The following is a 54,382-nucleotide window of genomic DNA, read 5'->3' as shown; positions in this document are numbered from 1 at the left end:
GAACCTCCGGGGAGCCCGTCAGGACATGGTCAGGACCGGCTTGACGACCCGCCCGTCATGGGCCGCCGCGGCGGCCTCCTCGATCGCCGCGAAGGGAAAGGTCTCCACGATCGCGTCCACCGGAAGCCGCCCCGCGCGGTGCAGGTCGATCAGCGCGGGGATGAAGACGCGCGGCACGACACCCCCCTGGTTCACGCCGACGATCCGCGGCCCCCGGTCGAGCAGCCGCGGTACGTCGAGTCGGACCTCCGTCCCGGCGGGTGGCGCGCCGACCACGCCGCACACGCCGCCGACCGCAAGACCGTCCACGGCCTGCCGCAGGACGTGCGGACGGCCGCTGGTCTCCAGCGCGCGGTCCGCGCCACGGCCGCCGGTCAGGTCCTGGAGTGCGGCTACGGGGTCGGCGTCGCGGGGATCGACCGTGTCGGTGGCCCCGAGCCGCCGGGCCAGGGCGCGGCGCTGGGGCGCCGGGTCCACGGCGATGACGCGGGTGGCGGCCGTGAGGCGGGCGACCATGACGGCGGCCAGCCCCACGGAGCCGGTGCCGAAGACGGCGAGGGTGTCACCCGCTTCGGGGCGCAGCACGTTGAGCACGGCGCCCGCCCCGGTCTGTACGCCGCAGCCCAGCGGAGCCAGCACATGGGGCGGCAGGTCGGCGGGGACGGGCACCACGTCGCGTGCGCGGGCCAGGGCGAGCGTCGCGAACGAGGACTGGCCGAAGAAGTGCCCGTGCAGCGTGTCGCCGGCATGCCGGCCGGTGCCGTGGAGGGTGGGGCTGCCGTCGAGGCGGCTGCCGCCGAAGAGGTTCAGCGCGGGCCAGTGGGCACAGCGCACGGGGTGGCCGGTGTGGCAGGCCGGGCACACGCCGCAGGAGGCGAAGCTCATGACGACGGTGTCCCCGGGCGCGACGGAAGTGACGGCGGCGCCGACGGCCTCGACCTCGCCGGTCCCCTCGTGCCCGAGGACGGCGGGCACCGGGAAGGGGGTGTGACCGGCGCGGACGCTGAGGTCGGTATGGCAGATGCCGGCGGCGCGGACCCGCACGAGGACCTCGTCCGGGCGCGGTGGTCCCACGCGTACCTCTTCGAGGGCGAAATCGCCCCCGCGGTCGCGGACCACGGCGGCGGTGGCCATGGCGGTGGCGGTCGTGTCGGGCATGGTCGTCTCCTCTCGGGATGTGGCTGGGGCGGTGTCACTCACGGCAGGACGCCGCCTTCGCGTGCCGTACGCAGTGCCTGCGCGGCGATGGTCAGGGTCGGGTTGGACGCGGCCGATGACGGGAAGAAGCCGCCGTCGACGACGAACAGGTTGCGCACCTGGTGGCTGCGGCAGTACTGGTCGAGGACCGAGCGCGCCTCGTCATGCCCGGCGACGGTCGTGCCGCACTGATGGCCGGTGGCCTCCACGCCCATCCGCTGCGTGAGGACCAGCGGGTATCCGGCGCGGCGCATCATGCGGGCCGCGCCGCGCACCAGGTCGCGGTGGGCCCGGGTGTTGGTGGGACGTACGCACAGGGTGATGCCGCCGTCCGGGGCGGGCAGTACCCGGTTGCCCGGGTCGGGCAGATCCTCCGACATCACCCACCAGTCGACACTGCGTGCCGCCAGGGCGCCGAGCAGCCGGCGGGGCAGCCGCGGGTGGGCGGCGGTCAGGGCGGCGGTGCGCACCTTGCCCATGAGCTGGAGGTTGCCCAGCGGGTGCGGGGTGTGCTCCCCGGGCAGGTAGAAGTCGTTGACGGCCAGCGTCTTCTGGAAGGTCACCGGGTTGCGGCGGCGCGGGTCGACGGCCGCGAGGACGCTGTTGTTGTGCGTCATCAGGTTGCGGCCGACCAGCCCGCTGCCGTTGGCCAGGCCGCGCGGGTGGGCGGCGCCGCCCGAGCGGAGCAGCAGCGCGGCGGAGTTGATGGCACCGCAGGAGACCACGACCGTGCCGGCCCGGACGCGGACCGTGCGCCCGCCGCGTTCCGCGTCCACCATGGTGACCGTCCGCCCGGTCACATCGGTGTGCAGCCGCACCACGCGGGTGTGGGTGAGCAGCCGCACCGTCGGGGAGCGCAGCGCGGGGCGCAGGGCGCGGGTCTCCGCGTCGCTCTTGGCGCCCACCCGGCACGGGAAGGCGTCGCAGGTTCCGCAGCGCAGGCAGGCACCGCCCGGGCGCAAATCGACGCCGAGCTCGATGGGGTAGGGGTGGAGTCCCTGGTCCTGGAGTCTGCGCGCCAGTTCACTGATGACGGGTTCGTGGTCGACGGGCGGATACGGGTAGGGCGCGGAGCGCGGTGGGGCGGTGGGGTCGGCGCCGTCCTGCCCGTGCACCCGGTACAGCCTTTCGGCCTGGGCGTAGTACGGCTCCAGGTCGTCGTAGCCGAACGGCCAGGCGGGCGAGTTGCCCTCCACCTGTTCGGTGGCCGTGAAGTCGCTCTCCCGCAGCCGGGGCAGGGCGGCGCCGTAGACCTTGGTGGTGCCGCCCACGTAGTAGTGCGCGGCGGGGGTAAAGGACCGGCCCTCGCCGGTTCGCCACGTACCGGCGTTGTGATAGCGGGCTTCGCCGAAGACGGCTTCGGGCGACCAGTTGGCGTCCTCGCGCGGCAGGAAGCCGCCGCGTTCGACGACCAGGACGCGGGCGCCCGTGGCGGCCAGGGCCCAGGCGAGGGTGGCGCCCCCCGCCCCGGACCCGATGATCGCCACATCGGCGTCGTAGTAGTCCAGGTCCTGGCATACGACGGGCGGGGTGCCAGGCCCCCAGATGCCGGTCATGACGCGCCTCCTTCTGGCTGGAACAGGCGGACGGGGGTGGTGTCGTGGAACGGCACGTGAGCGGGCGCCTGGACGAGTTCGATATGCAGGCCGGGCGGTGTCCGCAGGTAGATGAAGCGGGCGCCGGCGATCGGGCCCGCGCTGACGGTCTGCGGCTCACCGAGCGGGTGGACACCGGGCTGCGCGGCGAGATGGCGCAGCGAGGCGTCGAAGTCGTCGGTCCACAGGGCGAGATGGTGGCCGCCCCAGTCGCTGTTGCGCGGGTACACGCGGCGCTGCCCGGGTGCGGAGTACGCGAACAGCTCGACGTTGGTGACCGGGCCGAGGCGCAGCATGGCGATGTGCGCGACGGCCTTGGGGTGGACGCCCAGCTGGCGGGACATCCACGGGCCGTCCGGGTCGTCCACCGGACCGGTCCGGTAGGCGAGTTCGGCGCCGAGTACGTCGGTGAAGAAGGCGACGGCCTCGTCGAGGTCGGGCACGGTGTAGGCGACGTGGTGGACGGCGGTGACGCCGGGAACCAGCGGCTGGTACGGGGTGCGTGAGGTCATGACGGGCTCTCCTTCGTGGGGGTGCGGGCGGTGCTGGGGCTGCGGGGAGGCAGCGCGCGGGTGACCGCGAGAGGGGTGAGGGTGAGGCACAGCAGCTCGGCGCCGCGCGGTCCCGCGGTCAGCCGCAGGTGCTCGCCGTCGGGGGCCAGGACGAGGCCGCGCCCGCTCACCGGGGAGTGGCCATCGGCGGTGACCGATCCGGCCACGACGTACCAGGCGGCTTCTGTGCCGTCCCGGCCGGTGGGCGGCAGGCGGGTGCCCGGGCCGAGGCGTACGTGGTCGAACGCCTCGCACTCGCTGTGCAGCATGCCGCGGCGGGCAAGGCAGCGGATGCTCGTGCGTTCGGCGCCGGGACCGAGGCGGACGGACGGACGGTCGCCGGAGTGGACGATCATTGGTGGTCTCCATCCGGTACGGCCAGGACGGCGTGGAAGTACTCAAGACCGTGCGGCCCGGCGCTCAGCTCCGCCGACGTGCCCAGGGGCAGGGTCAGCGCCGTGTCGGGGGCCAGCGCCACCTCGCAGCCGGTGGTGCGCGCGGTGCCGGTGCCGCCGGTGACGAACACGGTGTGCTCCTCGCCGTCCGCGCGCAGGACGGCGCGGTCCGCGGGCGGCAGGTGGACGAGGCGGACCGTGCGCAGCGGGCCGGTCAGCACGGTGGAGGCGTCCACGGGTCCGGTGGTGCGCAGGTCGGGGATGACGGCGCTGCGGGCGGTGGCCATGGGGAACTCCTCGGAGGCGGTACGGGCGTTGGCGGTGGCCGTGGGGTGCGGGGCGTTCGTGGGGTGCGGGGCGGGAAGCTCGATGACGAACCAGGCGAGCGGCTCACGCCCGGTATTGCGCAGGGCGTGCCGGGTCCCGAGGCCCGTCAGGACGGTGTCGCCCGCCCGGACCGGGTGCGGCCGGCCGTCGAGGGAGATCTCGCCGCGCCCGGAGAGCAGGAAGTACAGCTCCTCGGTGCGGGAGTGCAGGTGCTCCCCGCTGACACCGCCGGGCGGCAGCCAGGCCCACTCGACGGCCTCCCAGCCGCCGTGCAGGCCCGTGCGGCGGGCGAGGCACATCCAGCGGGACAGCCCCGTGGAGGCGTGCACACCGTGGACGTCGGCGGGGGCGCGCACATCGGCGACGACGACTGCTTCACGCATGGGACGCCTCCCCCACGGACAGGTCGTGGGCGGCGCGGGCCAGTTCGCCGGTCGTCACGTCGTTGACGAACACGGCGTCCCCGATGCCCACGGGCAGGGGCAGCCGCTGCTTTCCGTCGCGGTGCCGGACGGTGTCGGCGAGGGCTTCGCTCAGCACACCTGGTTCGCACAGCGGATGCCGGACCGGCAGGGCCAGGGCGCGCATGACGTGCAGGACGCGGTCGCGCTGGGCGGTGGTCAGCAGCCCGCGCCGCCAGCCGATGACGGTGGTGAGTGCCATGTCGATGGCGACCGCCTCACCGTGCAGCAGCGACGGCAGGGCCCGCATCTCCAGCGTGGGGCTGAAGGAATGGCCGTAGTCGACCACACGTTCCAGCCGGTGCTCCCACAGGTTGTCGTGGAGCTCTTCGAGCATGCCCTGGACCGCCGCGCCCAGCACGTCCTGGGCGGTCTCCCGGAGCGCTCCCGTGCCCTGGAAGCGGTCGGCGACGAGGTGCGCGCCGTGCCGGGCGAGCAGATCGAACAGGGATGAGTCCTTGATCAGTGCGATCTTGAGGATCTCGGCCATGCCGTTGCTCAGATGGCGCGCGTCCAGGGTGGCGAGGAAGCCGGGGTCGAGCAGGGTCTCGGTGGCCGGGTGGTAGGTGCCGAGCCGGTTCTTGCCGCTGCCGAAGTTGACGCCGGTCTTGGCCCCGACACCGGCGTCCACCAGCCCGATCAGGGTGGTCGGCACGCGCACGTACGGGGTGCTGCGGCGGTACAGGCCGCAGGCCAGGCCGACGATGTCGAGCAGCACACCGCCGCCGATCGCGACGACCGGCTCACGGCGGCGGTCAAGACCGAACCGGTCCATGGCCTTCACCACGGAGAACACCGAGTCCATGGTCTTCAGCCGCTCATGGGCGGGCAGTACGTGGATCGCGTACTCGTGCGCGCGCCGGGCCTCGCAGTAGGCGCGTATCCGGTCGCCGTACAGCGCGTCGACGCGCTCCTCGACCACCAGCAGGGCCCGGGCCGGGCCCGGTTCCCCGGCGGTGGCTCCCGCGCTCGCGAGGGCGCCGTTGTCCGGGGCGAGCACATCCGGTGCGAATCTGACCTGGTAGCTGACGGGCTTGGCGGTGCTGACGGTCCAGCCGCGTGCCGGGGTTCCGTGGGTGAACAGCCCATGTGGGGCTGCGAGCTGGGTGGACATGGTTCTCCTCACAGGGACGGAAGGGATGGAAGGGTGGGAAACAGATCGGTCGTACGGGGGGCCGGGCGAGAGCCGGGGCGCGGTTCGGCGCGCGGTTCGGCGCGCGGGGTGATCACGTCGAGTGCCGCGGCCAGCACGTCGTCATCGACCTCGGTGAGCATGCGGCCGCGCACCATGTGGGGGTGGCCGAGTTCTTCGAGCATCACCATCCGGGTGGGACCGGAGTACGGGGCGGGCACCGGTCCCGGTGCGCGGCCGCGCCGGATCACGCTGACCACGTCGGCGGCGGCAGCCGGGGCGGGCAGCACCCGGGGCGCTCCCCAGCGGGCCATCAGCTCGTGGTGCGCCCGCTCGGCGGCCGGGTCCAGCAGGCCGAGGAGTACGGCGATCCGCGCGGCGACGAGCATCCCGAGCGCTGCCGCGTCCCCGCGGGTCAGCCCGGTGCCGAGCGCCAGCAGGGCGTCAGCGACGGTGCGCCCGTAGTGGAACGCCATGGCCGGGCCCTGCTCGCGCGGGTCGTAGTACATGAGCGTGGCCCGGATCTCGGCGCTCAGCGCGACAGCGCGTGCCATCAACTGCGGCTCGAAGCCGGTGGTGTCCGGTCGGAGCAAGCCGCCGACGACGTCGTAGAAGGCGGGGCTGACCGCCAGCACGTTCCTGACCAGCGCGGCCAGGCCCGAGCGAAGATCCTCCGGGGGCAGGGTGCGCAGCAGGTCCAGCTGAGCCCAGACGAGGGCGGGGGCCAGGCCGGGTGTAGCCGGGCGCTCCAGCGTCAGGGCGGAGTCGGTCATCGCCCGCACTGTCGTCGGCACGACGAGCATGCGGGGGCGGCCACCGGCGCGGGCGGCCAGCCGGGCGGCGGCGTCGATGACGCTGCTGCCGCCCAGGGCGACGACGACCGAACCCGGTGCGGGGGTGACGTCCCAGGCCGCGTCCGCGGTGGGCGCCTCCAGCTCCCGCACGGGAGCGACGACAGCCAGTCGGCGCAGTACCCGGGCACGGTGGTCCGCAGGCAGTCCCGACCGCCTGACCAGCAGAAAGACGTCCGGTGCCAGCCCGGCTGCGATCCGCGTCAGCTCCTCCCACGCCTCGTCCCCACCGCGTACGAGGACGGGGTAGTGGACGCTGCCGGAGAGGATGGCCCGGTCGATGGCGATCCGCGCGGTGGGAGCGACGGTACCGGTGCCAGGGGTGGCGGCGGGCGCGGTCGCGGTGGGCGCGTTCGCGGTGCGGGTGGTCGTGATGGCGGGACGGGTGGTCGTGATGGCGGTGGTGGTGGAGATGGCCATGAGATGGCTCGTTCCGTTGTGCTGTCGGAATCTGTCTCCACAAAGGTCGGCCGCCCGGTGTCCCAGGGGCATGAGGCGGTGGCCCTCTTACGAGCCCGGGCCGCGCCCCACCGGCCAGGTGGGGCAGCGGTCCCGCGGTCAGGTGCTCGTGGGGGCCGGGCCGGGACATCCGGGATGGCAAGTGGCGAGCCGCGTCACGCGGCGATGCGGCGCGGGAAGGTGCGCTGCGGGAAGGTACGGCAGCGGGCAGGCACGGCAGCGGTCATGCGGGGTCGCGGGCACGCCGCGCGCGTCGGTGAGTTGGCCTGGGGGACAGCGGGCTGGGCACGGGCCCGCGAGGTCCGGCCGTCCGTCGCCACGGCCGGGCCGGAGGGCCTCACGGCGCCGGACCGCGGCGGTGATCGGGGCGCTGTCCGGTGCCGCGAGGGGGGAAGCCAAGCTCAGTTGGCCTGGTCGGCCCAGCCTTCGGGCAGGTCGGACGGGGCGACGGAGATGACCTCTTCGTCGTCCTCACCGACGTACTCGAAGCGGGTGATCCTGGCGAACTCGGGGACCGTGAAGATCGGGTACGTCGGCCCCTTGTCGCGGTACGCGCGCATCTCGTCCAGATGGTCGTTCTGGAAGAGCACGGTGCGCTCGCCGTACTCCTGTATCCAGTGCGGGAAGAAGATCACGCCGTGCAGGACCCGCTCGGCGGGGACGACGTTGACGCTGACCGAGGTGCCGGTCGGCTCGTTCCAGGAGACCTTGTAGACACCCTGGGTCAGCATGACCAGATCGACCTCCTGGCCCTTGACCCACCGGCCGCCGACGTGCCCGGTGTGGATGCGGTAGTCGATGGTCGTCGCGTTCTTCACGTACATCTCGTACTGCCAGCCGTTGGCGTACGTGTAGATGAAGCGATGGCCGACGATGCCGGACAGATCCTGCTCCGGCACGGGGCGCTCGACGGTGGTGGGTGCTGCGGTCTTCGACATGGTGTGGCTCCTCGGACGTCAGCGGACAGGCCCCCCTCTCTTTATTTTGCATCAAAATAGTTTTGCTACAAAATCAATGCTGTCGGGCGTGCGGCAGACTGTCGCCATGGACACTGCCGCGGCCGAGCTGGCCAGACTCCTCGGGCCGCTGCGGCGCGCCATCCTGCGCGCGACCCGCAGCGCCGAGGACCTTCCCGATCTCCCCGAGGCGCAGATCGAGTTGCTCCGCGTGCTCGCCGACGCCGACCGGATCAGCCCCCGGGAAGCCGCCGCCCAGCTGAGGATCGCCCCTTCCACGGTGAGCAATCTCGTACGGGCGGCGACCGCGTCCGGACTCATCGAACGCACCGCCTCCCCGTCCGACCTGCGCACCGTGGAACTCCGGCCCACCCCGGCCGCGCTCGACCTGCTCGCCCGCTACGACCGGGCCAGCGCCGCGATCCTCGCCGAGGCCGTAGCCCGCCTCGGGAAGCCGGACGCCCAGACGATCAACCAGGCCCTGCCCGTCCTCGGGCGGCTCCTCGGCGAACTGGAGCACCGGGGCGGCGCCGGTTAGCGCGCACCCGGTGGATCATCGTGCGCCGCAGGGCGCCGGGGCCTGGTGTCGCGCGGGTTCAGGCCAGGACCGCCAGCAGTTGCCTGGCGAATTCCCTCGGGTGCTCGGTGCAGCCGACGTGCCCGCCGGGGAACTCCACGAGCTCGGCGCCGAGCAGCCGCGCCAGCCGCTCGGCCGGCCCGTAAAGCGGCAGCAGGTCACGCGAGTCCCGCCCGGCCGCCGGAACCAGCCGGTCCGCGACGCCCCGCAGCGCGGCGACGTCCGGGACAGTCGCCGTGAACGGGCACAGGACGTGCTCCAGGAAGACGGGGAGGTTGGCGTGCATCCGGGGGGCCATCTCCTGGATCTCGGGCGGCAGTTCGGTCGCCCTCTCCGCCGGGCGCTCCCCCAGCCCCTCGCTGAAGCGCGCCATCGCGGGACCGGCCCCCTCCTCGCGGAAGATCTCGCGCACCTCGGCGAAGAGCGCCCGGTGCGGCGCGGGGTCCTCCAGCATCTCCAGCAGTGGCGGTTCGTGCGCGACCACGCGGCGCAGCCGCTCCGGATGCCGGGCGAGCAGGTCGAGCGCGACGATGGCGCCCGAGCTGCTGCCGAGGACGCGCGCGGGCTCGGCGGGCGAGAGGAGCTGGAGCAGTCGGTGCGCGTCGTCGCTCCAGACATCCACGCGCTGGTCGGTGAGCGGACCGTCGAGGGGGCTGCGGGACAGGCCACGCGGGTCGTAGGAGACCACGGTGTACTGGGCGGCGAGTTCGGTGGCCATTCCCTCGTAGAGTCCGGCGTCGGCGGCGCCGCCAGGGATCAGCAGCAGGAGGGGTCCGCTGCCGCGCTGTTCGTAGTGGAGGGTGGCGCCGGGAACGGTGAGGGTCCCGGCCTCGGGCTTGTCCATCAGGGGCTTTCCTCGTCGTGTGGTGGCCAGCTCTCCAGGAGCACGTGGAGGGCGCCGAGTGAACGCGTCCAGGACTCCGCGACGTCGCGGGGATGTCCGAAGCCGCCGCCCAACTCCAGCTGGATGTAGCCGTGGAAGGTGCTGCGCAGCAGGCGGCCCGCGTCGGTCAGATCCGGTTCGGCGAGGCCGTAGGCGCGCAGCATGCCGTAGGTCAGCTCGACGCTGCGGCGGAAACCGGCGGAGTCGGCGACGTCCTCCGGGTCGAACCGCAGCTGGGTCGCCGCGTAACGGCCGGGATGCGCGAGGGCGTAGTCCCGGTAGGCGTTGGCGAACGCGACGAGCGCGTCCTTGCCCGCCCGGCCCGCCACGGCGTCCGCGATGCGGTCGGTCAGCTCCTCGCTGGCCAGCAGGGCGACCCGGACCCGCAGGTCCCGCAGGTTCTTCACATGCGAGTACAAGCTGGCGTCCTTGACGCCGAAGCGCCGCGCGAGCGCGGACAGCGTGAGCTTGTCGAGCCCCGCCTCATCCGCCATCTCGGCGGCCGCCTCCGTCAGTCGGGCAGCGGTCAGCCCTGCGCGCACCATGCGGCACCTCCTTGCGCTCCGGGAATCAAACAAGCCATAACCTAATAGCTCTAGGTTCTAACCTAGAGCAGCTAGGGCACTTCGTAAAGCCGCCACGCGACGCCACAGCGACCGGCTGTGGCCGCTGTCCAGCGGAGACCGCCGCGGAAGCGAACGAGGCAACGGCGCGGCCGTGGCGCGAACGAACGGTGCGGCGGGAGAAAGGAACCGCGCCGATTCGGCCAACCCGTGTTACACGCAGGTAACACGGGTGCGGCATCTTTATGGCCGCACAAGATCAAGAAGTTTGATCACGACCACAGGGGAACAACCATGAACATCTCTACGGGACGGGCTCTGGCCTCGATGGCCGCCGTCGGCCTGCTGGCCGCCGCCGCCCCCGCTCAGGCACAGGCGGCCGCTCCGGCGCCGAAGCCCGCGGCCGAGGCCGCCGCCGTGAACACGGTGGCGCCTCAGGGCGCCTCCGCCGCGGGTCTGCGCGAGCTGTACGACATGCGACTGACCGTCAAGCCCAGCAACGCGCACTACGGGGGGCTCAAGAGGAGTCCGGCTGCGGCGATAAAGGTCCTGAAGAACTGCTTCAACTGCACCTTCCCCGTCAAGGGAGCGCCGAAGAAGTTCCCCAAGGAGAACCAGCGCCTCAACCTGAAGGCCTGCGCGGTGTACCTCGTCTGCAAGGCCGCTCCGGTCCGCCACCACAACATCGCCAGCATGAAGAACGCCTGGTACTTCACCGCGGAGAGCGGGCACTTCGACGGCAAGGGTTCGAAGGTCTACTTCAACTTCTACACGGGCGACAAGGGCTACCTGAAGCTCCACGTCCAGGGCTTCGTCAAGAATCCGACCGTGCCCGACAACATCAACAAGCGGTTCGCCGGGGACATGTGGCGGGAGTTCGCCCACAAGATGGGCACCAAGCTCGACTGACACCTCATCGCTGAACCACTTTCGGCCACGGCCCCCTCGGAGGCGAGGACACCCCCGCCTCCGAGGGGGCCCCGCCGTGCGAGGCGACGACTCCTTGGACGGGCCGGGGGCCAGCCCCAGGCTGGTCCGCTTCCCGGCGCCGTCCCATCGGCCCTGACGCCGCCGCAGACGGACGGCGCCGGGCGCCAGGAGCGGCAACACCGCGTCCCGGCGTCCGGCAGTACTGCTTGTCAGCAGCCGTCGAACTTCCACTCGCCGCTCTCGCGGGCCCACGACTGCTTCTTCTTGTCGAACTCCGGCAGCCCGATGCCGTAGGACACGCGGGCCGTGTCGCCGGAGATCTCATCGACCTTCAGGCTCTTGACCTTCCGCGGCCCGTAGTCGGCGCTCGCCTGGTCCAGCATGAACGCCCACGACTCGCGGTCGATCTCCGTCCGGCAGCGCTCGGACAGCATGGCGTAACCGCCCTTCTTGTCCGGTTTGAAGAACGCGGTGGTGTACTCGCGTACGGACTTCTCCAACGCGGCCTTGCCGTCGTCCGCGGCCGGAGCGGTGCTGGTCTTGTCCTTCTGGGCGGCCTTGTCGTCGTCGCTGTCACTGTCGCCGCACGCGGTGAGCGACAGGGCGAGCAGGGCAGCGGTGATGGCGGCGGTACGGATGCGCATACGGGTCCCCGGGCGTGGTGGTGTGCGGTGTGGTGTGGGGGGACCGGCAGCGTATCGGGCGCGGTGTACGTACGGGACGCTGGGCAGGGCGACTGCCCTGCTGGGGCGGCAGCGCGCCTCCGCGGCGGCCCGCGGTGCGGTGCCCGGTCGGCGCGCTCGGGTCCCGGCCCCCGCCCGCGGTGGCATGGACGTGGACATCGCCGTGCGCCGCCCAGGCCGCCTCGCGCTGATCTGCCTGGCGATCTCGGGCGCGATGGTCGACCTCTTCCCCGAAGAGGGCGAGGCGGCGCACGCCCTGCCGGTACCACTCGGCACCCGCTTGTGGGCCCTTGTGCTCATGGGCGCGGTATGGGCGTTCGGCGCCTGGCGCCGGTACCGCAGGCTGCGCACCGGTGTGCCGTGGAACGTGCGGTCACTGGTCCGCCGTGGGCTGTGGGCCCGGATCGTGCTGGGCCAGGCGGCCGGGGCCATGCTCTGTGCCCTGCTCATCGCACAGGTGCCCTGGTCGGAACGCACGGTGCCCCAGGCGCTCTTCTGGTGCGGACTGGTGCCCATCCTCGCCACCGTCTGGTTCGACCGGAAGAAGGCGCGGTGAGGGCGCCGACGCCCCAGGGGGTCGCCGGGCGCCGCCAGTCCGGCCAGTCCGCTGTCCCGCCAGCCCGCTGTCCGCCGCAGGACGAGGCTGACGAAACCCCAGGTGTCCCGGTAGACGCGCAGCCACCCTTCCCGGTGGGCGGCCGCTGCCGCGAGGGCTTCGGCGGCCTCCGCGTCGTGGTGAACGGCTCTTTCCAGGAGCCGGTGCACGGAGTCGTCGCCGAGGGGCGCGGTGATCGGGTGGTCGGCATGGGCGCGGCGGGAGATCAGGTCACGGCTCACCCGGGCAGCGTGGCAGCCCGGTGCGCTGATCCGCTGGCATTTCCCGGGGGGGGGCGGCAGCGGCCTGCCCGTCTGCGCGGCCCGGTCAGCCGGTGCCGTCCCGCCGGATCTCGCGTTCGAGGATGCTCGCCCGCCAGCGAGCGGTGACCTCGTCCCTGGCCCTGCCCGCGTCGTCTCCCTCCATGAGGAGGGCCTGCGCGGTCATCGCGGCGAGACGTACGACGATGTGCCGGAGGTCCCTGGTGTCGAGGGGGTCGAGCAGGGCTCCGGCGCCTTCACTGTCGTTGGCGAGGGCGCAAGCGACCACGGCCATGGTCGTACGATCCCACTCAGCTGCGTTCATCCGGTGAATCTGCCCCCTTGGAACCCTGCCGGAACGCCGGACGCCCGGTCGGCGCCCAGCCAGGCCGGACAGCTTCTCGCCAGTAGACCAGGCCTGCCGCACGGACGAGGGCCCGCGGCCGCTGGCTGCGACGTCAGTCACCTGGCTGCGACGTCGGTCACAGCGGCAGGTCACCCCGCACAGAGGACGGACGACATGGACGGCATGAAGGGCGGGCTGGGGCAGCTCCGCCGCGCCTGGCCCCCGCCGCCCCGCCACCGGGACCACCTGCGAGACTCGGCGGCGATGACCGCGCTAGCCAAGGCTCCGTCGTATCCGGCCGGAAGCCCTCCCTGAGCGGCGGCCACCAGCCGCGGGCCCCAGAACTGCGGCCTTGCCCCGCCTCGCATGCCAAGGAACCGCCGATTTCGGACGATCCCCCGCGTCGCCCGAAATCGGCGGTCGTACCGGTGTCCGCCCTGTTCAGAAAGGCGGACAACCGGAGACCCACTGAGTATATTGGCTATGAGCCAGTCAACGCAGGAGTTACAGCATGTCCCCGCGCAGCGCATCGGTCAATGAGGAGTTGCGCCGACGCTCCCAGCAGCGTCTGCTTCAGGCGACGGTCGACCTCGTGGACGAGTACGGGTACGAGGCGACGACGCTCGCGGACATCGCCGACCGCGCGGGGGCTGCCCGTGGCCTGGTCTCGTACTACTTTCCGGGCAAGCGGCAGCTGCTCCAGTCCGCCGTCCACCGGCTCATGCACACCGAGCTGGCCGCCGCGCTGGACCGTGAGCCGCTCCCTAGCGGCGAGGACGCGGGGCGGGAGAGACTGGCGCGCGCCATCGACGCGATCCTGGCCCTCGCCAGGGACCGGCCCCGCCTGATGCGGACGCACATGGCGGGCATCCTTCAGGCCGAGGGCTTCATCCAGTGCCAGGAGCAGCAGCGGCTTGCCGAGCTGCTCCGGGACACGGTCGTCGCGTACGGCTCCGACGACCCGGACACCGACTACCGGCTGCTGCGCGCGCTGCTCATGGGCGCGGTGGTGGCCGTGCTGCTGCCCGGCGCGCCGATGCCGACGACGCGGCTGCGTGCCGAGCTGTTCCAGCGGTACGGCCTGGACTGGGAGCTGGGTGCCCCGCCGACCGAGGAACCCCCCGGCGGAACCGCGCCACGGCGCAACGGGCAGCGCCACACCCCGGCCGGCACGAGGCCGGCCCCGGCCAGCGGGGAGTAGGTCCCCTCCGGCGCGGGGTCGTGCCCCGTCCGGCACGCGGGCGCGGCGGACGGGGCCCCTGCTGTCGCGGGCCGCCGGGCGCGCCGACCGGCCATCGATGGCGACCGGTCGGCCCGCGGGCGGTGCTCAGTGGCTCAGCGGTGGCCGGGCCTCAGCGGTAGTCGGGCTGGGTCTGCACGTTCAGATCGCGCATCCGGACCCACTTGGCGCTGTCGGTCCGCCGGTCGTCGATGCGCAGTACGTCGAAGCCCTTCGCCATGTCGTTGGAGTAGATGTGGCCGTTGTAGTAGTACGCCGACCACGTGCCGCCGCCGACCAGCTTGTCGGCCGAGAGGGGGCCGCGCTCGAAGTAGCCGATCTCCTCCGGCTTGGCCGAGTCGGTGAAGTCCCAGATGGACACGCCACCCTGGTACCAGGCCTGCACCATGATGTCGCGGCCCTTGACGGGGATCAGCGAACCGTTGTGGGCGACGCAGTTCTCGGTGTCGGCCTGGTGACGCGGGATCTTGTAGTAGCTCTTGAAGACCAGCTTGCGCTTGTCGCCCTTGCCGACGAGGTCGTAGACGCCGTCGGCGCCGCGGTTCGGACCGGTCGCGGCATTGCAGGTGGGCGCGCCGCCGCCGCCGAGCTCATCGGTGAACACGACCTTGTTGCCCCGCTCGTTGAAGGTCGCCGAGTGCCAGAACGCGAAGTTCACGTTGTCCGTGACCCGGTCGATGACCTTGGGCTTCGCGGGGTCGGCGATGTTCATCAGGATGCCGTCACCCATGCAGGCACCCGCGGCCAGCTTGAGCTTCGGGTAAGCGGTGATGTCGTGGCAGCCGGTGGTCTTGGAGACGCCGGGGTTGGTGGGCGCGCCCGGGTTGCCGCCGTCCGGGAACAGCACCGGGAAATCGATGGTCTCGGCCCGCTCGGGCGCGGAGCGCGGCACCTTGATGATGGTGATGCCGTCATGCGGCGGCTGGCAGTCCGGGAAGGAGGCGTCCGGCGCGTACGAGGAGACGTACACGTAGACGTTCTTGCGGTCCGGTACCAGCGTGTGGGTGTGTGAGCCGCAGGCGGTCTCGACGGCGGAGACGTACTTCGGGTTCCGCTTGTCGGTGATGTCGAAGATCTTCATGCCCTCCCAGGAGGACTTCTCCGTGGCGGGCTGGGTGGTGCTCGCACAGGAGTTGTCGTTCCGGGAGGAGTCCGTCGAGAGGAACAGCAGGTTGCCGGAGACCGAGATGTCGTTCTGCCCGCCCGGGCAGAGGACCTGGCTGACGATCTCCGGAGTCTTCGGCCTGCTGATGTCGTAGATGACGAAGCCGTCGTAGTTGCCCGCGAAGGCGTACTTGCCCTGGAAGGCCAGGTCCGAATTGGTGCTCTTGAGCGACTGCTTGGGCAGGTTGGCGAGGTGGCGGACGTTGTCGCTGTGAACGATCTCGTCCACACCGGGTATGTCGCCCCTCTTGATCGCGGCCTTGGTCTCGGCCGCGTCCCGCACGGTCACGCGCTCACTCACCGGGGTGTCGCCCGGGTCGGGGGTCGCTGCCGCGGGCCCTGCGATCAGCAGCGACCCGACCAGCCCGAAGGCGGCGATCGCCGCGCTGAGATATCTGCGCCGTGCGTGGGGTCTGTGCACCGACGTCACTTCGTCCTCCCAATGCGTTCGTGGTGCCCATTCGGGATTGAACGGCTGACGAACCTCGGCAGTATCTCGCTCCTCCTGTGCACAACAACAGATGGAAACCAATACGTAATTAAGCTTTTCGATCAACGCAGGTCAGAGTCGTGCTAGTACGGTCACCACGTTGCCCTCAAGCCTCCGGAGGCCCCCGTGTCGCACCGACGTACGCCGAGACGCACTCCGCCGCCGCTGTTCCGCATGGCACTCGCCACGGCACTCGCGGCCGCCACGCTCGCGCTCACCGCCTGCGACGGAGACGACAAGAGGGACGGCGCGAAGGGAGACGGCAAACCGTCCGTTATCGCCCCCGGCAAGCCCGGCGAGGCCGCGGAGACACTGTCGGCCGACGACGCGGCGAAGGCGCAGTCCGACGACTCCCCCAACTCGGCCGACTTCGCCTACGTCAAGATGATGATCCCGCACCACCGGCAGGCCCTGGTGATGACCGAACTCGCCGCCAAGCACGCGCACTCGGGCCAGGTCAAGCGGCTCGCGGAACGCATCGAGGCCGGGCAGGGCCCGGAGATCAAGGCCATGCAGGGCTGGCAGAAGACCCACAAGGAAGCGGGCGGGTCGGGCGGCGGCCACGGCCACGGCGACGGCGGGAGTGACAGCGGCGGTGCGGATGACGGCGACGCGAACGGCGGCCACGACACGGCGTCCATGCCCGGAATGGCCACGGCCAAGCAGCTCGACGCGCTGCGGGCCGCCCGCGGTGAGGACTTCGACAAGCTCTTCCTGAAGCTGATGATCACCCACCATGGCGGCGCGGTGACGATGGCCACGGATGTCCTCTCGGAGGGCAACAACGTCCTGGTCGAGGAGATGGCGACGGACGTCATCGCCCAGCAGACCAGCGAGATCGGCCGCATGCGCGAGATGCGGTGACGCCGACGCCCGGCGGCCTCGTACTGGGGGCCGCCGGGCGGCCTTGTCGGGCGGCCCCTTCTCGGACGGCCTTCTCAGGCGGCCCTGCGCTGAGGGCCTCGCGCCCCGTCCCCTCCGTGCTGACTCACGCGGTGCGGACCCGCCCCTGCCGGTCAGGGTCGCGCCGCGCGGCATTCGCTCCGCGCGCGAGGACTCCCGCCGCGCCGTAGCGCTCACCAAGGCCGACCGGGCGACCCCGCGTCCGCGCTGCTGAGACCGGGTGGGCGGGGGTGCGCGGCTGGTCGCTTCTGTGCGCCGGGCAGCTGGGCGCACCGGGTGGGCGGAGCGGCTTAGGCGACGCGCGTTCAGCCGCGCGGGCGCCCCACCGCGCCCCATGGAGCGGCTTCGGGGGCGGGCGACGGCGAGCGGGCGCGCCCGCCGGATCTGGGGCAGCGCGCCACGGCGCCCCCGCCGGCTCCTGCACGCCCCGCCGCGAGACGGGTCGTGGCAGGGGGCGCCTCAGGGGGCGCGGGCGTAACGCGCGCCCCGTGCGGTCCCGGCCATACCGTGCGGCCTCCTCCCGCCACACCCCCGCGAGTGTCATGCTGGAAGCCCCGCGGATAGGAGTTCCGCTGTGCTTCGCATCGCAGTCATCGGATCGGGCCCCAGCGGGGTCTACACCGCGCAGGCCCTGCTCCAGCAACGCGCTGTGCCGGACGTGGCGGTGCACGTCCTTGACCGGCTGCCGTGTCCGTACGGTCTGGTGCGCTACGGCGTCGCCCCCGACCACGAGAAGATCAAGTCGCTTCAGGGCAATCTCCGCACGGTCCTCGAAGATCCCCGGGTGACCTTCCTCGGCAATGTGCGGGTGGGCGAGCCGGGGCTGCCGCCCGGCAGGCTGCGCGAGCTGTATCACGCGGTGGTCTACTGCGTCGGCGCCGCCGCCGACCGGCGGCTGGGGGTGCCCGGTGAGGAGCTTGCCGGCAGCTGCTCGGCCACCGACTTCGTCTCCTGGTACAGCGCGCACCCCGACGCGGCACCCGACGAGTTCGCGCTGGCCACACCCTCCGCGCTGGTCATCGGGGTCGGCAATGTGGCCGTTGACGTCGCCCGGGTGCTGGCCAGGGACGCCCAGGAGCTGCGGGGCACCGACGTGCCGGACGCGGCGCTCGCGGCGCTGGGGCGCAGCCGGGTGCGGGACATCCACATGGTGGGCCGCCGCGGCCCGTCCCAGGCGAAGTTCACCACCAAGGAACTGCGCGAACTGGGGGCGCTGCCCGGCGCGGAGGTCCGGGTCAGGCCCGAAGAGCTGGCGCTCGACCCGGCGTTCGCCGACCCTTCCGGTCTGCCCGCGGTCAACCGGCGCAATGTGGAGGTGCTGCGGGGCTGGGCCACGCAACCGCCCGCGGGGCGCCCGCGCCGCATCCATCTGCGCTTCTTCCTGCGGCCTGTGGCGCTGCTCGGCCCCTCGGGCGAGCAGGTCGATGAGGGCGAAGGCGGCGCCGGAGACGGCGCTGCCGGGGTCCGTGCGGTGCGGTTCGAACGCACGGCGCCGGACGGGAGCGGCGGCGTCGTCGGGACCGGCCGGTTCGAGGACATCGAGGCGCGGCTGGTGCTGCGCTCCGTCGGCTACCGCGGCGTGCCGCTGGCCGGGCTGCCGTTCGACGCCGCCCTCGGTACGGTGCCGCACGCGGCGGGCCGTGTGCTGCGTGAGGGAGCGCCGTCGCCTGGTGAGTATGTCGCCGGGTGGATCAAGCGCGGCCCGACCGGGGTGATCGGCACCAACCGGCCGTGCGCGAAGGAGACGGTGAACTCGCTGCTGGCCGACGCGGCGGAGCTGGCCGCGCGCCCGGTCGCCCCGGACCCGCTCGCGGCCTTGCGCGACGCGGGCCAGGACCCGGTGGAGTGGCCCGGGTGGCTGCGGATCGAGGAGGCGGAGATGGCGCTGGGGCGCGAGTTGGGACGTACGAACGTCAAGATCGCTGACTGGCAGGGGCTGTTGAGCGCCGCCCGGGCCGATCGATGAACGCCGGGTGACCACGCCTGCTCCACCGGCGGTTGCGACGGCAGGCCGGTAAGACTCCTCGGGCCGGTGAGGCCCCCCTCGCCTCGCGAACTCGGCGCCACCGGCGAGCCGGTGGCGCCGTGCCCGCTCGCCTACGCGGAGCCGGACGTGGTCTCGGGTTCCGCGTCGGCCGGGCTCGCACCGTCCGTGCTCAGCCGCCTTTCCTGGTGGGCGGCTGCCGTCAGGACGCTGTCCAGCAGGCCGGGGAAGAGGTCTTCGAGATCGCTACGGCGCAGCGCGCTCATCTTGGCTGTGCCCCGGTACATCTGCTGGATCACACCGCTCTCCCGCAGCACGCGGAAGTGGTGGGTGGTGGTCGACTTGCTGACCGGGAGGTCGAAGGCCGAACACGGCAGTTCACCGCCGTTGACGGCGAGTTCGCACACGATGCGCAACCGCATCGGGTCGGACAGCGCGTGCAGGAGGTCTTCGAGCCGGATCTCGCCGGTGTCCGGATGCCTGAGTTCCCTGCCCTTCGGCTGGCTGGGGGCCCGCTGGCTCGGCACGGCTGCTCCTCTCGACTGCTCTGACATGCTCCATGGTACGACACATATCGTAATTTTCGGTCGCTAGGGGACACCGGTGTACGCGCGAGCCGCAGCACTCGCCCCACCATGGCCGGCGGGGCTACGGGGGCCGGAAGTGCCTCGATCGCACACACTCCACGAGGCCGCCCCGACGGAACGTACACGACCAGCCCCACCGGGGTCAGCGACTCCACGAGCCAACCCACGTCCCGGTGACGGCCTTGGGGACAAGGGCAGTTGAACCGCGATGCCGCGATGCCGCGATGCCGCGAGCTTGCGATGCCGCCGCGCCCGTCCTCCGCGATGCCGAGCGGGCGACGCGGCCCGCGCCCCCCGCCGGACCGGACCCTTCCGGCCTCCCCCACGGGCCGTCGGCCCGGTTGCCGGGGCCAGGACCGGCGGTGGAGACCGCCGGTCCTGGCGGGACGGGTGGATTTGCCGCGCGGGTGGGAGGGTTCCCGCGCGTCGCCGTGCTCAGACCGCGCGGTGGTACTGGTCGGGCGTGCGCACCTCGCCGCCCAGTTCGCGTGCGGCGTGGAGGGCGAAGGAGGGGTTGCGCAGCAGCTCCCGGCCGAGCAGCACGGCGTCGGCCTGACCCTCGGTGATGATCTTCTCCGCCTGTACCGGTTCGGTGATGAGTCCGACCGCGGCGACGGGCAGCCCGGTCTCGTTGCGGACCCGCTCAGCGAACGGCACCTGGTAGCCGGGGCTGGTGGGAATGCGCACCTTCGGGGCGAGCCCACCGGTCGAGACGTCCAGCAGGTCCACACCGTGCGCCCGCAGCTCACGCGCCAGACGGACGGTGTCGTCACCGGTCCAGCCCTCGCGCTCGTCCTCGGCGTTCTCCGTCAGCCAGTCGGTGGCGGAGATCCGGAAGAACAGGGGCAGCTCCTCGGGCCACACCTCCCGTACGGCGTCCACGACCTCCAGTGCCAGACGCGTGCGGTTCTCGAACGAGCCGCCGTACTCGTCGGTGCGGTGGTTGCTGTGCGGGGAAAGGAACTCGCCGATCAGGTAGCCGTGGGCGCCATGGATCTCGGCGACCTTGAAGCCCGCCGCGAGCGCCCGCCGGGCGGCGTCGGCGAACTGGCCCACGACCTCCTTGATCCCTTCCTGGGTCAGCTCGGTGGGCACGGTGTGGTCATCGTCGTAGGCCACCGGGCTCGGCCCGACGGGCTGCCACCCCTGATCCCCGTCCGCGGGGACGCCGTCCACGGGGATCGGGGCGCCGCCGAGCCATGGGCGGCCGGTGGACGCCTTCCGCCCGGCGTGCGCCAGCTGGATGCCCGGCACGGTGCCCTGGGTTTCGAGGAAGGTGGTGATCCGGCGCAGCGCCTCGACCTGCTGGTCGTTCCAGATGCCCAGGTCGCCGGGGCTGATCCGGCCCTCGGCGCTGACCCCCGTGGCCTCCACCAGGATCAGGCCGGTGCCGCCGATCGCCCTGGCCGCGTAGTGGGCGAAGTGCCAGTCGTTGGCGACCCCCGCGTTCGGCCCGAACGCCTCGGCGCTGTACTGGCACATCGGGGCCATCCAGAGGCGGTTGGGGATGGTCAGCGACCGCAGGGTGTACGGCTCGAACAGGGCGCTCATGAAAATACTCCGTTTCGCCTGGCGCGGCGGGATCGACTGCGTTAAGTACGAGACACACCGTACTACGAGAGTCATGAAATTACGATGCCTCTCGTACAACCGCTTCGGTGTCCGCCCCCGCTGTCCGCCGTCCCGACCATCCGAAAGGGCAGGGGGCGGCTCGTCGGCACGCGCCGCCCCAGACTCCCCAAGCGCCCCGATCAACGCTCTGACCTGCGACGACGTGATCCAGGACGCCGTTGTCAGTGGTCGGGTGCAGACTGGCGCGTATCTGAGACAACGGCGTCGCGGAGGTGGTCCGCCATGACTGAAGTACTACTGGCCGTCGGTACCCGAAAGGGCCTGTTCGTCGGCCGGAAGCGCGGCGGGTCCTGGGAGTTCGAGGCACCCCGCTTTCCCGCCCAAGCGGTGTACGCCATCGGCATCGACACCCGGCACGCGATCCCGCGGCTGCTGATCGGTGCGGACAGCGCGCACTGGGGTCCTTCCGTCTTCCACTCCGACGACTTCGGGGCCCACTGGCAGGAGCCGCGGCAGCCCGCCGCCAGATATCCGAAGGACACCGGGGCGTCGCTGGAGCGGGTGTGGCAGCTGCACCCGGCGGGCCCGGCCGCCCCCGATGTGGTCTATGCGGGGACGGAGCCCGGTGGCCTGTTCCGCTCCGACGACAGAGGCGAGACCTTCACTCTCGTACGGCCGCTGTGGGACCACCCCACCCGCGAGCAGTGGACGCCGGGCGGGGGCGGGCTGGCCGTGCACACCGTCGTCACCGATCCGCGCGACGCCGACACGGTGACCGTGGCCGTCTCCACCGCGGGCGTCTTCCGCACGGTGGACGGCGGGGCGAGCTGGGCGCCGTCCAACTCCGGGGTGCGGGCGGTGTTCCTCCCCGATCAGTATCCGGAGTTCGGGCAGTGCGTGCACAAGATCGCGCAGGACCCCGCCGACCGCGACCGGCTGTATCTGCAGAACCACTGGGGGGTCTACCGCAGCGACGACGCCGGGGCGCACTGGAACGACATCGGCGCCGGGCTGCCCTCCGACTTCGGCTTCGCCGTGGCCGCTCACCCCCATACGGGTGATGTGGCCTATGTCTTTCCCATCAACGCCGACGAGGACCGGGTGCCGGCCGGACACCGGTGCCGGGTCTACCGCACGCAGGACGCCGGGCGGAGCTGGGAGCCCCTGGACACCGGGCTGCCCACGGACCCGCACTACGGGACGGTGCTGCGGGACGCGCTGTGCGTGGACGACGCGGACCCGGCCGGGGTCTACTTCGGCAACCGCAACGGCGAGATATACGCCAGCGCGGACGACGGCGACAGCTGGCAGCAGCTCGCCACGCATCTGCCGGACGTCCTCTGCGTGCGGGCGGCGGTGGCCGGGTGAGACACCGGCCGCTGAGCCAGTAGAGTGACGGACCGTGGCTGTACGACCGTTGAACGAAATCGTAGAACCGGGCTGGGCCAAGGCACTTGAGCCCGTCGCTTCGCGCATCACCGCGATGGGCGCCTTCCTCCGCACCGAGATCGCGGCGGGCCGCACCTACCTCCCGGCGGGGCCGAACGTGCTGCGCGCGTTTCAGCAGCCGTTCGATGAGGTGCGTGTGCTCATCGTCGGTCAGGACCCGTATCCGACGCCCGGCCATGCCGTCGGGCTGAGCTTCTCCGTCGCGCCAGAGGTGCGTCCGCTGCCCGGCAGCCTGGAGAACATCTACCGCGAAATGCACTCCGACCTCGGCCATCCCCGCCCGGCCGACGGCGACTTGACGCCCTGGACCAAGCAGGGCGTGCTGCTGCTGAACAGGGCGCTCACCACCGCCCCGCGCAAGCCCGCGGCACATCGCGGCAAGGGCTGGGAGGAGGTCACCGAGCAGGCCATCAAGGCGCTCGTCGCGCGCGGCAAACCGCTGGTGTCGATCCTGTGGGGCCGCGACGCCCGCAACCTCCGGCCGCTGCTGGGCGACCTGCCCTCCGTGGAATCCGCGCACCCGTCGCCGATGTCGGCCGACCGTGGCTTCTTCGGCTCGCGCCCCTTCAGCCGCGCCAACGATCTCCTGGTACGCCAGGGCGCGCAGCCGGTCGAGTGGCGACTTCCCTGACCACCGCCGATCACATGAGCGGACGATAGTGTGCGGGACATGACGACTCATCCCAACACGCCCGCGGGCTGGTACGCCGACCCGCAGGGCACCCCGAATCTGCTGCGCTGGTGGGACGGCTCCCAGTGGACCGAGCACACCCACGCCGGGCAGCCCGGCCAGGCCGCGCAGCAGCAGGGGCACGTCCCCCAGCAGCAGTACGCGCAGCAGCCTCCGCCGCCGGAGAAGATCCAGCGCCAGGTCCAGCAGCAGGCGGGCGTCGCCGCGGCCGGGCAGGGCGGCGGCACGCTGTTCACCGAGCCGGTCCTCGTGGTGAACCAGAAGGCCAAGCTCATCGAGCTGACCAACGAGTACAGCGTCTTCGACCAGCATGGCCAGACCATAGGTTCCGTGGTCCAGGTCGGGCAGAGCACGCTCAAGAAGGTGGCGCGCTTCGTCTCCAGCCTCGACCAGTTCATGACCCACCGGCTGGAGATCCGCGACGCCCACGGGCAGCCTCAGCTGGTGATGACCCGCCCGGCGAAGTTCATGAAGTCCAAGGTGCTCGTGGCGCGCCCGGACGGTCAGCAGGTCGGCGAGATCGTCCAGCAGAACGTGATCGGCAAGATCAATTTCGCGATCATGTCCAACGGCCAGCAGGTCGGTGCCATCAAGGCCGAGAACTGGCGCGCCTGGAACTTCGCCATCGTCGACCAGGCAGGCAACGAGATCGCCCGGATCACCAAGACCTGGGAGGGCCTCGCCAAGACGATGTTCACGACCGCTGACAACTACGTCCTGCAGATCCACCACCAGCTGCCCGAACCGCTGCTGAGTCTCGTCGTCGCGACGGCGCTGACCGTGGACACCGCGCTCAAGCAGGACGCCCGCGGATTCGGCTGAGCCGATGGCAGCGACCGCCCGACAGGCACCCCACGAGCCGCCCGGCAGCGACCGCCGGCAGGTGCTCGGCATCGACTCGGGCGGCTCGGGAGTACGCGTCGCCCTGGCCCCCGCCGAGGGGCCGGGCGACGCCCCGGCACCCCCGCTGACGTGGGAGTCCCCCACCCCGGCCGTCGTCGGGGAGCGCGGAATCGACGCACGCGGCCTGCTCGCGCAGGTGCTGCCCGCCGCCCAGCGGCTGCTGCGTGAGGCCGGTGTGCGAGGCGTGGACGCCGCGTGCGTCGGTGCCGCCGGAATGGCCACCCTCGGCGACGACCTGCGCGACCAGCTGCCCGGCGCGCTCGCCGACGCGCTCGGCGTACGGCGGCTCGCGCTCGCCGCCGACGGCGTCACCGCCTACGCGGGCGCGCTCGGCCAGCGCCCGGGAGCCGTGGTCGCCGCGGGCACGGGCATGATCGCCCTCGGCACCAGCCTCAGCAGCGGCCCGGACGGCGGCTGGCGGCGCGCGGACGGCTGGGGTCACCTCCTGGGCGACTGCGGCGGCGGGGCGTGGATCGGCCGCGCCGGGCTTGAGGCGGCCATGCGCGCGTACGACGGGCGCGAAGACGGCTCGGCGGCGCTGCTCGCCCGCATGGAAGCGGTCCTCGGCGCGCCCCACGAGCTGCCCGGCCTGCTGTATCAGCGCCCCGACCGGCCCGCCGTCCTGGCCTCGTTCGCTCCCGAGGTCGGCCGCTGCGCGGCCACCGACCCGGTCGCCGCCTCGATCCTGGGAACGGCGGCGCGCCATATCGCGCAAGCCGCCGAGGCGGTCTGCCCCGGCCCGATCCAGGCCGGACGGCCGGGCGCCGGGCCCGGCGCCGGAGCGGCAGACTCCGGAGCGGCAGACTCCGGAGCGGCAGGCACCGATGCGGCAGGCACCGGCGTGGCGGACGGCGAGCGCTGTGCGGTCGCGCTCACCGGCGGGCTGTTCCGGATGGGCGAGCCCCTGCTCGGCCCGTTGCGCGGCGAGCTGGCCCGGCGACTGCCGCACGCCCGTATCACCGAGGCCGCCGGGGACCCACTGGCCGGGGCGCTGCGCATCGCGCGGGCGCTCGCCACGGACACGCTGCGGCTTCCGGCGGACGCGGCGCTCCTGCACATCGCCTAGGGCCGCTCCTGCACGTCACTTAGGGCCGTGTCCGGCGGATCGTGTCCGTGCGACGCGGACAGCAGGTGCGTCGTGGCTGGTCGCGCGGTTCCCCGCGCCGCTGACGGGGCACGCCCCTGCGCTGGGCAGGGCTGCTTTCCCTGGGCCTGGCGGGCACCCCCAGCGGTCAGCACCCCACGTTCCCGCACCCCGCGATCAGCACTGCCGACGGCACCGCCGACAGTGCCCCGCGATCAGCGAACATAGCCGCCAACGACCCGTACACGCCATAAATCGCCGGATAAATCGGGACGGAAACGACCTAGCCGCACCCGCATGAACAGCTAAGCCCGATAATTGGCTAACATGCGGCGCCATGAGTTCCCCCACAGGGCCCGCGCCCGGCCTGCCCGTACGAATGCCACGTCCGCGCCAGTCTGGGCGGCACCGGCGGCCAGCGCCCGCGGCGGCCCCCGTCGGCGCGCCGCCGCTGGTCCTCGCCGTGCCCGGAACTCCCGACTCCGCCATCCGTGGCCTGGTCGGGGAGGTGCTGAGCATCGCCCGTTCCGAGCTGCCCGGCCTCGACGCCAGGATCGGTTACGTGGGCGGAGGCGACGAGGAATTCCCGCCGCTGGACGCGGTCCTCGCGCACGCCTCCAGCGAGCGCGAGTCGCTCCTCCGGCAAGCCGCCGAGGCCGCAGCGGCAGCTGAGACCGCCGCCGCCGCGCTCACGGACGAGGTGGAGGCCGCCGAGGCGGCCGAAGCGGCGGAGCTGCGTACGGCCCAGCTGAGGGCCGCCACCGACGGCCCCGCAGCCGTCGTCGTCCCGCTGCTGGCGGGCCCGCACAGCGAGCTGCTGCACCACGTACAGCAGGCCGTCAGCGACAGCGGCTGCGCCGCCAAGCTCACCGACCCGCTCGGTCCGCATCCGCTGCTCGCCGAGGCGCTGCACGTGCGCCTGTCTGAGGCGGGTCTGGCCCGCGCCGACCGCGCCCGGCTGTTCACGGTGGCGACGGCGGCGGACGGCATCATCCTGGCCACGGTCGGCGGCCAGGAAGCGGTGCAGGCGGCGGGCATCACCGGAATGCTGCTCTCCGCACGGCTGGCCGTTCCGGTGCTGGCCGCCGCGCTGGACGAGGAGGGCGCTGTAGCCCGCACCGCCGAGCAGCTGCTCGGCGCGGGCTCCCAGCGGCTCGCACTCGCCCCCTACCTGATCGGCCCCGAGGTCTCCCCGGAGCTGATCACGACGGCGGCCAAGGAAGCCGGCTGCGACGCCGCCGAACCGCTGGGCGCCTACCCGGCGGTGGGCAGGCTCGTGTTGTCCGCGTACGCCGCGACGCTCGGCATCACGCTGCAGGGCGCGTCCGCCCACTAGGTGTACTGGTCACGAGGTGTACGGGTCACGAGCGGTCCCGGCGGATCGCGCTGGGGACGAGGAGCCCCGGTCCGTGCGTCGCGGACCGCGGGTGCGTCGTGGCTGGTCGCACGGTTCCCCGCACCCCTGACGGGGCACACACCCCTGCGCTGGGCCAAGACGGCCTCCCCGGGCCTGGCGGCCTGGGAAGGCCCTCTGCGCAGCCCCGAGGCCGGGCACGCATGACCCGCCGGGACAACCCCTAGCGGCGGCTCTCCCCTCGCGGATGGCCCATCAGCGGATGGCCCCTCAGCGGACGGCACGCGGCACGTTGGCGGGCCCGGCTCTGCCTGGCCCCCGACGTGCTTCCCGCCCGCCGCCGTCCTCGCCCCGTGCCGCTCAGCCGAACACCACGCACGACGCCGCAGGCACCGCCATCGATCCTGACCGAGCCGGAATGCCCGTGTCCTGGTCGATGTCGAACCACGTCACATCGCCGGAGCGTTCGTTGGCCGCGTAGAGGTGACGGCCCGTGGGGCCGAGCGCCAGGTCGCGGGGCCAGTGGCCGCCGCAGCTGACGGTGGTGACGAGTTCCAGAGTGTCGCCCGCCGGGTCCAGTGCGAGCACGGCGATGCTGTCGTGCCCCCGGGTCGCGGCCCAGGCGAAGCGCCCGTCCGCCGCGATCACCAGCTTCGACGGGAAGTTCGCCCGGTCGCCGTCCAGGGCCCCGGCCGGGACGACGCTGGTTGACGCGAGCGGCACGAGTTCGCCCGTCGCCGGGTCCCACTGGCAGACCGTGGCCGTGGAGTCCAGCTCGTTGATGACGTACGCGCGGTCACCACGCGGGTGGAAGGTGAGGTGGCGCGGCCCGGCTCCCGGGTGGAGGCGGGTCTCATGGCGTACGCGCAGCTCGCCGCGCCCCGTGTCCAGCGCGCAGCTGCGGACGGTGTCCGTGCCCAGGTCGACGCCGAGAATCCAGCTGCCCGACGGGTCGGTCACGACGGCGTGGGCGTGCGGTCCGCGCTGCCGCTCGGGGTGGGGCCCGGCGCCGTGGTGCTGGAGCACGTCCGTGGGCGAGCCGAGTCCGCGCGGCGTCCGGGCGCCGCCACCGCCGGTGGCACTGCCACCAGCATCGTCAGCGCCGTTGTCCGTGAGGACGGGCAGCACACTGACGCTGCCCGAGGAGTAGTTCGCGGTGAGCAGGTGACCGTCGGCGAGCGTGAGGTGGGTGGGGTCGGCGCCGCCCACGGGCACAGGCTCGCCGAGCGGCGACGGCCGCCCGGGGTCGGCCAGGCTGAAGGCGGCTGCTGAGCCGTCCGGCGTCTCGCTCACCGCGTACAGCACCTCGGCCCGTGGGGACAGCGCGAGGTACGAGGGGTTCTCGATCGCGTTCGTCGTGTGCCGGACGGTGAGCGCTCCGGTTGTCCCCTCGACGGCCGCGGTGGTGATCCCCTGGCCTCCGGCCGAGGTGAACGATCCGATGTACGCCCATCGCCCGCCGTCAGTGCCGCCGCCCGTACCACTGTCACTGCCGCTGCCCGTGCCGTCGCTCGCGCTGTCCACCACCGCGTCGCCTCTCCTCGGCTGTCTGTGCGCACCGACCGTAGCAGCAGGTCCAGACCAAGAGCGGAGGGTGTTTTCCTCCGCTCCAGGTGTGCTGCCCGGCCGCGAGGAGTCAGATGCTACGAAGGGTCAGATGCTATGAAGACGCTGCCACGAAGGAGCTGAGCAGCTCCTGCCCGCGTCATCATGCTCCGTAGCCAATGGAGGCCACGTCGACACGGAAGAGGAGCCACGATGCAGTACATGGTGCAGATGTTCGGCAGCGGCACACAGTGGGACGACGAGATCGCTTCCTACTCCGATGAGGAGTTCCAGGCGATGGTCGCCTACATGTACCGGCTGAACGAGGACCTGGCCGCTTCCGGCGAGCTGCTGGAGACGCGCGGCCTGGGCGGCCCGGACGCGGTCACCACGGTCCAGGCCAGGGACGGTGACACGCCCCTGGTCAGCAAGGGTCCGCATACCCGGCAGGGCGCCATCCTCGCCGGGTACTGGGTGGTCGACGTCGCGAGCCACGAGCGGGCCATCGAGATCGCCGCGCGCGCCTCAGCGGCCCCCGGGCCCGGCGACAGCCACAACTCCCCCGTCGAACTGCACGCCCTGCCCTCGGGGCCGACCCGCTGACGGCGCGGAACAGCAACGCGCTCTCGCCTCACGCCCCCGCGAGCGGGGCGCGCGAACCCCCGCGCAGTGGAGCGGCGAGCGAGGCAAGGGCGGACTCCAGGCTGTGCAGATGCGCGAGCGCGCGCTCGGCGCCCGGGTGGTGGTGCGGTGCCGTGGCGAGCGCGGTGGAGTCGGCCGCGGGGGCCGGGTCGGCGGACACCAGACCGTGCACGGCCGCCTCGACACGCTGGCAGGCCGCGGTGAGCCGGGCGTCATGCGAGGCGTCCGGGTCGGCGGCGACCTCGGCCAGGCCGCGCACCTGACGTGCGCAGTCGTCGAGCAGGACCATGATCTCCCGGGCGCGGGCCTTACGGGCGCGCAGCGGGCTGAGCGGGTGCAGCAGCGGCGCCAGGGACAGGCGCACCCGGCCGAGAAGCAGTTCCAGTTCGGCGACGTGCGGCACCGGGTCGGCTTCCGCGCCGCCCGCCAGCCGCCGTGCGGCCTCGGCCGCGCAGTGCCGTACGGACAGCAGCGCGCGCTGAATCCAGGCGTCGGTCGCCGTGTGCGTGGTGACGGGCAGGACGACGGCCACGGCGAGCGCGGCGGCCGCGGCGCCGACGGCGGTCTGCTCGAAGCGGAGGGTCAGCAGTCCGGGGTGCAGCACGCCCAGAAGGCCGTAGAGCAGGCTCGCCATCACGGTCACGAAGAACATCATCCAGCTGTAGGACGGGGCCGCCGCGTAGAAGATCCCGAAAACGCACGCGGCGACGAGGGCCGCTGTGGGCGCGGGAGCGCCGTCGAGCGGCACGGCGACCACGAGCCCCACGGAGATGCCGAGGACCGTCCCGACGACCCGGCGAAAGCCACGGACCAGGGTCTCTCCGCGGGACGCGGTGTTGACGAAGATCCACCAGGCGGTGCCGACCGCCCAGTACCAGCGCTCGCCCGAGACGACCTGGCCGACGACGAGGGCGACCGCGCAGGCGGCGGTCGCCTGGAACGCCTGCCGTGTGGTGACCCGGGCCAGACCGCGCGCCGCCGGGGGCGCGGGCACCGCGGGGGGCGGTGTGCGGCGCTCGATGGGCCAGACCCCGAACCGTACGACGGCGGCCACCGCGAGGGCGGTCAGCACGGCGAGGCAGAGTTCGGGCAGCTGGCGGGGCACCGCGTGCAGGAACTGGGTGGCGAAGAACATCATGAACGCGAAGATGCCGAGGGCGTGCCCGCGCGGACCCCAGCGCCGGGCGTAGACACCGCAGAAGACCACGCCGAGGAACGCCGTGTCGCGGACGAGCGGCACATCGTGCAGCGATGCCGCCAGTGCCAGCACCGGCAGACCGGCGGCCGGGAGCAGGGCCGTGGTGACCGCCATCCGCCGCACGGTGGAATCGCCGACAGTGAAGAGGGCGAGCAACGCCGCGAGGCCGCCGGTGATCGAGGCGGCCAGAGACAGCCCGGCCAGCTCGGCGGCTGCTACCGCCAGGCCGACACCGAGTACGGCGCGCGCGGAGACGCGCAGCCGCAACCGCCCTGGGTCGGGGGCCACCAGCATCCTCTTCAACACGGCTTATCCCGCTCCTTCCGTGTCCTTCGATGAATTGGCATGAAAAAGGCGCCGCGGGGAGATCCGCAGCGCCATCGACATCACCATCACACCACCACATCCGCTGGTGGCTCAAGCGAGACGCGAAATGCTGGGCCATTGGCCCAGTGCCGTCCCATTTGCCTGCACCAGGAGAGGGCCAATGGCAGCACAGCCTTCGAGGCCACCGGCACCCCCCTCAGACCCGCAGCGCCGAGGCGCGCCACACAGGCCGGGACGCCGCCCCCCTCGCAAAAACTAGCCCATCGCAGTGCAAATTAACTTATTCTGTACACATGCACACCGACGAGCGTGAGACGGCACCGCAGGCCGGACATGTCTGCCCCGCCTGCAACACTCATGTGACCGCGGAGATCAAGCGGCGTAAGACGATGGGAATCGTCGTGCCCCGCTGGGAACCGGGCCCATGCCACAACCCGCGCTGCCCGGAATACGTGCCCGAGAAGAGTTCTCACAGCAGTACAGAGAAAGAGAAGCAGTAAGCGCGGTAGGCACTGACAACTCTCCCCTCGGTGGCACGCCTGGCCCGGCCTCTACCCGGGCTTGGCGGTTTGGAGGCGCTGTCGTGCAGACAGCGATTGCTCCCCCAAGCCAGGCGATGCCGACGGTGCGGGCAAGGAGGCCCCGGCGTCGGGACGCGTCTACGATCGGGCCATGGGCGACAGCGCCGATCCATTCCTGGAACGTCCCGAAAACGACGAGGTTCACGCTCAGCTCGCCGCCGTCGTGAAGGACTGGGCGGCGGCGATCGTCGCCAACGACGCCGCGCGGATCGCACGCTTCCTGGCGGACGATTGGGCCATCGTCTCCGAGTCGGGCATCGCCACCAGAGAGCAGTTCCTCGAACTTGTCGCCTCCGGTGAGCTGACCCACTCGGCGATGGATCTCATCAGCCGACCCAGGGTCCGAGCGCACGGCGACACCGCCGTGTTCACCGCGCGGGCGACGAACACCGCCCACTACACGGGTCAGCGATTCGACGCCGAGATTCGACGCCGACGAGTGGACGACCGATGTCTTCGTGCGGCGGGACGGCCGCTGGCTGTGCGTGCTGAGCCACATCACGACGGCGGCTCCAGCGCCACCGGCGTGAGCTGATCGCCGCCCCACACCCACCCCACCACATCTCCCCAGCCTCCGCCCTGAGACGCACCTGGCGCACCTGACGGCAGGTGGGACCTGCGGTCTGCCTCTCCGACGTCCGCTCTTCCCGCTCGTCCTCGGTGAGCGCGTCCCAGATCGCGGGGTTCATGTGCATGATCAGCAAGAACTTCACCGTGCCGTCTCCTTCACCTGGTGCGGCCGCCCCGACGGCGCCGCCTGCGGATCAGTCGTTGCCGTCACCGCGTTCTCAACATCCCCGCAAGGTGACTTACGGCGCGAGATCCGCCGACCCGCTCCCGCCGCCGGGAGGGCGCACCGCGTCGGGCGCCGTCGACACATGATGATCTGGAGGATCGAGAGGGACATGCCCCATCTCGGCTTCAGCCTGCGGTGTCATGTGGCGTACCGCTGAGGAGGGTGTCGACGAAGCGCCCGCGCGGGGCGGCGTTACGGGTGAACCACAGGCCCAGCCGGTGATCGGCCTCCGGGTAGGTGAGCCGGGCGAACCGCGAGCGTGAGGCGCCGAGGGCGGCTGCCACGGCCTCGGTGACGGCCGGGGGATGACCGCGTCGGTGGCCGGTGTGACGAGGACCGCCCGGGTGGACAGGGACCGGAAGACCTCAAGCGCCGGGGAGCGCCGCCAGCTGTCCGGCGTCCGGATGATCTCGGTGAAGCCGAGGCCGAAGGGCACGGGCCATGCCTCAGGTGCGTAGACCGCCGGTGCGCAGAGCCCGATGGACGCCACCCGCGAATCGTAGTGCGCCACGAGGTCGGCCACGGTCTGTCCGCTCATGCTGAATCCGGTCAGCACCAGCGGGTGACCGGCCGGGACGTGGTGGTCGATCACGGCGCGGGCCTGGGTGAACCGCCGCTCCAGGCTCAGTTCGCGAAGCAAGCCGGAGCTGTCACCGTGCCCGGAGAAGTCGAAGGCGAGAGCCCTGTGTCCGTGCTGCCCCTGTCCCTGCACGCGGTGAACGCGCTGACCGGGGCCCCGCGGCTGACGCTGCTGGTGCCCGGCGGGCGGCCCCGGCCGGGCGAGCTGGCGCTGACCGGCCCGCTGACCGAGGCATCGCTGGCCGCCCTGCGTTTCGACACCGCGGTCCTCGGCTGCTGCGGACTCAACGCGTCAAACGGCCTGACCGCCTACGACTTGGACGACGCCGCCGTCAAACGGGCCGCGATCGCCTCGGCCCGCCGAGTCATCGCCGTCGCTGACGGCGCCAAACTCCTCCGTACCGCCCTCGCCTTCGTCGCTCCCGCCTCCGCGTCGCACGCCGTCGTCACCGACGAGAGCGCTCCGCGGGAGGAGACCGGCGCACCGGCCGCGGCGGGCGTGAGCGTACGAACGGTGTGATCTCGCCACCGGTACCGCCCCCCATACCGCCCCGGTACCGTGCTGTGCGATCTGTTCGGTGCCCTCGCACACCGCCAGTGCACACCGGCGGCGCACACCGGCGGCGCGGTCGCACACCGGCGGCGCGCGACGATGCCGCCGGTGGCCGAGCGAGGGCCGCCGAAGCGACCCCCTGGAGAGAGGCGACTCATGAGCAGACAGGCCACACCCTCAGCGGGCGAACCCCGGCGCCTGACCGGCGAGTTCCCCGGCCATGGCTGGCCGGCCCCGGGGCGTCCGGCACGGGTGCACGACCGGTCCGTCCAGGCTCTCGACGCCCGGATACACGCCCGGATACGGCGACAGCGGCCCGGGAGCACCGGATGAGCGCCGCCGTCACACTGCGCGCGGAAGCGACGCCCCCGGCCGCGGCTCTCGTGCTCCGCCCCTGGTGCGAGGCGGATATCACCGCGTTGGTCGAGGCGTATCGTGATCCCGCTCTGAACCGGTGGCCCGGCTCACCCGTGGACGAGGCCGGCGGGACGCGGTGGGTGGAGGCACAGCGGCAGGGGTGGGCGACGGGGGACCGGCTGAGCTTCGCGGTGCTTGAAGCGCGCCCCGGCTCAGCTCACGAGCGACTGGTGGGCAACGTGGTCCTCAAGGACCGCGCCACCGGCAAGCCGTCGGCCGAGGTGGGCTACTGGACGTCGGCGCACGCACGCGGGCGCGGCGTGGCCTCGCGGGCCTTGGAGGCGCTCACCGACTGGGCCTTCCGCGCCTTCGGCGACGACGGACTAAAACGCCTCGAACTCCTCCATCAGGTGGACAACCAGGCGTCGTGCCGTGTCGCGACCAAGAGCGGGTACGCGTTCGACAGCGTCCTTTCCCCGTGGCCGCCCACCTACCCCAACGAGGGCCATCTGCACGTACGCCACCGCCCGGACCTCGCAGCCCGGTAAGTCCGGCCCCGTTGCCCGCCTTCGCCCGCTTGGAGGAGCGCACGGCAAGGCCACCGGGAGCTGGGCGGGCCCCTCGGTGTCCTTGCCCGCTACGGGCCGCCGGCCGGGCGCACCGCCACCGACACCGAGCGGGGCAAGGGACCGGGCGGGCCGCGCACTGGGCCGTTGGTACAGTCACCAACCCCCGCACAGCACCAGAAGGAGGCCGTTGGCCCATGGCCGTGGACGCTCTCGACGCGAAGATCCTCCGGCTGATGCTGGAGCAGCCGCGCACCAGCGTGCGCGAGTACGCCCGGCTGCTCGGGGTGGCCCGTGGCACCGTGCAGGCGCGGCTTGACCGGCTGGAGCGCGAGGGCGTGATCACCGGCACGGCCCCCCGGCTGTCCGCGGCAGCGCTGGGCCATCCCGTACTGGCCTTCGTGCACATCGAGGTGACGCAGGGCCATCTGGACGATGTGGGCAACGCGCTCGCCGAGGTGCCGGAGATCATCGAGGCGTTCTCGATCACCGGTGCCGGGGACCTGATGACGCGGGTCGTGGCGCGGGACGCGGGACATCTGGAGGACGTCGTCCAGCGGCTGATCCAGCTGCCCGGCGTCGTGCGCACACGCACCGAGATCGCGCTGCGCCAGCGGGTGCCGTACCGGATGCTGCCGCTGGTGGACGCGGTGGGCGCGGAGGCGAGCCGGGCGCGGTGACCCCGCCCGGGGCGCCCACCGGGACGGCGGTCCCCGGCGGACGGGCGCCGTCTCCGGGGACGGCACGGGGCGTGCCCGGCGGACCGGTCCCGATTCCGGACTTGGCATGCTGGTCGCATGAGCGCTTCCCGTACCCCCTCGGTCATCTTCGATCTCGACGGCACCCTCGTGGACAGTGAGCCCCACTACTACGAAGCGGGGCGGCACACCCTCGCCCAGTACGGGGTGCGGGACTTCAGCTGGGAGGACCACACCCGGTTCATCGGGATCGGCACCCGTGAGACGCTCACCATCCTGCGCTCGGAGTACGGCATCGACGCCCCGGTGGACGAGCTGCTCGCGGTCAAGAACCGGTACTTCCTGGAGCTGGCGCCCGCCGCCACCGAGGTCTTCCCCGAGATGCGCAAGTTCGTGGAACGGCTGTCAGCCGCCGGGCACCCGCTGGCCGTGGCCTCGGGGTCATCCCGCGCCGCGATCGGGGCCGTACTGGCGGCCACCGGGCTGGACACGCAGCTCATGACCTTCGTCTCGGCGGACGAGGTGGGTCAGGGCAAGCCCGAGCCCGACGTCTTCCTTGAGGCGGCCCGGCGGATCGGCGCGGAGCCCGCCGACTGCGTCGCCGTCGAGGACGCGCCTCCCGGGGCAGAGGCGGCGCACCGGGCCGGGATGGCCTGCATCGCCGTGCCGTACATGCCGGACACAGCTGACGACCCGTGGTTCGGCTCGGTCGGTCTCCTCTTCCCCGGCGGCCAGCGCGAGTTCGACGCGCAGAAAGCGTACGACTGGGTACGCGCCGCTCGTTGACGGCCCGGCCCCCTGGGTTGCCCCTCCCGCCCTGCCCGTCTCCGGTGCGGCCGCGAACGCGCGGGGGGCGTGTGGTGGGTGAGCGTCCGGGGGTGCGCGCGTGGGAGGAGCGTCCGGGCCTGTGCGGGCGCTGGTGAGTGGCGGTAATCGATCGTTCCGCAGATCGTCATTGTTCGGGACGGACCGCTGAACGATCTTTAGGTGACCGCGCACAAACCATCAACGCACCTCCGGGAGGCCCCCCGTGGCCTGGATCTATCTGCTCATCGCTGCCGTCTTCGAGGTCGTCTTCGCCCTCGGCACCAACGCCACCGACGGCTTCACCAAGCTCGGCCCCTCGCTGCTGACCGCCGTGGCGGCAGCGGGCGGGATCTTCTTCCTCAGCCTGGCGCTGAAGACGCTCGACGTCGGCGTCGGCTACACCATCTGGACCGGTATCGGCTCGGTCGGCACCGTCACCTTCGGCACGCTGGTCTTCGACGAGGACCTGGGCGTCGGCAAGGTCCTCGCGTTCGTCCTCATCATCGGAGGCGTGCTGGGTCTCAAGCTCGCCGACCGGTTCACGACCGCCCCCGCGTCGGCTGCGACGTCAGAGGCTGAACAGCAGCCCGGACACCCCGTCACCGTCTGAGCCGCCGGCGAGCGCGCACTCCCCGAGCGCGCCACCGCATCGCTCAGCCCCATCTGTCACTCACGCATCCCCGCTGTGCCGCGCGCCGCGCCGCATGCCCTCCGAAGGAGCACCGCCATGGCCTGGACCTTCCTCGCGATCGCCATCGTCTTCGAGATCGCCTTCGCCCTCGGCACCAACGCCACCAAGGGCTTCACCAAGCTCTGGCCCTCCGTCTTCACCCTGCTCGCCGCCGCGGGCGGCATCTACACCCTCAGCCTGGCGCTGAAGTCCATGGACGTCGGGGTGGGTTACACCATCTGGACCGGAGTCGGCTCCATAGGCACCGTCATCCTCGCCGCCTTCATCTACAAGGAGAAGATCACTCTTCCGAAGCTCGCCTCGTTCGGCGCCATCATCGGTGGCGTCGTGCTCCTCAAGGTCGCCGCCGGAGCCTGACCGTGCGCCCGGCGACCTCGCAGGCCGGTCAGTGCTCTCCACCCTCGGGCCGCGCGCGATGGCGACATCGTGCGCGGCCGTGGCGAAGGCGCGGCTGCGGCTGGTCTCCCCCGCCGCGCGCCACACCAGGCCCCAGGACAGCGGCGGCGCGTCGTCGATCGGCACGTAGGCGATGTCGGGGCGGGCATAGAAGCGGGTCACCTGAGCGCCGACGGGGAAGATTCCCTCGCCCGCGGCGACCAGCGCCAGGATCTCCTGGAAGGTGCCGACGGTCGCCCCCCTCGGGATGAGCTTGCCGCTGGGCGTCCTGCTCGGCGTGCGGGCCTCGATCCAGTAATCGGGCAGCGCCGAGGTGACACCGAGGTTCTTGTCCCGCGCGAGATCCTCCAGCGAGACGGACCGGCGCCTGGCGAACGGGTGCCTGGCCGACACCGCCAGCATCTGCCCTTCCTCGACCAGGACAGGTCCGGTGACCAGGTCGTCTTCCCGTACGGGAAACGAGGTGACCATCAAGTCGGCCTCACCTTCCCGGAGCATGCGGAACCCGTCACCGAACTGGATCTCGCGGATGCGTACCTCGCAGTCGGCGTGGCGGGCCCTGAAGACGTCGATGGTCTCCAGGAGCACCTCACCGGCCCCCGCTCCCACGAATCCCACCGTCAGCACACCGCTGATGCCGCGCCCGGCGGCGATCGCCTTGGCTATCTCCTCCTGAATGCGCTGGTGGGCCGGTGCGATCCCGTCACGCATCCGGCGTCCGACGGGGGTCAGGCTCACTCGGCGGCTGGTCCGCTCGAACAGCGAGACCCCGATACGGCGCTCCAGCGTCTGGATGATCTGGCTGACCCGCCCCTGGGACAGCCCCAGCCGCTCGGCGGTGCGCCGGAAGTGCAGCTCCTCCGCCAGCGTCAGGAACGTCTCTATCTCGTGCCGTTCCAACCGTCCCCCACTGATTAGGTCCGCAGATCGATCGATTCGCGGATCGCCATTGTTGCGGATGCCTCACTGTCCGAGGGTGGAGGGACCACCGCCGAGAAAGGCAGACATGCACAGGCAACGCATCGATCTGAGCGCCGCGGCCCCCCGCGGACACCAGGCGCTGGTAGCCGCCGAGCGCGTACTGCGCGATGAGGGGCTGTGTGACGACCGGCTCCGGGAACTGGTGATGATCCGGACCTCTCAGCTCAACGGCTGCGCGTACTCCCTTGACCGGCACACCGCGGAGGCGCTGCGGCTGGGCGACAGCCCGGAACGTCTGAACCAGCTGGCAGGCTGGCGCGACTCCCCGCTGATCACGCCGACCGAACGGGCCGCTCTCGCGATGACGGAGGCGGTCACCCGGCTCTCCCCCGAGGGGGTGCCGCAGGAGGTCTACGACGAGGCCGAGCACTTCCTCGGACCCCGGAACCTCGCTCACCTCATCCTGACCGTCGCGGTCGCCAACGCCGTCGACCGCACCGCCGTCGCCGCCCGGCTCCAGCCACCGCGCGACCGCTGACACTGACGGCTGAGCCCGGAGCGCCGGACCAGCACGCCGAGCTTGGAGCACGTGCAGTCTGGTCCAGACCTATTGCGTTTAAGTCTGGACCAATTTACCGTGTGCCGCACCACACCACGTACGTCTCCGGGCCCCTCTCCGGGAGGTGAGCGTGTCACCCAGTACGTCTCCCCTTCCCTCTCCCTGGACACCGGGCCGACTCGGCGGCGCCCAGTCATGGCAAGAAGGGAGCACAACATGGTCCGTCGGACGGTACGTCTGCTCGGCGTCGGCCTGGCGATGGCATGCGCCGCGCAGTTGCCGGTCACCGCGACAGCGAGCACCCCGCAGGACACCACGTGTGCGGTCAAGCCCAAGCCCTCGGGGAAGGTGCTCCAGGGCTACTGGGAGAACTGGGACGGCGCGGCCAACGGCGTCCACCCGCCCTTCGGTTGGACGCCCATCACCGACCCCCGCATCCGTGAGCACGGCTACAACGTGATCAACGCGGCCTTCCCGGTCATCCGCTCGGACGGCACCGTTCTGTGGGAGGACGGAATGGACGCGACGGTGAAGGTCGCGACCCCGGCTGAGATGTGCGCGGCCAAGGCGTCCGGCTCGACGATCCTGATGTCCATCGGTGGTGCGGCCGCCGGCATCGACCTCAACTCCAGTGCCGTAGCCGACCGGTTCGTCGAGACGGTGGTGCCGATCCTGAAGAAGTACAACTTCGACGGCATCGACATCGACATCGAGACCGGCCTCGTCGGCAGCGGCTCCATCACCAGACCGTCGGCCTCGCAGGCCAACCTCATGCGCATCATCGACGGCGTCCTCGCCAAGATGCCCCCGGACTTCGGCCTCACGATGGCACCCGAGACGGCCTACGTCACCGGAGGCAGCGTGACGTACGGCTCGATCTGGGGCGCGTACCTGCCCATCGTGAAGAAGTACGCGGACAACGGCCGGCTGTGGTGGCTGAACATGCAGTACTACAACGGCAGCATGTACGGGTGCTCCGGCGACTCGTACTCGGCCGGAACGGTCGCGGGCTTCACCGCGCAGACCGACTGCCTCAACAAGGGGCTGGTCGTGCAGGGCACCACGATCAGGGTTCCCTACGACAAGCAGGTCCCCGGGCTTCCGGCCCAACCGGGCGCGGGGGGCGGCTACATGTCGCCGAGCCTGGTGTCACAGGCGTGGAAAAAGTACAACAACGGCCTGAAAGGGCTCATGACCTGGTCGATCAACTGGGACGGCTCGAAGGGCTGGACGTTCGGCAACAACGTCAAGGCGCTGCAAGGCCGCTGAGACAGTCGGCGGACGGACGCGGTGGGGCCGCCGTGCGGCCCGGACCACGTGCGGCCCGGACCACGTGCGGCCCCCCAGCACCGCCGCCGCTGTGCCCCGCGCGTCGCCCCGCCCACCGGGAAGGCTCACCCTCCGGCCCGGTCCGAGGGCGGCCAGACATACGGCAGGTCGTCAGGAACGTCGGGGAAGAGCGGGCGGTAGTGTGCCGGGTCCTTGCGTACGAGTGAGGAGCGGTGGCTGAGGTGAAAGGTGTCGTCACCCAGCCAGGGCGGCAGCTCCCCGGCCGCCGCGAGCTCGGGCTGGGTGCGGACGTGAGCGCGGTGGCGGGCCGAGGCCAGTCCGGCACTCAGGCTCGCCGCGCAGGTATCCGCCCGTCCCATCGCCGTCCACACGCCGCAGACGTCGAGTCCGTAGCGCACCAGGGCCTCCTCATATCCGGCCCACATCCGGACGGCCGGATGATGCCGCCACCCGTACCCCTCGACGGTGAGGCCACGCAGCACCTGAAGCACCTCGACCCGCTGTTTGCCCAGGCGGCGCGGGTCGAGTGCCCGGGCGCTCAGGATGAAATCCGCGTACGGCAGGAACGTCTGCATGAGCCGTTCCTACCGCGCGCGGCGTCCGGTGGCGCGCTGGGCTCGGCCGACCGGGAGGCGACCGCGGGGACGCCAGCTCGCGTCCGCGCGGGTCTACGGACTTCGGGCCGGACGCGCACGGCGGCCGGGGGTCCGCCCGCGACCGTTGCTGCCCTGCCCCCGGCCGGCTCGATGCGGTGGTGAGCTCCATAGGCGTCGGATGAATCATGGAGTCGACCACCATGGCTCTCCGTGGGGCCCCTTCCTAGTCTCGGTTGACGTCGTCGCGCGGCCGTCGCCACGACGCATCAAGGAGAGGTCTTCGGATGAGTCTGGACAAGGTAGTCGCCCGTGCGGCTGACGCGGTCGCCGACATCGCCGAGGGGGCGACGCTGGCCGTGGGGGGCTTCGGGCTGTGCGGTATACCCAGTGTGCTGATCCACGCCCTGCTGGAGAGGGTGGTCGGGGATCTGCGGGTGGTGTCCAACAACTGCGGGGTGGACGACTGGGGTCTCGGCCTGCTGCTGGAGGCGGGGCTGATCTCCCGGATGACCAGCTCCTATGTGGGGGAGAACAAGGAGTTCGCCCGCCAGTACCTCAGCGGCGAGCTGGAGGTGGAGCTGGTTCCGCAGGGCACGCTGGCGGAGCGGCTGCGGGCGGGCGGGGCGGGCGTCCCCGCGTTCTACACCCCGGCCGGTGTGGGCACGCCGATCGCCGAGGGCGGGCTGGCATGGCGTTACCGGTCGGACGGCACGGTCGCTGTCGCCTCGCCCCCGAAGGAGGTCCGTACGTTCGCCGGGCGTGAATACCTCCTGGAGGAGGGCATCACCACCGACTTCGCGCTGGTCCGCGCGGCGGTCGGCGACCGGCACGGGAACCTCCTGTGGCACTCCTCGGACCGCAACTTCAATCCACTGGCCGCGATGGCCGGGCGTATCACCATCGCCGAGGTGGAGGAACTGGTCGAGCCGGGGGACCTTCCCCCCGACATCGTCCAGCTACCCGGGGTCTTCGTGCAGCGAGTGGTCGCTGTCTCAGCGGACGACCCCCGAGCCGAGAAGCGGATCGAGCGGCGCACCGCGCGTGCGCGCCAGGAAGGGCAGGTCTGAGATGGCTCTGACGCGAGAGCAGCTGGCGGCCCGCGCCGCCCGCGAGCTGCGGGACGGCTCCTACGTGAACCTGGGCATCGGTCTGCCCACCTTGGTTCCCAACCATCTGCCGGCGGGGGTCGAGGTGGTGCTCCAGTCCGAGAACGGCATCCTGGGTGTCGGGCCCTACCCGTACGAGGACGAGGTCCGGCCGGAGCTGATCAACGCGGGCAAGGAGACGGTGACCGTCCTGCCCGGGGCGTCGTACTTCGACTCCGCGCTGTCGTTCGCGATGATCAGGGGCGGGCACATCGACGTGGCGCTGCTGGGCGCCATGCAGGTGTCCGCGTCGGGTGACCTGGCGAACTGGGTGATCCCCGGGAAGATGGTCAAGGGCATGGGCGGGGCCATGGATCTGGTGCACGGTGCCCGGCGGGTAATCGTGATGATGGAGCACACCGCGCGGGACGGAACGCCCAAGCTGGTCGAGGACTGCACCCTTCCGCTCACCGGCTGGCGTGTGGTGCATCGGGTGATCACCGACCTCGCCGTCCTCGATGTCACTCCTGATGGGCTGCTGCTGCGCGAACTGGCCGAAGGCACGAGTGTGGCCGACGTCCGAGCCGTGACCGGAGCCGAGTTCGTCGTGGCGGAAGAGCCCGCGCCCATGGTCTGTGCGTGACGGCCCACCCGCCTCCGTGGGCCCGCGCACGACCCCGGCTGTGCCCTCCGACGCGGCCGGAAGCGTCCGGCCGACCAGAAACACATCCACACAGCCACGGAGGTACGCCATGCCCCTGGTCCTCTCCCCCGGCGCGTCGCCACCCGCACCACGGGGCCGCCCGGCGCGCACGCGGTGGACACGGCGGGTGGCCACCGGGACCGCGGTTCTGCTGGTGTGCGGCACGGCCCCGGCCCTAGCTCAGCAACCGGCGCCGACCCGCGGAAACCACTGCGCCCGGACGGCCTCACTCACCGTCCCCGGCGCGGAGCACCAACAAGCAGGCTGCCTGGACGAGTTGACCACCGCCGGGACCGTCGCGTCGGGGCACACCGACCCCGCCGACTGGGCCGGGCTGACTCCGGCCCGCCTGCCCACCCCCAGCGGAGTACCGGGCATCCAGATCGACGGATACTTCCCCGACACCTCCACCACCAACACCAACCACGGCTGGAAGCACGACGCCCAGTTCGTCATCCGGCTGCCCGACCGCTGGAACGGCGGACTCGTGATCACGGGCTCGCCCGGGGTCCGTGAGCAGTACGCCAACGACCGGGCCATCGGCGACTGGGCACTCTCCCGCGGGTACGCGTTCGCCGCGACCGACAAGGGCAACACCGGCGCGGCGTTCCACCGGGACGGCGCGGAACCCGGCGGAGCCATCGCCGAATGGAACCACCGGTTCACCCAGCTCACCCGGGCCGCCCGCGCGGTCGTCGCGCAGCGCTACCACAGACCTCCCGCCCGTACGCTGGCCACCGGCATGTCCAACGGCGGCTACCTCGTGCGCTGGCAGCTGGAGAACCATCCCGAGCTGTACGACGGAGGCGTGGACTGGGAAGGCGCGCTATGGCGGGCGCGGGGGCCGAACCTGCTCACCTTCCTGCCACCCGCTCTGCGCTCGTACCCCACCTACGCGCGCGGTGGCGACGGCGCGGACCGCGCCCACCGGGACATGGTCGCCGCCGGCTTCCCGGCGGGCTCGGAGTTCCTGTGGCCCTTCCACCACCAGCACTACTGGGACCTGACCCAGCGCGTCTACCGCGAGGAACTGGACCTGGGCTACGACGGGCCGACCGAAGCGGGCACCCCGTACTGCGCACCGGGAACACCCGCGTGCGACGCCGACTACGACTACACGACCCGGCCCAGTGCGGTCCGCAAGGCCGTAGCGAAGATCGCTCTGACCGGTCGGATCGGCAAACCGCTGATCAGCCTGCACGGCACGCTCGATGTGCTGCTGCCCGTCAGCCGTGCCTCCGACGTCTACGCGGACCTGGTCCGTGACGCGGGCCGCAGCAGGCTCTTCCGGTACTACCGCGTCGAGGGCGGCACCCACACCGACTCGCTCTTCGACACGTTCCCGGACAAGCTGCGCCCCCTCGTCCCCTGCCACCGCTCCGCCTTCACCGCGCTGGAGGACTGGATTCGGCGCGGCCACAAGCCACCCGCCAGCCGCACACTCCCCCGGCCCGGCGGGGCCGACCAGGCCACGCTGCTCACCCACTGCCCGCTCGACCGGTAGTACGCCGGTCATACCGCTGGCCACGGGGCCCTCATCCGAGGGCCCCGTTTCGTGTGCGCACCACCGATGACCCGCTGCCGGTCCCCGCCGCGCACCGTCACGGGCGTGTCGGCCGACGACACTCCCCCACGCCGCACTGTGGTGGCGGTGAACATGGGATGTCCGGGCGGGCGTCTCTAGCCTTCCGACCATGACGAGCCAATCTCACGCGGCCCCCCGGGCCTTCGCGCACGGCATCGATGGCGTGGACCTCGCAGGGCGGACCGCCATGGTGACCGGTGGCGGCAGCGGCATCGGACGGGCCTGCGCCGAGGCGCTGGCCGACGCCGGAGCCTTCGTCCATGTGGTGGACCTCGACGCCGAGGCGGCCAAGGCCGCCGCCACGGCCGTCGATGGCCGCCCCCACACCGTGGACCTCTCCGACGCCGAGGCCGTCCAGGAACTCCCGGTCGCGGTGGACATCCTGGTCAACAGCGCCGGGCTGCAACATGTGGCCCCCCTTGAGGACTTCCCGCCCGCCCGGTTCGAGCTGATCCAGAAGGTGATGGTCACCGCACCGTTCCTGCTGCTGCGCCAGTGCCTGCCCCACATGTACGCGGGCGGCTGGGGCCGGGTGGTGAACATCTCCAGCGTGCACGGGCTGCGGGCCAGCGCCTTCAAGGCCGCGTATGTCGCCGCCAAGCACGGCCTGGAGGGGCTGAGCAAGGTCGCCGCCATCGAGGGAGCCGCGCACGGAGTGACCAGCAACTGCCTCAACCCCGGCTACGTCCGTACGCCCATGGTCGAGGGCCAGATCGCCACGCAGGCCGCCGCGCACGGCATCGCCCCCGAGACGGTGGTCACCGATGTGCTGCTGGGCCGCTCCGCGATCAAGAGGCTGATCGAACCCGAGGAGGTGGCCGCGGCCGCCGTGTGGCTCTGCGGCCCGCACAGCGGCTTCATCACCGGGGCGTCCCTCCCCATCGACGGCGGCTGGGGCGCGCACTGACGCGCCACCCGGTCGCGCGCTCACGCCCACCGGCTTCCGCCCCACGGCGCGTGCCACGCGCACCGCGTCTACCGCCGCCCTTCCGCGCGCCAGTGCGCGTACACGGTCCCGATGACGCAGGATCGGACCGATCCGTCCGGGGGGACGGGCAAGGAGGGGACCATGGGCGCGAACACGATGAGCACGCCGGGACCAGCGGGCGGCTCGCGAAACGACTCGGCGAACGACCTGGGAGACGGCTCGGCGGGTGACTTGGGGACCGGCTCGGGGCACGGCTCGGCGGATGACATGGCACGCGGCCCGTCCGGCGGCTCAGCACACGGCTTACTGGGGAGCCGGCTGACCGTGGCCCGAGACCGGGGCTTCGCCGGCCGGGCGACGGAACTCGGCCTGTTCCGCACCGCGTTGGAAGGCGGCAGCGGCAGCTTCGCGGTGATGTATCTGCACGGCCCCGGCGGCATCGGCAAGTCCATGCTGCTGCGCCGGTTCGCGAGCGAGGCGCGGAGCGCGGGCCGTACCGTCGTCGAGGTCGACGGACGGACCGTCCAGCCCACGCCGGAGGGGTTCGAGGCCGAGGCCCGGGCACTGTTCACCGCGCCTGGGTCTGTCTTCCTGGTCGACACCTTCGAGCGGTGCCAGGGCCTGGAGGGGTGGTTGCGCGACCGGTTCCTGCCCCGGCTACCGGTGGGAACGGTCGTGGTGGTCGCCGGCCGCGAGGCCCCCGACCCCCGCTGGACGACCGATCCGGGATGGTCCGACCTGCTGCGGGTCTGCGCTCTGCGCAACCTCCCACCCGAGGACGCCGTGGCGTTCCTGCGCGCGCGGGGGGTGCCCGAGCGCACGCGCGATCCCCTGCTCGCCTTCACCGGCGGGCACCCGCTGGCGCTGGCCCTGGCGGCGGCAATCGCCGTCGAGGACGAGGCCGCGGCGGCGAACTGGTCCCCGAGCCGCGGCGTGATCGAGACACTGCTGACCCAGCTCGTCGGCGACGTGCCCTCGCCGCTGCACCGCCATGCGCTGGAGATCTGCGCACACGCCTACGTGACCACGGAGGCACTGCTGCGGGCCCAGCTCAGCGAAGCGGCGGCCGGGCCGATGTTCAGCTGGCTGCGCCGGCTGCCCTTCGTCGAGGCCATCGGGCTCGGCCTGTTCCCGCACGACGTGGTGCGGGAGGCACTGGAGGCGGACCTGCGGTGGCGCGATCCTGAGGGGTACGAGGAGATGCACCGCCGGCTCCACGACCACCTCTTCGAGCAGGTCAGGGCGGCACCCGACGCCGGGATGCTGCGCGCGGTCGGCGCGTTCCTGTACATGTACCGGTACAACGGCTACATGTCGGACTTCCATACGTGGTGCGGCGAGGGCGTCGTCCAGGAAGCCCCCTGCGCACACGCCGACCGCGAGCGGGTGCTGGAGCTGACCCTCCAGGCGGAGGGACCGGCATCGGTGAAGATCGCCCGATACTGGCTGGAGCGGCAGCCGGAGGCGTTCAGGGTCTACCGGTCCACGGAGACCGGCGAACTCGTCGCCTTCTCCGCGTGGTTGCGGCTGACCGAACCGGTCAGCGCCGACATCGACCCGGTGGTCGCCGCGGCGTGGGACCACACCAGGGCCCTGGCCCCGCTGCACACCGGTGAGCACCTCGCCCTCGCCCGCTTCTCGGTGTACCCGCCGGTCTACCAGCGTGCCTCAGCGCCCATGGACCTGATGCAGTGGCGGGCGATGGGCGAGATCTTCCGGGCCGACGAACTGGCCTGGTCGTTCATCGTGATGCGGGACGCGGAGTACTGGAACGCCCACATGGAGCACTTCGACCTGCTCCCGGTCCCTCAGACGCCCGCCGTCGGCCCGTGGCCGTACACCCTGTACGCGCACGACTGGCGGGCCCAGCCGGTCCGGCCGTGGCTGGAGCTCAAGACCCGCGAGATGCTGTCGGGCCCGCAGAGCCCCCGGCAGGAGGCCGAACTCACCGTCCTGGCACGGACGGAGTTCGACACGGCCGTACGCGCGGGGCTGCGCGCGCTGCGCAGCCGGGACGAACTGGAGGCGAACCCCCTCAGCCGCAGCCGGCTCGTGGCCGGGCGGAGGACCAGTCTGCGCGAGGTACTCACGCGGGCGATCGAGGAACTGCTCACGGAGCGCGGCGGCGACAAGCGCCACCGGGCGCTCGCCACCACCTTCCTGCACGGCTCGCCCACCCAGGAAGTGGCGGCCGAGCGGCTCGGACTGCCGTTCAGTACGTACCGCAGGCATCTGAGCGGGGGAATCGAGCGGCTCTGCGAAGCCCTCTGGCGGCAGGAGCTCTACGGGCAGGAGTGAGCAGGAAGCACACCGGACCGAGCAGGAAGTGGGCGGCGGAACAGCCTGGGATGTGAGCACCGGTCGAGCCGAAGGTGGGACACGTCCGCACACGTAACCGACCACGGGGAACAGGACATCACCATGAACTTCCTTCGGAAGCGCTCAGCCTCCCTTCTTGTGGGCTCCGCCGCCCTCGCCGCGACTCTCGTACCCGCCGTTCAGGCCAACGCGGCGCCCGCGCCGTCCCCGGCGCCCGCCGCGTCGGCGGCAGATGCCGGGCGGCCCGGTGCCGCGGTGGCGAAGGGCGCCGAGGTCCAGGTCATCTCGTCGGTGCTGCCGCTCGCCAAGCCGATCCGCAACACCATCGTGAACGCCATCGAGCGCAAACAGAACCGCAGCGGCTATGTGAAGAGCCTGCGGGAGGAGGCCTTCTACCAAGCCGGTGAGCGCTACAACGTCGTGGTCATGAACGACAGCGTCAAGCACAGCTGGGCCGTGAAGGGCGTCGTCTTCCACGCCAAGGCCAAGGGGCACCACAGCACGTACCGGATCTTGGTCTTCGAGTCGGGGAGGTTCACCAACCACGGCGACGGCGGGTTCATCAACTGGGCGTTCCGCGGCTGGTTCACCCGCGACGGCGGCACGGTCGACTTCCGCAAGCCGTGACGCCCGCGCGCCCTCGCCCTCGCCCGATGACGACCTCTGAGAGGACATCCTCCGCCATGACCAGCAAAACCGGCCTCGCCGCCCTGTCCCTGACCACGCTCTCCCTGCTCGCCGTCGGCGCCCTCCCCGCCCAGGCGGCCGAACGCCCCGCCCCCGCGCCGATATCCGCTCCGGCGTCCACCACGGCCCCGGCCCCCGCGCCCGCCCTGGCGGCGGCGCCCATCCCCCACGTCTCCGTGGCGTCGGACAAGCTCGGCTCCGGCGAACGCATCGCCAAGGCCATCCGCGGCATCAGGACCAGCAACCGCGGGGACTTCGTCAAGGAGACCGTGAACAGAGCGTTCACGCAGGCCGGTGGACGCCACAACGTGATGGTGTTCAACCTCAGCCAGGGCTACGCGGAACGCCTCGGCGGGATCAAGCTCTACGCCAACGTCAAATGGGGCAACATCTATTACGGCCTGTGGATCGCCGAGTCCGGTGAATTCACCAACACCGGCGACGGCGGCCACATCAACTGGGGCTTCCGCGGCTGGTTCGAGCGCCACGGCCAGACGGTGAAGTTCCACCGCCCCTGACGCGAGGCCGCGAGTCGCCCGAGGCCCACCGCCCCGGGCGGCTCAGGTGGCTCGGGCGGCCCGGTCAGGAGGCCGAGCCGCCATGGGCCACCCGGTCCGGCTCATGGGCGAAGCCCGCCGCTCGCGGCCGGATGCCCGCCGCCGCCCCGATCGCACCAGCGCCGGGGCGGCGGCGAGGCCGCCTGCCCCCGTGGTTCTACCGCTGTTCGGCGAGCCACGCGTCGAAGGTGGTCGGCGCGATGCGTGCGCTCTCGCCCGGCAGCAGCACGTTCCCGGCCATCGACGGGCCGAACGCCGCCGACCACGTCGGCACGAGCTTCACCGTACGGCCGCGCGCCTCGTTGGTGCGCCGGGCCATGTCCACCAGGTCCTGCGGTTCGGGACCGACGACGTCCACGTACCGCCCCTGCGGCTCGCCGGTCACGATCTCGGCGAGGATGTCGGCCACGTCCCCGGGCGCGATCGGCTGGACGAGCAGCGGCGCGATCGTGGCGACACCGTCCTGCTCGGTCCAGCTCGCCACCATCGCGGCGAAGTCGTGGAACTGCGCGGCCGGGACGATCGTCCACGGCAGCGGTCCCGCGGCGACAAGGCGCTCCTGTTCCCGCTTGCCGGCGTAGTGCGCATTGCCCTCGACGCGATCCATCCCGGCGATCGAGAGCAGGACATGGTGACGGACACCGGCCCGCTCCCCGGCGGCGAGGAGGTTCCGCGTGGTGGTGCCGAGGTACGCCACCGCCTCGGCCTTGTCGGTCGCCATGCTGTTGGTGGCGTCGATGACCGCCTCGACGCCGGTCAGGGCGTCGTCGAGCCCGTCCCCCGTCAGCAGGTCCACGCCGAGCGAGCGGCTGACGCGTACGACGTCGTGCCCGTCCTGTTCCAGGGCGGCGACGGTGAGGGCCCCGATGTTCCCGGTCGCCCCGGCAACTGCGATCCGCATGATGATCTCCCCTTCTCCCGCCGCGACGCTATCACGGACAAAAAAGGTCCGTAATATCTGCGATAGGCTCGGGCCGTGAAGCTGCCTGTGAGCACCGAATGGGTCCTGCACTGCGCCACGACGCTGGCACAGCTCGATCCGGGAGCCAGTGCGTCGACAACGCAGCTCGCGCAGTACTACGACCTCCCTGCGCCCTATCTCGCCAAGCAGCTGAAGTCGCTCGTCAAGGCCGGTCTGCTGGCCGCGACCACGGGTCCACGGGGAGGGTTCCGGCTCGCGCGGGCCGCCTCAGAGATCACCCTGCTGCAGATCGTCGAGGCCGTCGACGGCGCCTCGTCACCGTATGAATGCCGCGAGATCCGCCAGCAGGGACGGGGAGCGCTACCCGCCGATCAGTGCCGCCGCACCTGCGTCCTCGCCGAGAAGATGGCCGACGCGCACGAGGCGTGGCGGGACAGCCTCGCCGGGGTCACCCTCGCGGACATCCTCGCCACCCTGCCCCCGTCCGCGCCGCCCCGCACCCGGCTACGCCTGGCGGGGACGGAGCAGACGGCGTAAGCCCGGCCCATGCACCGCCGTGCGCGGCGCCACGCGCTGGGCTGTCCGGAGAACGGGGGCCGGGCGGGCGGGTGATGCTCGGTTACGGCTGAGTGAGCCGTCTCAGCGCCGGGCGGTGGCGGCGGCCACGAACAGCGGCGGCCACGAACATCGGCAGGGCCAGGAACATCCGGTCGGCTTCGGCGCGAGCGCGCTGCTCGGCGATCCAGGCGTCCGCCTGCCCGCGCGCCACAGCGCCGGCCGAACAGGCCCCTTCTGCCAGCCTCACCAGCAGGGGCAACAGGGACGCATCGGTGAAGATCCCCGTGTGCACCTCGACCGCCACCTCCTGGAATCCCGCGTCCAGGAGCAGATTGCGGTAGCGCCGCGCTGTCCGGGGGCCGACCACCAGGTCCGCGCGAGCGTGCACGATCGTACGGGTGAGAGCGGGCTCGTCGGAGTCGATGAGGAAGGTGTCCCAGTCCTGCCCGACCAGGACGATCCGCCCACCCGGAGCCAGGACGCGCCGGGCCTCCGCCAACGCCGCGTCAGGCGCTTCCAGTTCGTGGAAGACCTTGTCGGCGCGGTAGCCGTCCGCCGAGGCGTCCGGCAGCGGCAGATCCCGCGCCTCGCCACGCCGGAAGTCCCCCTCGGGCCACCGGCCGCGCGCCACCGCGATCATCTGCTCGTCCGGGTCCACCCCGATGGCCCTGACGCCCCGGCCCGCCAGCTCGGCCACGGCGCGTCCCGCACCGCAGCCCACGTCCACCACGGCCGCGCCTGGCCCGCTGCCGAGCAATTCGTACGAGCGGTGCCGCAAGTTCTGTGCTACGGGCAGCTGTTCGGCCGTGTCGAGCGCGGCGATGAGGTCATCCGCTGGCTTTGGGGTGTTCTTCTCCTTGGACATGTCCGCCAGGCTCGGACTTAATGTCGGGATGAAGTCAAGCACTCGTAGCGAGTCCCTGAGCATCGGCGCCGTCGCGGGACGCTTCGGTCTGCCCACCCACGTCCTGCGCCACTGGGAGACGGTGGGCCTGCTGGACCCCGCGCGTGACCCCGCCGGCCGACGCCGCTACGGTGCCGACTCCCTCACCCGCGTCGCCGTGATCCTGCGTGCCAAGGAAGCGGGCCTGTCCTTGGACACCATCCGCTGTCTGGTCGCCACCGCCGACGCCTCGGCACGCCGGAGCGTCCTGCGGCGGGAAGCCGACGCGCTGCGTTCCCGTATCGCCGCCGCCCACTCCGCGCTCGAACTCATCGAATGCGCCGTGGACTGCGACCATGAGGACGTCACGCGGTGCCCGCACTTCCGGCAGGCCGTCGAGCGCACGGGCACCCGGCTCAGCCCCGCCGCGGGCGGGCCGTCGTGAGGCCGCGACCTGCGGCGGGTAGCGGGTAGACGACGCGCCCGTACGTGAGGTCCGCCACGTGAGGTCCGCCGTCGCCAGGGACGCCCCGGAGCCGGTGATCGTTCATCGCCGGGACGATGTCGGCGTCCTGTTCATGACTGGTCGGCGGGGACGGCGGCCAGGAGACCGCGGACGACGGGCCCCGCCGAGGCGCCGCCGGTGACGCCCTTCTCGACGACGCAGGCCACGGCTATGTTGCCGCGATGAGCGACTATCCAGCCGTTGTTGGGTGCCTTCTCGGAGACCTCGGCGGTGCCGGTCTTGGCGCCGACGCCGCCGGGCAGATCGTCCAGGATGGTGGCGGTGCCGTCGGTGACGGTGGCGCGCATCATCTCGCGCAGCTGCGCGACGACCTTCTTCGGGAACGGGGTGGTGGTGGTCGCGTCCTTGTGGCCGCGTGTGAGGGTCGGCTGGTGGAACGTGCCGGACACCGCGGTCGCGGTGACGGACGCCATGATCAGCGGGTTGGCCTGCACTCTGCCCTGACCGATCATCGACGCGGCCTTCTCGGTCTGGTCACGGGGGGCCGGTACCGACCCGTCGTACGAGGGAATACCGACGCGCCACTCCTGGCCGACACCGAAGTACTTACCGGCGACGTCACCCAGTTCACGGTCACCGAGCTTGCCGCGCAGGCTGATGAACGCGGTGTTGCAGGACTCCGTGAAGTCCTTCCGGAAGGTCGCACCGCGGTATTCGGAGGTCTCGACGTTGTGGAACTGCTTCCCCACCGTGAGGTACTTGGGGCAGTCCACGACGGTGTCGGGCGTGACCGCGTCCTTGAGCAGCAGAGCGCTGGTGGTGACGATCTTCCAGGTGGAGCCGGGCGCGTAGGTGCCGGAGACGGCGCGATTGAACCCGGAGGACGGGGAGTTGGCAACGGCCAGAATCTCACCGTTGTCGATCCGCAGCACGACGAGTGCGGCGTCCTTGCCGCCGGCCTTGGAGGCGATGGCCTTCTCGGCGGCGGACTGCCAGGTGGCGTCGATGGTCGTACCGACGGGCTGGCCGGTGGAGCGGCCGGACTTCTTCCCGAAGGTGGCTTCCGTGCCCTTGACCTTCCCGGTGGCCCGGTCGATGAGCTGGACAGCACCGCGCGGACCGGCTCCTGCGCCCCCGGTGACCTGGGTGAGGACCGGGCTCAGGGACGGGTACGCGACGCCCGACAAGGTGTCCCCGTCGCGGTCGGTGACCTTGGGCAAGGCGGTGTTCTCGCGCTCCAGGCGGAACTTCTCCGTGCTGCTCAGCTTCGGGTGCACGAGGGACAGCGTCCAGTCCACCTCCCAGGCACCGTTGTCCTTCTTACGCAGAGGCAGGGACGAGGCGTAGGTCCAGGTGCCCAGCTCGGTGACGGGCATCTTGGCGGTGAAGGCGACGGTCACGGTGCCGTCCGGCCCGGCATCGGCCGCGCCCGGGGTCAGGGTGGGCTTGCTGATGTCGAGCCCGGCGGTGAAGTTGCGCAGTACGCGCTCCGCCTGCTCAGGGCTTGAGGTGAGCGCTGCCGCCTGCGCTGTGCGCCCTGCGGCCCAGTCGGCCAGGAAGGCGTGCGCCCGCGCCGTCGCGTCAGGATCGGGTTTCGGGGGCCCCGGCTCGAAGGGGCCCAGCTCAGCGGCGTACGCCACGCCCGCGACGAGCGCGACCGCCAGTCCCACCGCGGCGGCCGCCGTGCGGGCTTTCCTGCCGGGCGTGCGGCCGTAGCTGGTGACGTGTTCGGCATCGGACATCAAGGTGCTCCTTGTCATGGCTTCTCGCTCCGCCGGGGCGAAGCGTTGGGGAAGCGGTGGGGAAAGGTGCTGGTCGCGGGCGAGGCGACGGTGGCCCGTGGCACTTGCCGAACCGGGGCCTTGGGCCCGGAACTTGAGGCCCTGAGCTTGGGACCCGGGGCCTTGGGCCCGGAGCTTGGGACCCGGGGCCCGAACCCGGCCCCGGACCCTGGGCGCGCCGGGCCGCCGCGCCGCGCGCCCAGCCGGGTCACCACTCGGTCCACCGATCCACCGACCTGCCGACCTGCCGGCGGCCGACCTGCGGCGCATGCTTCTGCTACGGCAGCGTGTAGGCGAGCACGGCAACGTGCCGGTGACTACGACAGCGTGTCGGCGACCACGGATGCCGCTTCCGCGAGCAGTTTGTCGTCGTGCTCGTCGTCCTTCTCGCTGCGGTACGACATGATCGCCACGACGATGGGGGCGGCGTCGGGGCGCCACACCACGGCGATGTCGTTTCGGGCGCCATAGCCGCTGCCGGTTCCGGTCCTGTCGCCGACCACCCAGTCCTTGGGCATCCCGGCCTTGATGAGATCGTCTCCGGTGACGTTGCCTCGCAGCCACTTCGCGAGCTGCGCGCGTTCGCCCTTGCCGAGGACGTCCCCGAGCACGAACGCGCGCAGATCCTTGGCCAGTGCCCGGGGCGTGGTCGTGTCATGCGTTTCGCCTGGAGCCCATCGGCTCAGCTCCGGCTCGCGACGCTCCATCTTGGTGACCTCGTCGCCTGTCTCTTCGAGTACGGCGTTCAGGCCCCGGGGCCCGCCCAGTTGGTCCAGGAGGAGGTTGGCCGCGGTGTTGTCGCTGAAGCGGACGGCGGCGTCACACAGCTCGCCCAGGGTCATCCCGGTCTTGACGTGCTTCTCGGTCACCGGAGAGGGGTCGATGTAATCGTCCTTGGAGTACGTGATCCTCCGGTCCATCCCGCTCAGGGAGTACTTTCGGAGCACGGCACCGGCGGCCAGCGCCTTGAACGTGGACGCGTAGGCGAACCGCTCGCCATCGTTGTAGGCCACCTCGCGCCCGGTGCCGGTGTCGACGGCGTAGACACCCAGCCGCGCGTCGAACTTCCGCTCAAGCTTCTTGAACTCGCCGGTGAACGGCTTCGCGGCCGCCCTCGGCTTCGTCGTCTCCGCAGAGGGGGACGAGGAGCCCGAGGAATCCGAGGAGTCGCCTTGGCCGCAGGCCACGAGCGGGACGAGGGTGAGCGTGGCGAGCGCGCCAAGAACGGCGCGCCGGGTACGGGTGTACTGCATGGTCCAAACCTCCGGGGTTGCCCCGCACGCAGGGCGCATCGGGGAGGGAGCGACACGGCTCCATCCCGCTGCGTGGTCATGAGTGCCAGGAGCACCCTCACCCTCGGGCGGCCATGCGGTCCAATACGCGCATGCGCTGTTTCATGCTGTTCTGGCATAAGGTTCGGCTGTGGATCTCGTGGGAGCATGTCGCGCGTTTGTCAGCGTCAGCGAGCGCGGCAGTTTCACCGTCGGAGCGGCCGCCGCCCGGATGTCCCAGTCGGTGGCCAGCCGTCGCGTCGCCGCCCTGGAGGAACGCTTCGGTGAGCAGCTGTTCGAGCGCACCTCACGACGGGCCGTCCTCACCCCCTTCGGCCGGGACATGCTGCCGGCGGCCAGGCAGCTCGTACAGACGGCCGATGTGCTGCTGCATGAGGCGCAAGCCGCCAAGAGCAAGCCGTGGCGGCTCGCTGTGCCCGGCATATGCTCCACGGTCGGTCTCGCCCGCCTCGTCGCCGAGGCGCGCGGGCAGGGTGTCATGCTCGATCTCCGTGTGGCCGCGCCCGCGCAGCGCATGGAACTCATCCACGCGCAGCAGGTGCGCGGCGCCTTGCTCGCGGTGCCCGCGGGCGAGGCGATGTGGTCCGTTCCGCTCGGGCTCGCCGGTGCCCAAGATCCGGGAGTGAAACGCCTGTACCTCGAAACGCTGCGGATCGGACGGGCCTCCTCCGGCCCGGCCCGCCGCATCTGGCTCCAGCCGGAAGATGACGTACCGCACATCCGTGACCCGCTGACGCGACTGCGCGACGCGCTTGGTCTGCGGCCCGCACAGCTCGTCGCCGCGGCCGACCTGACGACCGCCACGGCAGAGGTCCTCTGCACACGCGACCTGTTGCTGTGCTCCCCCGCGCAGGCCGAGGAACTGGCCCTGAGCTGGCGTCCCGTCGGCGAGATAAAGCTCAGCCGGGGATTCGCGCTCGCCGCCGCGGCGGACGGCAATCCAGAGCACATCCGGGCGCGCCTGGGCGACGCCATCGCACGCTGCCTCGACGCGGACGCCCCGGCAGCCACCACGGGAGGGACCGGAGCGTGAGCACCGAGGCACTGCTTCACGACATGCGCCGCCAGCTGCACGACGGCGGCCTGCACGGCTGCCTGCTCGTACGGGATCTCCACACGGGGGACGAACTGGGGATCGACCCGGACACCCAGCTGCCTGCCGCGTCCCTGGTCAAGGTCCCGCTCGCGCTGGCGACGGCGGAGCGTATCCGAAGGGGCGAACTCGACGGAGCGACGATGCTCGACGTGCCACCCGGGCGGATCACCACGCCCGGCCCCACCGGACTGAGCCGCTTCCGCCACCCCGCCCGGGTAGCGGTCGACGATCTGCTC

General features: G+C 71.8%; 55 protein-coding genes and 3 pseudogenes (1 of these 58 only partly in view). 33 read left to right on the top strand and 25 right to left on the bottom strand.

All coding sequences use genetic code 11. The annotated features are described in order from the left end of the window. Positions 1–18: 18 nt before the first annotated feature. The 8 genes from AC5P1B_RS01045 to AC5P1B_RS01010 form a co-directional block, all read right to left on the bottom strand. Positions 19–1,158, bottom strand: coding sequence for an NAD(P)-dependent alcohol dehydrogenase (locus tag AC5P1B_RS01045; RefSeq protein WP_493884198.1), 1,140 nt, complete (start codon positions 1,156–1,158; stop codon positions 19–21). Positions 1,159–1,196: 38 nt separating this feature from the next. Next, positions 1,197–2,753, bottom strand: coding sequence for a GMC family oxidoreductase N-terminal domain-containing protein (locus AC5P1B_RS01040; protein ID WP_493884197.1), 1,557 nt, complete (start codon positions 2,751–2,753; stop codon positions 1,197–1,199). After that, the gene (locus tag AC5P1B_RS01035; protein ID WP_493884196.1) at positions 2,750–3,304 is read right to left on the bottom strand and encodes a VOC family protein; all 555 of its coding nucleotides are present in this window, start codon (positions 3,302–3,304) and stop codon (positions 2,750–2,752) included. The genes AC5P1B_RS01040 and AC5P1B_RS01035 overlap by 4 nt, the downstream gene beginning before the upstream one ends. Next, positions 3,301–3,699, bottom strand: coding sequence for a hypothetical protein (locus tag AC5P1B_RS01030; RefSeq protein ID WP_493884195.1), 399 nt, complete (start codon positions 3,697–3,699; stop codon positions 3,301–3,303). The genes AC5P1B_RS01035 and AC5P1B_RS01030 overlap by 4 nt, the downstream gene beginning before the upstream one ends. Further along, positions 3,696–4,448, bottom strand: coding sequence for a cupin domain-containing protein (locus AC5P1B_RS01025; RefSeq protein WP_493884194.1), 753 nt, complete (start codon positions 4,446–4,448; stop codon positions 3,696–3,698). The genes AC5P1B_RS01030 and AC5P1B_RS01025 overlap by 4 nt, the downstream gene beginning before the upstream one ends. After that, complete coding sequence (locus AC5P1B_RS01020; RefSeq protein ID WP_493884193.1) at positions 4,441–5,640, bottom strand: sedoheptulose 7-phosphate cyclase; 1,200 nt, start codon at positions 5,638–5,640, stop codon at positions 4,441–4,443. The genes AC5P1B_RS01025 and AC5P1B_RS01020 overlap by 8 nt, the downstream gene beginning before the upstream one ends. 8 nt (positions 5,641–5,648) lie before the next feature. Continuing rightward, positions 5,649–6,929 (bottom strand): 3-dehydroquinate synthase family protein, encoded by a 1,281-nt coding sequence (locus AC5P1B_RS01015; RefSeq protein WP_493884192.1) that lies wholly within the window; start codon positions 6,927–6,929, stop codon positions 5,649–5,651. 440 nt (positions 6,930–7,369) lie between these two features. Then, positions 7,370–7,906, bottom strand: coding sequence for a phenolic acid decarboxylase (locus tag AC5P1B_RS01010; protein ID WP_493884191.1), 537 nt, complete (start codon positions 7,904–7,906; stop codon positions 7,370–7,372). Positions 7,907–8,012: 106 nt separating this feature from the next. Here AC5P1B_RS01010 and AC5P1B_RS01005 point away from each other — a divergent pair, with 106 nt between their 5' ends. Then, positions 8,013–8,462 (top strand): MarR family winged helix-turn-helix transcriptional regulator, encoded by a 450-nt coding sequence (locus AC5P1B_RS01005; protein ID WP_493884190.1) that lies wholly within the window; start codon positions 8,013–8,015, stop codon positions 8,460–8,462. Between the two features lie 58 nt (positions 8,463–8,520). On the opposite strand, the gene AC5P1B_RS01000 is transcribed toward AC5P1B_RS01005, so the two are convergent. Further along, on the bottom strand, positions 8,521–9,345 hold the full coding sequence (locus AC5P1B_RS01000; RefSeq protein ID WP_493884189.1) for an alpha/beta fold hydrolase: 825 nt from the start codon (positions 9,343–9,345) through the stop codon (positions 8,521–8,523). Then, the gene (locus tag AC5P1B_RS00995) at positions 9,345–9,929 is read right to left on the bottom strand and encodes a TetR/AcrR family transcriptional regulator (RefSeq protein WP_493884188.1); all 585 of its coding nucleotides are present in this window, start codon (positions 9,927–9,929) and stop codon (positions 9,345–9,347) included. The genes AC5P1B_RS01000 and AC5P1B_RS00995 overlap by 1 nt, the downstream gene beginning before the upstream one ends. A gap of 312 nt (positions 9,930–10,241) precedes the next feature. Here AC5P1B_RS00995 and AC5P1B_RS00990 point away from each other — a divergent pair, with 312 nt between their 5' ends. Further along, positions 10,242–10,856 carry a hypothetical protein gene (locus tag AC5P1B_RS00990; RefSeq protein WP_493884187.1) on the top strand — a complete coding sequence of 205 codons (615 nt, stop codon included), beginning with the start codon at positions 10,242–10,244 and terminating at the stop codon, positions 10,854–10,856. Between the two features lie 230 nt (positions 10,857–11,086). Here AC5P1B_RS00990 and AC5P1B_RS00985 read toward each other — a convergent pair whose 3' ends face one another. Further along, complete coding sequence (locus tag AC5P1B_RS00985) at positions 11,087–11,521, bottom strand: hypothetical protein (protein WP_493884186.1); 435 nt, start codon at positions 11,519–11,521, stop codon at positions 11,087–11,089. Positions 11,522–11,705: 184 nt separating this feature from the next. On the opposite strand from AC5P1B_RS00985, the gene AC5P1B_RS00980 reads away from it, so the two are divergent. Then, positions 11,706–12,116, top strand: coding sequence for a hypothetical protein (locus AC5P1B_RS00980; RefSeq protein ID WP_493884185.1), 411 nt, complete (start codon positions 11,706–11,708; stop codon positions 12,114–12,116). Between the two features lie 366 nt (positions 12,117–12,482). Here AC5P1B_RS00980 and AC5P1B_RS00975 read toward each other — a convergent pair whose 3' ends face one another. Then, positions 12,483–12,740 carry a hypothetical protein gene (locus tag AC5P1B_RS00975; protein WP_493884184.1) on the bottom strand — a complete coding sequence of 86 codons (258 nt, stop codon included), beginning with the start codon at positions 12,738–12,740 and terminating at the stop codon, positions 12,483–12,485. Positions 12,741–13,272: 532 nt separating this feature from the next. Between AC5P1B_RS00975 and AC5P1B_RS00970 the strand changes: the two genes are divergently transcribed. Then, positions 13,273–13,962, top strand: a complete 690-nt coding sequence (locus AC5P1B_RS00970) for a TetR/AcrR family transcriptional regulator (RefSeq protein ID WP_493884183.1) — start codon at positions 13,273–13,275, stop codon at positions 13,960–13,962. A gap of 151 nt (positions 13,963–14,113) precedes the next feature. Here AC5P1B_RS00970 and AC5P1B_RS00965 read toward each other — a convergent pair whose 3' ends face one another. Beyond that, on the bottom strand, positions 14,114–15,595 hold the full coding sequence (locus AC5P1B_RS00965) for an LVIVD repeat-containing protein (protein ID WP_493884182.1): 1,482 nt from the start codon (positions 15,593–15,595) through the stop codon (positions 14,114–14,116). 234 nt (positions 15,596–15,829) lie between these two features. Here AC5P1B_RS00965 and AC5P1B_RS00960 point away from each other — a divergent pair, with 234 nt between their 5' ends. Further along, positions 15,830–16,519 carry a DUF305 domain-containing protein gene (locus tag AC5P1B_RS00960; RefSeq protein ID WP_493884181.1) on the top strand — a complete coding sequence of 230 codons (690 nt, stop codon included), beginning with the start codon at positions 15,830–15,832 and terminating at the stop codon, positions 16,517–16,519. Between the two features lie 613 nt (positions 16,520–17,132). Continuing rightward, positions 17,133–18,524 (top strand): FAD-dependent oxidoreductase, encoded by a 1,392-nt coding sequence (locus AC5P1B_RS00955; protein WP_493884180.1) that lies wholly within the window; start codon positions 17,133–17,135, stop codon positions 18,522–18,524. A gap of 131 nt (positions 18,525–18,655) precedes the next feature. Here the strand turns inward: AC5P1B_RS00955 and AC5P1B_RS00950 are convergent, their stop codons facing one another. After that, positions 18,656–19,096 carry an ArsR/SmtB family transcription factor gene (locus AC5P1B_RS00950; protein WP_493884179.1) on the bottom strand — a complete coding sequence of 147 codons (441 nt, stop codon included), beginning with the start codon at positions 19,094–19,096 and terminating at the stop codon, positions 18,656–18,658. A gap of 468 nt (positions 19,097–19,564) precedes the next feature. Further along, on the bottom strand, positions 19,565–20,680 hold the full coding sequence (locus AC5P1B_RS00945) for an NADH:flavin oxidoreductase/NADH oxidase (RefSeq protein WP_493884178.1): 1,116 nt from the start codon (positions 20,678–20,680) through the stop codon (positions 19,565–19,567). Between the two features lie 303 nt (positions 20,681–20,983). On the opposite strand from AC5P1B_RS00945, the gene AC5P1B_RS00940 reads away from it, so the two are divergent. The 5 genes from AC5P1B_RS00940 to AC5P1B_RS00920 all read left to right on the top strand — a co-directional run bounded on the left by AC5P1B_RS00940 (position 20,984) and on the right by AC5P1B_RS00920 (position 26,164). After that, the gene (locus tag AC5P1B_RS00940) at positions 20,984–22,069 is read left to right on the top strand and encodes a WD40/YVTN/BNR-like repeat-containing protein (RefSeq protein WP_493884177.1); all 1,086 of its coding nucleotides are present in this window, start codon (positions 20,984–20,986) and stop codon (positions 22,067–22,069) included. A 34-nt stretch (positions 22,070–22,103) separates the two neighbouring features. Then, complete coding sequence (locus AC5P1B_RS00935) at positions 22,104–22,781, top strand: uracil-DNA glycosylase (RefSeq protein ID WP_493884176.1); 678 nt, start codon at positions 22,104–22,106, stop codon at positions 22,779–22,781. Between the two features lie 39 nt (positions 22,782–22,820). Continuing rightward, the gene (locus tag AC5P1B_RS00930) at positions 22,821–23,663 is read left to right on the top strand and encodes an LURP-one-related family protein (RefSeq protein ID WP_493884175.1); all 843 of its coding nucleotides are present in this window, start codon (positions 22,821–22,823) and stop codon (positions 23,661–23,663) included. Positions 23,664–23,667: 4 nt separating this feature from the next. Further along, positions 23,668–24,810: an N-acetylglucosamine kinase gene (locus AC5P1B_RS00925; protein WP_493884174.1), complete on the top strand. Its 1,143-nt coding sequence runs from the start codon at positions 23,668–23,670 to the stop codon at positions 24,808–24,810. Positions 24,811–25,165: 355 nt separating this feature from the next. After that, positions 25,166–26,164: a sirohydrochlorin chelatase gene (locus AC5P1B_RS00920; RefSeq protein ID WP_493884173.1), complete on the top strand. Its 999-nt coding sequence runs from the start codon at positions 25,166–25,168 to the stop codon at positions 26,162–26,164. Positions 26,165–26,542: 378 nt separating this feature from the next. Here the strand turns inward: AC5P1B_RS00920 and AC5P1B_RS00915 are convergent, their stop codons facing one another. Then, the gene (locus AC5P1B_RS00915; RefSeq protein ID WP_493884479.1) at positions 26,543–27,706 is read right to left on the bottom strand and encodes a lactonase family protein; all 1,164 of its coding nucleotides are present in this window, start codon (positions 27,704–27,706) and stop codon (positions 26,543–26,545) included. 234 nt (positions 27,707–27,940) lie between these two features. On the opposite strand from AC5P1B_RS00915, the gene AC5P1B_RS00910 reads away from it, so the two are divergent. Further along, positions 27,941–28,330 carry a YciI family protein gene (locus AC5P1B_RS00910; protein WP_493884172.1) on the top strand — a complete coding sequence of 130 codons (390 nt, stop codon included), beginning with the start codon at positions 27,941–27,943 and terminating at the stop codon, positions 28,328–28,330. 28 nt (positions 28,331–28,358) lie between these two features. Here AC5P1B_RS00910 and AC5P1B_RS00905 read toward each other — a convergent pair whose 3' ends face one another. Further along, entirely contained in the window at positions 28,359–29,861 is a 1,503-nt protein-coding gene (locus AC5P1B_RS00905; protein WP_493884478.1) for an FUSC family protein, read from the bottom strand. Between the two features lie 326 nt (positions 29,862–30,187). On the opposite strand from AC5P1B_RS00905, the gene AC5P1B_RS00900 reads away from it, so the two are divergent. Together AC5P1B_RS00900 and AC5P1B_RS00895 are read left to right on the top strand one after the other, a co-directional pair. Next, positions 30,188–30,394, top strand: coding sequence for a hypothetical protein (locus AC5P1B_RS00900; RefSeq protein WP_493884171.1), 207 nt, complete (start codon positions 30,188–30,190; stop codon positions 30,392–30,394). Positions 30,395–30,566: 172 nt separating this feature from the next. Then, complete coding sequence (locus AC5P1B_RS00895) at positions 30,567–31,010, top strand: DUF4440 domain-containing protein (RefSeq protein ID WP_493884170.1); 444 nt, start codon at positions 30,567–30,569, stop codon at positions 31,008–31,010. Between the two features lie 386 nt (positions 31,011–31,396). Here the strand turns inward: AC5P1B_RS00895 and AC5P1B_RS00890 are convergent, their stop codons facing one another. Both AC5P1B_RS00890 and AC5P1B_RS00885 read right to left on the bottom strand, forming a co-directional pair. Next, positions 31,397–31,555, bottom strand: coding sequence for a hypothetical protein (locus tag AC5P1B_RS00890; RefSeq protein ID WP_493884498.1), 159 nt, complete (start codon positions 31,553–31,555; stop codon positions 31,397–31,399). 209 nt (positions 31,556–31,764) lie between these two features. Continuing rightward, positions 31,765–31,983 (bottom strand): annotated as a pseudogene (locus AC5P1B_RS00885) (alpha/beta hydrolase); the annotation flags it as partial. On the opposite strand from AC5P1B_RS00885, the pseudogene AC5P1B_RS00880 reads away from it, so the two are divergent. From AC5P1B_RS00880 to AC5P1B_RS00855, 6 genes and pseudogenes are all read left to right on the top strand, one after another. After that, positions 31,957–32,370, top strand: a pseudogene (locus AC5P1B_RS00880) (DeoR/GlpR family DNA-binding transcription regulator); the annotation flags it as partial. The pseudogenes AC5P1B_RS00885 and AC5P1B_RS00880 sit on opposite strands and share 27 nt — an antisense overlap. Before the next feature lie 362 nt (positions 32,371–32,732). Further along, complete coding sequence (locus AC5P1B_RS00875; protein WP_493884169.1) at positions 32,733–33,308, top strand: GNAT family N-acetyltransferase; 576 nt, start codon at positions 32,733–32,735, stop codon at positions 33,306–33,308. A gap of 215 nt (positions 33,309–33,523) precedes the next feature. Continuing rightward, entirely contained in the window at positions 33,524–34,006 is a 483-nt protein-coding gene (locus AC5P1B_RS00870) for an Lrp/AsnC family transcriptional regulator (RefSeq protein WP_493884168.1), read from the top strand. A 117-nt stretch (positions 34,007–34,123) separates the two neighbouring features. Continuing rightward, a complete protein-coding gene (locus AC5P1B_RS00865) occupies positions 34,124–34,810 on the top strand; it encodes an HAD family hydrolase (RefSeq protein ID WP_493884167.1) in 687 nt (228 codons plus the stop codon). Between the two features lie 244 nt (positions 34,811–35,054). Then, positions 35,055–35,441 carry a DMT family transporter gene (locus AC5P1B_RS00860; RefSeq protein ID WP_493884166.1) on the top strand — a complete coding sequence of 129 codons (387 nt, stop codon included), beginning with the start codon at positions 35,055–35,057 and terminating at the stop codon, positions 35,439–35,441. 75 nt (positions 35,442–35,516) lie between these two features. Then, positions 35,517–35,879 carry a DMT family transporter gene (locus AC5P1B_RS00855; RefSeq protein WP_493884477.1) on the top strand — a complete coding sequence of 121 codons (363 nt, stop codon included), beginning with the start codon at positions 35,517–35,519 and terminating at the stop codon, positions 35,877–35,879. 78 nt (positions 35,880–35,957) lie between these two features. Here the strand turns inward: AC5P1B_RS00855 and AC5P1B_RS00850 are convergent. Further along, a pseudogene (locus AC5P1B_RS00850) lies at positions 35,958–36,818 on the bottom strand (LysR family transcriptional regulator); the annotation flags it as partial. A 106-nt stretch (positions 36,819–36,924) separates the two neighbouring features. Between AC5P1B_RS00850 and AC5P1B_RS00845 the strand changes: the two are divergent. After that, positions 36,925–37,377, top strand: coding sequence for a carboxymuconolactone decarboxylase family protein (locus AC5P1B_RS00845; protein ID WP_493884165.1), 453 nt, complete (start codon positions 36,925–36,927; stop codon positions 37,375–37,377). 237 nt (positions 37,378–37,614) lie between these two features. After that, entirely contained in the window at positions 37,615–38,667 is a 1,053-nt protein-coding gene (locus tag AC5P1B_RS00840) for a chitinase (RefSeq protein WP_493884164.1), read from the top strand. Positions 38,668–38,792: 125 nt separating this feature from the next. On the opposite strand, the gene AC5P1B_RS00835 is transcribed toward AC5P1B_RS00840, so the two are convergent. After that, positions 38,793–39,263: an MSMEG_6728 family protein gene (locus tag AC5P1B_RS00835; RefSeq protein WP_493884163.1), complete on the bottom strand. Its 471-nt coding sequence runs from the start codon at positions 39,261–39,263 to the stop codon at positions 38,793–38,795. A gap of 305 nt (positions 39,264–39,568) precedes the next feature. Here AC5P1B_RS00835 and AC5P1B_RS00830 point away from each other — a divergent pair, with 305 nt between their 5' ends. The 7 genes from AC5P1B_RS00830 (at position 39,569) to AC5P1B_RS00800 (ending at position 47,109) form a co-directional block, all read left to right on the top strand. Next, positions 39,569–40,351 (top strand): CoA transferase subunit A, encoded by a 783-nt coding sequence (locus AC5P1B_RS00830; protein WP_493884162.1) that lies wholly within the window; start codon positions 39,569–39,571, stop codon positions 40,349–40,351. 1 nt (position 40,352) lies between these two features. Beyond that, a complete protein-coding gene (locus tag AC5P1B_RS00825; RefSeq protein ID WP_493884161.1) occupies positions 40,353–41,012 on the top strand; it encodes a CoA transferase subunit B in 660 nt (219 codons plus the stop codon). Positions 41,013–41,121: 109 nt separating this feature from the next. Next, positions 41,122–42,576 carry a 3-hydroxybutyrate oligomer hydrolase family protein gene (locus AC5P1B_RS00820; RefSeq protein WP_493884160.1) on the top strand — a complete coding sequence of 485 codons (1,455 nt, stop codon included), beginning with the start codon at positions 41,122–41,124 and terminating at the stop codon, positions 42,574–42,576. Positions 42,577–42,766: 190 nt separating this feature from the next. After that, positions 42,767–43,564 (top strand): 3-hydroxybutyrate dehydrogenase, encoded by a 798-nt coding sequence (locus AC5P1B_RS00815; protein ID WP_493884159.1) that lies wholly within the window; start codon positions 42,767–42,769, stop codon positions 43,562–43,564. A 162-nt stretch (positions 43,565–43,726) separates the two neighbouring features. Beyond that, complete coding sequence (locus AC5P1B_RS00810; RefSeq protein WP_493884158.1) at positions 43,727–45,883, top strand: ATP-binding protein; 2,157 nt, start codon at positions 43,727–43,729, stop codon at positions 45,881–45,883. Positions 45,884–46,006: 123 nt separating this feature from the next. Next, on the top strand, positions 46,007–46,531 hold the full coding sequence (locus tag AC5P1B_RS00805) for a stress protein (protein ID WP_493884157.1): 525 nt from the start codon (positions 46,007–46,009) through the stop codon (positions 46,529–46,531). Between the two features lie 56 nt (positions 46,532–46,587). After that, positions 46,588–47,109, top strand: a complete 522-nt coding sequence (locus tag AC5P1B_RS00800; RefSeq protein WP_493884156.1) for a stress protein — start codon at positions 46,588–46,590, stop codon at positions 47,107–47,109. Positions 47,110–47,305: 196 nt separating this feature from the next. Here the strand turns inward: AC5P1B_RS00800 and AC5P1B_RS00795 are convergent, their stop codons facing one another. Next, complete coding sequence (locus AC5P1B_RS00795; RefSeq protein WP_493884155.1) at positions 47,306–48,049, bottom strand: SDR family oxidoreductase; 744 nt, start codon at positions 48,047–48,049, stop codon at positions 47,306–47,308. 75 nt (positions 48,050–48,124) lie between these two features. Here AC5P1B_RS00795 and AC5P1B_RS00790 point away from each other — a divergent pair, with 75 nt between their 5' ends. Further along, positions 48,125–48,607 (top strand): RrF2 family transcriptional regulator, encoded by a 483-nt coding sequence (locus AC5P1B_RS00790; RefSeq protein ID WP_493884154.1) that lies wholly within the window; start codon positions 48,125–48,127, stop codon positions 48,605–48,607. Positions 48,608–48,689: 82 nt separating this feature from the next. Here the strand turns inward: AC5P1B_RS00790 and AC5P1B_RS00785 are convergent, their stop codons facing one another. Then, positions 48,690–49,493 (bottom strand): methyltransferase domain-containing protein, encoded by an 804-nt coding sequence (locus AC5P1B_RS00785; protein ID WP_493884153.1) that lies wholly within the window; start codon positions 49,491–49,493, stop codon positions 48,690–48,692. Between the two features lie 28 nt (positions 49,494–49,521). Here AC5P1B_RS00785 and AC5P1B_RS00780 point away from each other — a divergent pair, with 28 nt between their 5' ends. Next, entirely contained in the window at positions 49,522–49,956 is a 435-nt protein-coding gene (locus AC5P1B_RS00780) for a MerR family transcriptional regulator (protein WP_493884152.1), read from the top strand. A 131-nt stretch (positions 49,957–50,087) separates the two neighbouring features. Here the strand turns inward: AC5P1B_RS00780 and AC5P1B_RS00775 are convergent, their stop codons facing one another. Beyond that, the gene (locus tag AC5P1B_RS00775; RefSeq protein WP_493884151.1) at positions 50,088–51,719 is read right to left on the bottom strand and encodes a penicillin-binding transpeptidase domain-containing protein; all 1,632 of its coding nucleotides are present in this window, start codon (positions 51,717–51,719) and stop codon (positions 50,088–50,090) included. A 356-nt stretch (positions 51,720–52,075) separates the two neighbouring features. Then, a complete protein-coding gene (bla, locus tag AC5P1B_RS00770) occupies positions 52,076–53,011 on the bottom strand; it encodes a class A beta-lactamase (protein WP_493884150.1) in 936 nt (311 codons plus the stop codon). Positions 53,012–53,180: 169 nt separating this feature from the next. On the opposite strand from bla, the gene AC5P1B_RS00765 reads away from it, so the two are divergent. Next, entirely contained in the window at positions 53,181–54,083 is a 903-nt protein-coding gene (locus AC5P1B_RS00765; protein WP_493884149.1) for a LysR family transcriptional regulator, read from the top strand. Continuing rightward, positions 54,080–54,382 carry the beginning of a serine hydrolase gene (locus AC5P1B_RS00760; RefSeq protein ID WP_493884148.1) on the top strand. Its footprint extends 600 nt past the window's final position, so only the first 303 of its 903 coding nucleotides appear in the window; the start codon lies at positions 54,080–54,082; its stop codon lies beyond the right edge, outside the window. Before AC5P1B_RS00765 ends, AC5P1B_RS00760 begins: the two co-directional genes overlap by 4 nt.

This window comes from Streptomyces sp. A01 (genome assembly GCF_059026195.1).
The sequence above is the reverse complement of the archived record's forward strand: the minus strand, read 5'-3'. Positions and strand labels throughout refer to the sequence as shown.

Bases quoted from the DNA above. Each gene is read 5' to 3' on its own strand.
- AC5P1B_RS00900 (WP_493884171.1), top strand. From the start codon at position 30,188: ATGCACACCGACGAGCGTGAGACGGCACCGCAGGCCGGACATGTCTGC.
- AC5P1B_RS00990 (WP_493884187.1), top strand. From the start codon at position 10,242: ATGAACATCTCTACGGGACGGGCTCTGGCCTCGATGGCCGCCGTCGGC.
- AC5P1B_RS00930 (WP_493884175.1), top strand. From the start codon at position 22,821: ATGACGACTCATCCCAACACGCCCGCGGGCTGGTACGCCGACCCGCAG.
- AC5P1B_RS00905 (WP_493884478.1), bottom strand. From the start codon at position 29,861: ATGCTGGTGGCCCCCGACCCAGGGCGGTTGCGGCTGCGCGTCTCCGCG.
- AC5P1B_RS01045 (WP_493884198.1), bottom strand. From the start codon at position 1,158: ATGCCCGACACGACCGCCACCGCCATGGCCACCGCCGCCGTGGTCCGC.
- AC5P1B_RS00975 (WP_493884184.1), bottom strand. From the start codon at position 12,740: ATGAACGCAGCTGAGTGGGATCGTACGACCATGGCCGTGGTCGCTTGC.
- bla (WP_493884150.1), bottom strand. From the start codon at position 53,011: ATGCAGTACACCCGTACCCGGCGCGCCGTTCTTGGCGCGCTCGCCACG.
- AC5P1B_RS00865 (WP_493884167.1), top strand. From the start codon at position 34,124: ATGAGCGCTTCCCGTACCCCCTCGGTCATCTTCGATCTCGACGGCACC.
- AC5P1B_RS01000 (WP_493884189.1), bottom strand. From the start codon at position 9,345: ATGGACAAGCCCGAGGCCGGGACCCTCACCGTTCCCGGCGCCACCCTC.
- AC5P1B_RS01020 (WP_493884193.1), bottom strand. From the start codon at position 5,640: ATGTCCACCCAGCTCGCAGCCCCACATGGGCTGTTCACCCACGGAACC.
- AC5P1B_RS01035 (WP_493884196.1), bottom strand. From the start codon at position 3,304: ATGACCTCACGCACCCCGTACCAGCCGCTGGTTCCCGGCGTCACCGCC.
- AC5P1B_RS00810 (WP_493884158.1), top strand. From the start codon at position 43,727: ATGGGCGCGAACACGATGAGCACGCCGGGACCAGCGGGCGGCTCGCGA.
- AC5P1B_RS00895 (WP_493884170.1), top strand. From the start codon at position 30,567: ATGGGCGACAGCGCCGATCCATTCCTGGAACGTCCCGAAAACGACGAG.
- AC5P1B_RS00995 (WP_493884188.1), bottom strand. From the start codon at position 9,929: ATGGTGCGCGCAGGGCTGACCGCTGCCCGACTGACGGAGGCGGCCGCC.
- AC5P1B_RS00980 (WP_493884185.1), top strand. From the start codon at position 11,706: ATGGACGTGGACATCGCCGTGCGCCGCCCAGGCCGCCTCGCGCTGATC.
- AC5P1B_RS00985 (WP_493884186.1), bottom strand. From the start codon at position 11,521: ATGCGCATCCGTACCGCCGCCATCACCGCTGCCCTGCTCGCCCTGTCG.
- AC5P1B_RS00925 (WP_493884174.1), top strand. From the start codon at position 23,668: ATGGCAGCGACCGCCCGACAGGCACCCCACGAGCCGCCCGGCAGCGAC.
- AC5P1B_RS00840 (WP_493884164.1), top strand. From the start codon at position 37,615: ATGGTCCGTCGGACGGTACGTCTGCTCGGCGTCGGCCTGGCGATGGCA.
- AC5P1B_RS00780 (WP_493884152.1), top strand. From the start codon at position 49,522: ATGAAGTCAAGCACTCGTAGCGAGTCCCTGAGCATCGGCGCCGTCGCG.
- AC5P1B_RS01025 (WP_493884194.1), bottom strand. From the start codon at position 4,448: ATGCGTGAAGCAGTCGTCGTCGCCGATGTGCGCGCCCCCGCCGACGTC.
- AC5P1B_RS00945 (WP_493884178.1), bottom strand. From the start codon at position 20,680: ATGAGCGCCCTGTTCGAGCCGTACACCCTGCGGTCGCTGACCATCCCC.
- AC5P1B_RS01005 (WP_493884190.1), top strand. From the start codon at position 8,013: ATGGACACTGCCGCGGCCGAGCTGGCCAGACTCCTCGGGCCGCTGCGG.
- AC5P1B_RS00825 (WP_493884161.1), top strand. From the start codon at position 40,353: ATGGCTCTGACGCGAGAGCAGCTGGCGGCCCGCGCCGCCCGCGAGCTG.
- AC5P1B_RS01010 (WP_493884191.1), bottom strand. From the start codon at position 7,906: ATGTCGAAGACCGCAGCACCCACCACCGTCGAGCGCCCCGTGCCGGAG.
- AC5P1B_RS00775 (WP_493884151.1), bottom strand. From the start codon at position 51,719: ATGTCCGATGCCGAACACGTCACCAGCTACGGCCGCACGCCCGGCAGG.
- AC5P1B_RS00920 (WP_493884173.1), top strand. From the start codon at position 25,166: ATGAGTTCCCCCACAGGGCCCGCGCCCGGCCTGCCCGTACGAATGCCA.
- AC5P1B_RS00785 (WP_493884153.1), bottom strand. From the start codon at position 49,493: ATGTCCAAGGAGAAGAACACCCCAAAGCCAGCGGATGACCTCATCGCC.
- AC5P1B_RS00815 (WP_493884159.1), top strand. From the start codon at position 42,767: ATGACGAGCCAATCTCACGCGGCCCCCCGGGCCTTCGCGCACGGCATC.
- AC5P1B_RS00940 (WP_493884177.1), top strand. From the start codon at position 20,984: ATGACTGAAGTACTACTGGCCGTCGGTACCCGAAAGGGCCTGTTCGTC.
- AC5P1B_RS00795 (WP_493884155.1), bottom strand. From the start codon at position 48,049: ATGCGGATCGCAGTTGCCGGGGCGACCGGGAACATCGGGGCCCTCACC.
- AC5P1B_RS00845 (WP_493884165.1), top strand. From the start codon at position 36,925: ATGCACAGGCAACGCATCGATCTGAGCGCCGCGGCCCCCCGCGGACAC.
- AC5P1B_RS00820 (WP_493884160.1), top strand. From the start codon at position 41,122: ATGCCCCTGGTCCTCTCCCCCGGCGCGTCGCCACCCGCACCACGGGGC.
- AC5P1B_RS00870 (WP_493884168.1), top strand. From the start codon at position 33,524: ATGGCCGTGGACGCTCTCGACGCGAAGATCCTCCGGCTGATGCTGGAG.
- AC5P1B_RS00970 (WP_493884183.1), top strand. From the start codon at position 13,273: ATGTCCCCGCGCAGCGCATCGGTCAATGAGGAGTTGCGCCGACGCTCC.
- AC5P1B_RS00835 (WP_493884163.1), bottom strand. From the start codon at position 39,263: ATGCAGACGTTCCTGCCGTACGCGGATTTCATCCTGAGCGCCCGGGCA.
- AC5P1B_RS01040 (WP_493884197.1), bottom strand. From the start codon at position 2,753: ATGACCGGCATCTGGGGGCCTGGCACCCCGCCCGTCGTATGCCAGGAC.
- AC5P1B_RS00800 (WP_493884156.1), top strand. From the start codon at position 46,588: ATGACCAGCAAAACCGGCCTCGCCGCCCTGTCCCTGACCACGCTCTCC.
- AC5P1B_RS00830 (WP_493884162.1), top strand. From the start codon at position 39,569: ATGAGTCTGGACAAGGTAGTCGCCCGTGCGGCTGACGCGGTCGCCGAC.
- AC5P1B_RS00875 (WP_493884169.1), top strand. From the start codon at position 32,733: ATGAGCGCCGCCGTCACACTGCGCGCGGAAGCGACGCCCCCGGCCGCG.
- AC5P1B_RS00950 (WP_493884179.1), bottom strand. From the start codon at position 19,096: ATGTCAGAGCAGTCGAGAGGAGCAGCCGTGCCGAGCCAGCGGGCCCCC.
- AC5P1B_RS01030 (WP_493884195.1), bottom strand. From the start codon at position 3,699: ATGATCGTCCACTCCGGCGACCGTCCGTCCGTCCGCCTCGGTCCCGGC.
- AC5P1B_RS00805 (WP_493884157.1), top strand. From the start codon at position 46,007: ATGAACTTCCTTCGGAAGCGCTCAGCCTCCCTTCTTGTGGGCTCCGCC.
- AC5P1B_RS00910 (WP_493884172.1), top strand. From the start codon at position 27,941: ATGCAGTACATGGTGCAGATGTTCGGCAGCGGCACACAGTGGGACGAC.
- AC5P1B_RS01015 (WP_493884192.1), bottom strand. From the start codon at position 6,929: ATGGCCATCTCCACCACCACCGCCATCACGACCACCCGTCCCGCCATC.
- AC5P1B_RS00960 (WP_493884181.1), top strand. From the start codon at position 15,830: ATGGCACTCGCCACGGCACTCGCGGCCGCCACGCTCGCGCTCACCGCC.